Source organism: Acinetobacter sp. ANC 4216, assembly GCF_004331195.1.
Taxonomy (GTDB): Bacteria; Pseudomonadota; Gammaproteobacteria; order Pseudomonadales; family Moraxellaceae; genus Acinetobacter; species Acinetobacter kookii.
The window spans coordinates 171,269-228,939 of sequence record NZ_SJOC01000003.1; the positions used below are offsets into that span (position 1 = coordinate 171,269).

General features: G+C 43.3%; 50 protein-coding genes, 7 tRNA genes and 1 pseudogene (2 of these 58 running past the window's edge). 19 read left to right on the top strand and 39 right to left on the bottom strand.

Annotated elements, in window-relative coordinates; all coding sequences use genetic code 11:
- Positions 1 to 566, bottom strand: the 5' portion of a protein-coding gene (locus tag E0H88_RS03530; RefSeq protein ID WP_131273129.1) for a sulfate ABC transporter substrate-binding protein. The gene continues 454 nt to the left of window position 1, outside the view; the window shows 566 of its 1,020 coding nt (coding positions 1–566); the start codon lies at positions 564 to 566; its stop codon lies off the left edge, out of view.
- Between the two features lie 248 nt (positions 567 to 814).
- Positions 815 to 1,817 (bottom strand): annotated as a pseudogene (locus E0H88_RS03535) (sulfate ABC transporter substrate-binding protein).
- A gap of 376 nt (positions 1,818 to 2,193) precedes the next feature.
- On the opposite strand from E0H88_RS03535, the gene E0H88_RS03540 reads away from it, so the two are divergent.
- The 5 genes from E0H88_RS03540 (at position 2,194) to E0H88_RS03560 (ending at position 4,881) form a co-directional block, all read left to right on the top strand.
- Positions 2,194 to 2,496: a hypothetical protein gene (locus E0H88_RS03540; RefSeq protein ID WP_131273130.1), complete on the top strand. Its 303-nt coding sequence runs from the start codon at positions 2,194 to 2,196 to the stop codon at positions 2,494 to 2,496.
- 130 nt (positions 2,497 to 2,626) lie between these two features.
- Positions 2,627 to 4,135 (top strand): glutamate--tRNA ligase, encoded by a 1,509-nt coding sequence (gltX, locus tag E0H88_RS03545; RefSeq protein ID WP_131273131.1) that lies wholly within the window; start codon positions 2,627 to 2,629, stop codon positions 4,133 to 4,135.
- A gap of 57 nt (positions 4,136 to 4,192) precedes the next feature.
- Positions 4,193 to 4,268, top strand: a tRNA-Ala gene (locus E0H88_RS03550).
- A gap of 29 nt (positions 4,269 to 4,297) precedes the next feature.
- A tRNA-Glu gene (locus E0H88_RS03555) sits at positions 4,298 to 4,373 on the top strand.
- Positions 4,374 to 4,539: 166 nt separating this feature from the next.
- Positions 4,540 to 4,881 carry a zinc-ribbon domain-containing protein gene (locus E0H88_RS03560; RefSeq protein WP_086197221.1) on the top strand — a complete coding sequence of 114 codons (342 nt, stop codon included), beginning with the start codon at positions 4,540 to 4,542 and terminating at the stop codon, positions 4,879 to 4,881.
- A gap of 24 nt (positions 4,882 to 4,905) precedes the next feature.
- Here the strand turns inward: E0H88_RS03560 and E0H88_RS03565 are convergent, their stop codons facing one another.
- Complete coding sequence (locus tag E0H88_RS03565) at positions 4,906 to 5,862, bottom strand: cation diffusion facilitator family transporter (protein ID WP_131273132.1); 957 nt, start codon at positions 5,860 to 5,862, stop codon at positions 4,906 to 4,908.
- A 334-nt stretch (positions 5,863 to 6,196) separates the two neighbouring features.
- Here E0H88_RS03565 and E0H88_RS03570 point away from each other — a divergent pair, with 334 nt between their 5' ends.
- On the top strand, positions 6,197 to 6,616 hold the full coding sequence (locus E0H88_RS03570; RefSeq protein ID WP_131273133.1) for a tetratricopeptide repeat protein: 420 nt from the start codon (positions 6,197 to 6,199) through the stop codon (positions 6,614 to 6,616).
- Between the two features lie 48 nt (positions 6,617 to 6,664).
- Here the strand turns inward: E0H88_RS03570 and ettA are convergent, their stop codons facing one another.
- Positions 6,665 to 8,326 carry an energy-dependent translational throttle protein EttA gene (gene ettA / locus E0H88_RS03575; RefSeq protein ID WP_092820222.1) on the bottom strand — a complete coding sequence of 554 codons (1,662 nt, stop codon included), beginning with the start codon at positions 8,324 to 8,326 and terminating at the stop codon, positions 6,665 to 6,667.
- A gap of 324 nt (positions 8,327 to 8,650) precedes the next feature.
- On the opposite strand from ettA, the gene E0H88_RS03580 reads away from it, so the two are divergent.
- From E0H88_RS03580 to E0H88_RS03590, 3 genes are all read left to right on the top strand, one after another.
- The gene (locus E0H88_RS03580) at positions 8,651 to 9,928 is read left to right on the top strand and encodes an O-acetylhomoserine aminocarboxypropyltransferase/cysteine synthase family protein (RefSeq protein ID WP_092820223.1); all 1,278 of its coding nucleotides are present in this window, start codon (positions 8,651 to 8,653) and stop codon (positions 9,926 to 9,928) included.
- Positions 9,929 to 10,238: 310 nt separating this feature from the next.
- A complete protein-coding gene (locus tag E0H88_RS03585; protein ID WP_092820224.1) occupies positions 10,239 to 11,126 on the top strand; it encodes an SDR family NAD(P)-dependent oxidoreductase in 888 nt (295 codons plus the stop codon).
- 83 nt (positions 11,127 to 11,209) lie between these two features.
- A complete protein-coding gene (locus E0H88_RS03590) occupies positions 11,210 to 11,524 on the top strand; it encodes a hypothetical protein (RefSeq protein WP_131273134.1) in 315 nt (104 codons plus the stop codon).
- 33 nt (positions 11,525 to 11,557) lie between these two features.
- On the opposite strand, the gene E0H88_RS03595 is transcribed toward E0H88_RS03590, so the two are convergent.
- The 3 genes from E0H88_RS03595 to E0H88_RS03605 all read right to left on the bottom strand — a co-directional run bounded on the left by E0H88_RS03595 (position 11,558) and on the right by E0H88_RS03605 (position 15,956).
- Entirely contained in the window at positions 11,558 to 12,763 is a 1,206-nt protein-coding gene (locus E0H88_RS03595) for a helix-turn-helix domain-containing protein (RefSeq protein WP_131273135.1), read from the bottom strand.
- Positions 12,764 to 12,790: 27 nt separating this feature from the next.
- Complete coding sequence (locus E0H88_RS03600) at positions 12,791 to 13,468, bottom strand: hypothetical protein (protein WP_131273136.1); 678 nt, start codon at positions 13,466 to 13,468, stop codon at positions 12,791 to 12,793.
- Between the two features lie 124 nt (positions 13,469 to 13,592).
- On the bottom strand, positions 13,593 to 15,956 hold the full coding sequence (locus tag E0H88_RS03605; RefSeq protein WP_131273137.1) for a Tex family protein: 2,364 nt from the start codon (positions 15,954 to 15,956) through the stop codon (positions 13,593 to 13,595).
- A 335-nt stretch (positions 15,957 to 16,291) separates the two neighbouring features.
- On the opposite strand from E0H88_RS03605, the gene ompR reads away from it, so the two are divergent.
- The 3 genes from ompR (at position 16,292) to scpC (ending at position 20,501) form a co-directional block, all read left to right on the top strand.
- Positions 16,292 to 17,056 (top strand): osmolarity response regulator transcription factor OmpR, encoded by a 765-nt coding sequence (gene ompR / locus E0H88_RS03610; RefSeq protein WP_092820227.1) that lies wholly within the window; start codon positions 16,292 to 16,294, stop codon positions 17,054 to 17,056.
- Between the two features lie 261 nt (positions 17,057 to 17,317).
- Positions 17,318 to 18,778 (top strand): ATP-binding protein, encoded by a 1,461-nt coding sequence (locus E0H88_RS03615; protein ID WP_131273138.1) that lies wholly within the window; start codon positions 17,318 to 17,320, stop codon positions 18,776 to 18,778.
- A 205-nt stretch (positions 18,779 to 18,983) separates the two neighbouring features.
- On the top strand, positions 18,984 to 20,501 hold the full coding sequence (gene scpC / locus E0H88_RS03620) for a succinyl-CoA:acetate CoA-transferase ScpC (RefSeq protein ID WP_131273139.1): 1,518 nt from the start codon (positions 18,984 to 18,986) through the stop codon (positions 20,499 to 20,501).
- Between the two features lie 101 nt (positions 20,502 to 20,602).
- Here the strand turns inward: scpC and E0H88_RS03625 are convergent, their stop codons facing one another.
- Positions 20,603 to 21,352, bottom strand: coding sequence for a hypothetical protein (locus E0H88_RS03625; RefSeq protein WP_131273140.1), 750 nt, complete (start codon positions 21,350 to 21,352; stop codon positions 20,603 to 20,605).
- A 180-nt stretch (positions 21,353 to 21,532) separates the two neighbouring features.
- On the opposite strand from E0H88_RS03625, the gene E0H88_RS03630 reads away from it, so the two are divergent.
- Positions 21,533 to 22,234: a DsbA family oxidoreductase gene (locus tag E0H88_RS03630; RefSeq protein ID WP_092820230.1), complete on the top strand. Its 702-nt coding sequence runs from the start codon at positions 21,533 to 21,535 to the stop codon at positions 22,232 to 22,234.
- A 166-nt stretch (positions 22,235 to 22,400) separates the two neighbouring features.
- On the opposite strand, the gene E0H88_RS03635 is transcribed toward E0H88_RS03630, so the two are convergent.
- Complete coding sequence (locus tag E0H88_RS03635) at positions 22,401 to 22,601, bottom strand: dodecin family protein (protein ID WP_092820231.1); 201 nt, start codon at positions 22,599 to 22,601, stop codon at positions 22,401 to 22,403.
- Positions 22,602 to 22,842: 241 nt separating this feature from the next.
- Between E0H88_RS03635 and E0H88_RS03640 the strand changes: the two genes are divergently transcribed.
- Positions 22,843 to 23,058 carry a hypothetical protein gene (locus E0H88_RS03640; RefSeq protein WP_165493270.1) on the top strand — a complete coding sequence of 72 codons (216 nt, stop codon included), beginning with the start codon at positions 22,843 to 22,845 and terminating at the stop codon, positions 23,056 to 23,058.
- 314 nt (positions 23,059 to 23,372) lie between these two features.
- Here the strand turns inward: E0H88_RS03640 and E0H88_RS15855 are convergent, their stop codons facing one another.
- Positions 23,373 to 23,588, bottom strand: coding sequence for a hypothetical protein (locus E0H88_RS15855; RefSeq protein ID WP_165493267.1), 216 nt, complete (start codon positions 23,586 to 23,588; stop codon positions 23,373 to 23,375).
- Positions 23,589 to 23,812: 224 nt separating this feature from the next.
- Between E0H88_RS15855 and E0H88_RS03645 the strand changes: the two genes are divergently transcribed.
- The 3 genes from E0H88_RS03645 (at position 23,813) to E0H88_RS03655 (ending at position 26,708) form a co-directional block, all read left to right on the top strand.
- Positions 23,813 to 23,992 (top strand): hypothetical protein, encoded by a 180-nt coding sequence (locus E0H88_RS03645; RefSeq protein WP_092820233.1) that lies wholly within the window; start codon positions 23,813 to 23,815, stop codon positions 23,990 to 23,992.
- A 15-nt stretch (positions 23,993 to 24,007) separates the two neighbouring features.
- Complete coding sequence (locus tag E0H88_RS03650) at positions 24,008 to 25,498, top strand: hypothetical protein (protein ID WP_131273141.1); 1,491 nt, start codon at positions 24,008 to 24,010, stop codon at positions 25,496 to 25,498.
- Between the two features lie 85 nt (positions 25,499 to 25,583).
- Positions 25,584 to 26,708, top strand: coding sequence for a hypothetical protein (locus E0H88_RS03655; protein WP_131273142.1), 1,125 nt, complete (start codon positions 25,584 to 25,586; stop codon positions 26,706 to 26,708).
- Positions 26,709 to 26,803: 95 nt separating this feature from the next.
- On the opposite strand, the gene htpG is transcribed toward E0H88_RS03655, so the two are convergent.
- The 5 genes from htpG to E0H88_RS03680 form a co-directional block, all read right to left on the bottom strand.
- Positions 26,804 to 28,723, bottom strand: coding sequence for a molecular chaperone HtpG (gene htpG, locus E0H88_RS03660; protein WP_131273143.1), 1,920 nt, complete (start codon positions 28,721 to 28,723; stop codon positions 26,804 to 26,806).
- A gap of 93 nt (positions 28,724 to 28,816) precedes the next feature.
- Positions 28,817 to 29,161, bottom strand: coding sequence for a lysozyme inhibitor LprI family protein (locus E0H88_RS03665; RefSeq protein WP_092820237.1), 345 nt, complete (start codon positions 29,159 to 29,161; stop codon positions 28,817 to 28,819).
- A 181-nt stretch (positions 29,162 to 29,342) separates the two neighbouring features.
- Positions 29,343 to 29,945 carry an OmpW/AlkL family protein gene (locus E0H88_RS03670; protein WP_092820238.1) on the bottom strand — a complete coding sequence of 201 codons (603 nt, stop codon included), beginning with the start codon at positions 29,943 to 29,945 and terminating at the stop codon, positions 29,343 to 29,345.
- Between the two features lie 301 nt (positions 29,946 to 30,246).
- Positions 30,247 to 31,659: a Na+/H+ antiporter family protein gene (locus tag E0H88_RS03675; RefSeq protein ID WP_131273144.1), complete on the bottom strand. Its 1,413-nt coding sequence runs from the start codon at positions 31,657 to 31,659 to the stop codon at positions 30,247 to 30,249.
- A gap of 129 nt (positions 31,660 to 31,788) precedes the next feature.
- Positions 31,789 to 32,658 carry an alpha/beta fold hydrolase gene (locus tag E0H88_RS03680; RefSeq protein WP_131273145.1) on the bottom strand — a complete coding sequence of 290 codons (870 nt, stop codon included), beginning with the start codon at positions 32,656 to 32,658 and terminating at the stop codon, positions 31,789 to 31,791.
- Positions 32,659 to 32,777: 119 nt separating this feature from the next.
- On the opposite strand from E0H88_RS03680, the gene E0H88_RS03685 reads away from it, so the two are divergent.
- Positions 32,778 to 33,263 carry a DUF4442 domain-containing protein gene (locus E0H88_RS03685; RefSeq protein ID WP_131273146.1) on the top strand — a complete coding sequence of 162 codons (486 nt, stop codon included), beginning with the start codon at positions 32,778 to 32,780 and terminating at the stop codon, positions 33,261 to 33,263.
- Between the two features lie 50 nt (positions 33,264 to 33,313).
- Here the strand turns inward: E0H88_RS03685 and E0H88_RS03690 are convergent, their stop codons facing one another.
- Positions 33,314 to 33,673 (bottom strand): YMGG-like glycine zipper-containing protein, encoded by a 360-nt coding sequence (locus E0H88_RS03690; protein ID WP_131273147.1) that lies wholly within the window; start codon positions 33,671 to 33,673, stop codon positions 33,314 to 33,316.
- Positions 33,674 to 33,924: 251 nt separating this feature from the next.
- On the opposite strand from E0H88_RS03690, the gene E0H88_RS03695 reads away from it, so the two are divergent.
- Positions 33,925 to 34,791 carry an alpha/beta hydrolase gene (locus E0H88_RS03695; protein WP_131273148.1) on the top strand — a complete coding sequence of 289 codons (867 nt, stop codon included), beginning with the start codon at positions 33,925 to 33,927 and terminating at the stop codon, positions 34,789 to 34,791.
- A gap of 168 nt (positions 34,792 to 34,959) precedes the next feature.
- On the opposite strand, the gene rpoC is transcribed toward E0H88_RS03695, so the two are convergent.
- The 23 genes from rpoC to E0H88_RS03810 form a co-directional block, all read right to left on the bottom strand.
- A complete protein-coding gene (gene rpoC / locus E0H88_RS03700; protein WP_131273149.1) occupies positions 34,960 to 39,150 on the bottom strand; it encodes a DNA-directed RNA polymerase subunit beta' in 4,191 nt (1,396 codons plus the stop codon).
- Positions 39,151 to 39,298: 148 nt separating this feature from the next.
- Positions 39,299 to 43,387: a DNA-directed RNA polymerase subunit beta gene (gene rpoB, locus E0H88_RS03705; protein WP_131273150.1), complete on the bottom strand. Its 4,089-nt coding sequence runs from the start codon at positions 43,385 to 43,387 to the stop codon at positions 39,299 to 39,301.
- Positions 43,388 to 43,691: 304 nt separating this feature from the next.
- The gene (gene rplL, locus E0H88_RS03710; protein WP_092820247.1) at positions 43,692 to 44,060 is read right to left on the bottom strand and encodes a 50S ribosomal protein L7/L12; all 369 of its coding nucleotides are present in this window, start codon (positions 44,058 to 44,060) and stop codon (positions 43,692 to 43,694) included.
- A gap of 48 nt (positions 44,061 to 44,108) precedes the next feature.
- Positions 44,109 to 44,615 carry a 50S ribosomal protein L10 gene (gene rplJ, locus E0H88_RS03715; RefSeq protein ID WP_004813562.1) on the bottom strand — a complete coding sequence of 169 codons (507 nt, stop codon included), beginning with the start codon at positions 44,613 to 44,615 and terminating at the stop codon, positions 44,109 to 44,111.
- A gap of 380 nt (positions 44,616 to 44,995) precedes the next feature.
- The gene (gene rplA / locus E0H88_RS03720; protein ID WP_092820248.1) at positions 44,996 to 45,691 is read right to left on the bottom strand and encodes a 50S ribosomal protein L1; all 696 of its coding nucleotides are present in this window, start codon (positions 45,689 to 45,691) and stop codon (positions 44,996 to 44,998) included.
- Between the two features lie 3 nt (positions 45,692 to 45,694).
- Positions 45,695 to 46,123: a 50S ribosomal protein L11 gene (gene rplK, locus E0H88_RS03725; RefSeq protein WP_034587972.1), complete on the bottom strand. Its 429-nt coding sequence runs from the start codon at positions 46,121 to 46,123 to the stop codon at positions 45,695 to 45,697.
- Between the two features lie 118 nt (positions 46,124 to 46,241).
- Positions 46,242 to 46,775, bottom strand: coding sequence for a transcription termination/antitermination protein NusG (nusG, locus tag E0H88_RS03730; RefSeq protein ID WP_086197255.1), 534 nt, complete (start codon positions 46,773 to 46,775; stop codon positions 46,242 to 46,244).
- Between the two features lie 7 nt (positions 46,776 to 46,782).
- Positions 46,783 to 47,223, bottom strand: coding sequence for a preprotein translocase subunit SecE (gene secE, locus E0H88_RS03735; RefSeq protein WP_092820249.1), 441 nt, complete (start codon positions 47,221 to 47,223; stop codon positions 46,783 to 46,785).
- Between the two features lie 73 nt (positions 47,224 to 47,296).
- A tRNA-Trp gene (locus E0H88_RS03740) sits at positions 47,297 to 47,372 on the bottom strand.
- A 55-nt stretch (positions 47,373 to 47,427) separates the two neighbouring features.
- Complete coding sequence (gene tuf / locus E0H88_RS03745; protein WP_131273151.1) at positions 47,428 to 48,618, bottom strand: elongation factor Tu; 1,191 nt, start codon at positions 48,616 to 48,618, stop codon at positions 47,428 to 47,430.
- Between the two features lie 147 nt (positions 48,619 to 48,765).
- Positions 48,766 to 48,840 (bottom strand) — tRNA-Thr (locus tag E0H88_RS03750).
- 15 nt (positions 48,841 to 48,855) lie between these two features.
- Positions 48,856 to 48,931: transfer RNA gene (locus E0H88_RS03755), tRNA-Gly, on the bottom strand.
- A gap of 38 nt (positions 48,932 to 48,969) precedes the next feature.
- A tRNA-Tyr gene (locus E0H88_RS03760) sits at positions 48,970 to 49,053 on the bottom strand.
- A 55-nt stretch (positions 49,054 to 49,108) separates the two neighbouring features.
- A tRNA-Thr gene (locus E0H88_RS03765) sits at positions 49,109 to 49,184 on the bottom strand.
- A 98-nt stretch (positions 49,185 to 49,282) separates the two neighbouring features.
- On the bottom strand, positions 49,283 to 50,776 hold the full coding sequence (trpE, locus tag E0H88_RS03770) for an anthranilate synthase component I (protein WP_131273152.1): 1,494 nt from the start codon (positions 50,774 to 50,776) through the stop codon (positions 49,283 to 49,285).
- Positions 50,777 to 50,892: 116 nt separating this feature from the next.
- Entirely contained in the window at positions 50,893 to 51,564 is a 672-nt protein-coding gene (locus tag E0H88_RS03775; protein ID WP_131273166.1) for a phosphoglycolate phosphatase, read from the bottom strand.
- An 86-nt stretch (positions 51,565 to 51,650) separates the two neighbouring features.
- Complete coding sequence (locus tag E0H88_RS03780) at positions 51,651 to 52,352, bottom strand: FHA domain-containing protein (RefSeq protein ID WP_131273153.1); 702 nt, start codon at positions 52,350 to 52,352, stop codon at positions 51,651 to 51,653.
- Positions 52,353 to 52,421: 69 nt separating this feature from the next.
- On the bottom strand, positions 52,422 to 54,686 hold the full coding sequence (gspD, locus tag E0H88_RS03785) for a type II secretion system secretin GspD (RefSeq protein ID WP_131273154.1): 2,265 nt from the start codon (positions 54,684 to 54,686) through the stop codon (positions 52,422 to 52,424).
- A gap of 43 nt (positions 54,687 to 54,729) precedes the next feature.
- Positions 54,730 to 55,572 (bottom strand): type II secretion system protein N, encoded by an 843-nt coding sequence (locus E0H88_RS03790; RefSeq protein WP_131273155.1) that lies wholly within the window; start codon positions 55,570 to 55,572, stop codon positions 54,730 to 54,732.
- Entirely contained in the window at positions 55,572 to 56,315 is a 744-nt protein-coding gene (gspN, locus tag E0H88_RS03795; protein WP_131273156.1) for a type II secretion system protein N, read from the bottom strand. Before gspN ends, E0H88_RS03790 begins: the two co-directional genes overlap by 1 nt.
- A gap of 186 nt (positions 56,316 to 56,501) precedes the next feature.
- A complete protein-coding gene (locus tag E0H88_RS03800; RefSeq protein ID WP_092821042.1) occupies positions 56,502 to 56,828 on the bottom strand; it encodes an H-NS histone family protein in 327 nt (108 codons plus the stop codon).
- Between the two features lie 155 nt (positions 56,829 to 56,983).
- Positions 56,984 to 57,412, bottom strand: a complete 429-nt coding sequence (locus E0H88_RS03805; protein WP_092821040.1) for an acyl-CoA thioesterase — start codon at positions 57,410 to 57,412, stop codon at positions 56,984 to 56,986.
- A gap of 11 nt (positions 57,413 to 57,423) precedes the next feature.
- A protein-coding gene (locus E0H88_RS03810; protein ID WP_131273157.1) for a heme biosynthesis protein HemY crosses the window boundary here: on the bottom strand, positions 57,424 to 57,671 show its 3' end. It continues 946 nt past the right edge of the window; the window shows 248 of its 1,194 coding nt (coding positions 947–1,194); its start codon lies beyond the right edge, outside the window — the gene reads right to left on this strand; its stop codon occupies positions 57,424 to 57,426.

The following is a 57,671-nucleotide window of genomic DNA, read 5'->3' on the forward strand; positions in this document are numbered from 1 at the left end:
ATTTTACCCACAAAATCTTTGGCTTTGGCATCGCTACCGCCCGGTTGCTTCAGTGCATAACCCCAGGCAGACAGATATACCCAACGCGGTAAACCACCGGTTTTCGGGTTCGGGGTAATAATCTGTACGCCTGGCTTGGTTAGGTCAGACCAGTCTTTAATATGCTTTGGATTACCTTTACGTACCATAAAAACGATGGTCGAAGTATAAGGTGCAGAGTTATGCGGGAACTCTTTTTGCCAGCCCGGCTGAATCTGACCCGACTTGACGATTTCTTCAATATCATTTGCCAAGGCCAAAGTGACAACATCCGCTTTCAGCCCATCCACCACGGAACGTGCCTGCTTGCCTGAACCACCATGAGACTGTTTAAAATTCACACTCCGCCCAGTACGCTCTTTCCAGTAAGCACCAAAAGACTTGTTGAATTCATCATAAAATTCACGTGTTGCATCATAAGATACATTTAAAAATTCACGGTCTGCCGCCTGAGCAGAAGTTGCAGTAAAAGCAATGCCGCTCGCAAGCAATGCTGCACTGAATAAGGCTTTGAATTGAGTTTTCATGACAATACAGATCAATTATCTTCATTAATGCTAACTATATGAAATAAAGTCATAATTCGCAATTCATCAAATTTAGGCATAACCGATTAAGATGAAAGGTTTTTCTTCTTAATCCACTGTTTTAGATACAAAAATAACGACAACATTATACTTATTCAAGATATATAGATTTTTATGGATTAGATATAAAAAAACGAATAACAAAGTTAGCCGTTTTCTGATTTTAATGCTTGATCACGATCAAAATACTAATTTTTTTCGCTATAGATCTGGTCAAAAATGGCACCATTCACGAAGTGAGTTTTTTGCGCTTTCGCCCATCCGCCAAACACATCACCAATGGTAAACAGTTTGATTTTTTGGAAATTGTGCCGCATATTTCGCTGCCGCTTGTGAATTACGCGGGCGGAAGAAATATTGTGCTGCCAGCTCTTGCCCCTTTGGCGAATATAGATAGTTGAGATAACCTTTAGCCAGGTTTCGGTTGCCGTCCTTATCCACATTTTTATCGACAATCGCTACCGATGGTTCTGCCAAAATTGAAATGGAGGGATAAACAATCTGATATTTGTCTTTACCCAAACCTTGAGTCGCCAGCAGAGCCTCATTTTCCCAAGACAGCAGCACATCACCAATACCACGCACAGCGAAAGTGGTTAAGGAACTGCGTGCGCCAGAATCCAGCACCTTCACATTAGCATAAAGCTTTTTCACCAGCTCAAGTGCTTTGGCATCATTGCCACCCGGCTGTTTTAACGCATAGCCCCATGCAGACAGGTAAATCCAGCGTGGTGCACCGCCGGTTTTCGGATTTGGCGTAATAATTTCCACACCCGGCTTGGTTAAATCGTTCCAGTCTTTAATATTTTTGGGATTCCCTTTGCGAACCAGAAAAACTACGGTCGAGGTATAAGGTGCAGAATTGTTCGGAAACTGCTTTTGCCAGTTTTTATGGATCAGGCCCGCCTTCACAATTTCATCAATATCGTTGGCTAGCGCCAGGGTCACGACATCAGCCTGCAAACCATCAATCACGGAACGTGCCTGCTTGCCTGAACCGCCATGAGATTGTTTGAAATTGATCTCCTGTCCGGTACGTTGTTTCCAGTACGCACCAAAGGCCTGATTATATTCCTGATAAAATTCTCGGGTCGGATCATAAGAGACATTCAGGAAATCTTTCGCGGCGAAACTCTGCGTGCCCATGCTCCCCAGCAAGACCAAAAGAGTAGATGCGAATATTTTTTTCATGTGTAACTCCCTTTTATTTAACTTTATTTAATAATGAGGCCACTATATAAATCATAAATATTTTTAACAATCATATACTTATAATATTTTATTGATTAAAAATCGTTTTTTAAAGATATCCATAAAAATGCTTTAAAATGCATTTTTAGCACTAAAAAACTCCGAATAAATTTCCAGCTTGTTGTTTTTCCTCATTCTCCATGTTGTCTCCATATTCTTTTGATACAAAGAGCACAATGTTTATAGGTATTTTATTATTTTGTAAAAAAGTGTGATCCAGTTCTACTTTTGTATTTTTTTGTGTGATTAAATGGTAGTCACTCATCGGATTAAAACAATATATAAAATTCCAGCACCGGAAAAGGGGGATGTGAAAATGCGATATGCAGCAGTTATACAAGCGTTTAGCTTAAGTTTAACTTTAGGGTTTATGGCTCAGCTGGGACATTCAACTGTAATTAAAGGTACTGAAGGCAAAGTGACTTTAGGCACTGAAAAGTCTTCATTGATTGAAAAAGCCCTGCAACAGCAAAAGCAAGGTGGAAATACCTTACGTGCCGATAACGATTTAAAAATGCTGACCGAGATTAAAGTTGCACCGACTCAAAGCTTCTTTGCTGCTCAAAACCAGAAATTTAGCCGTTTTGTGCAAGCACTGTTCCCTCAAAGCAGTTCTTAACTCAACAGCGAACTTCGCACCCCTTTAGAAGTTCCGATTTAGCCTAATCATTTCAATGTTGAATTTAACATTAAGTGATTAGGCTTTTTCGTTATAATAGCTCCCATTCACATTCTGAAAAATATTGGTTATGACTGTCCGTACTCGTATTGCGCCTTCTCCTACTGGCTTTCCACACGTAGGCACTGCTTATATTGCCTTGTTTAACTTATGTTTTGCTAAACAGCATGGCGGTGAATTTATTCTTCGTATCGAAGATACCGACCAACTGCGTTCAACTCCTGAATCTGAAAAAATGATTTTAGATTCATTGCGCTGGTTAGGCTTAAATTGGTCAGAAGGTCCGGATGTGGGCGGTCCACATGCGCCTTACCGCCAGTCTGAACGTATGGGCATCTATAAACAATATGCTTTGGAACTGGTAGAAAAAGGCCATGCTTTCTACTGCTTCGCAACAGCGGAAGAACTGGATCAGATGCGTGCGGAACAGCAGGCGCGTGGCGAAACGCCACGTTATGATGGCCGGGGTTTATTATTGTCTCAGGATGAAGTTGCACGTCGCCTTGCCGCAGGTGAGCCCCACGTGATTCGTATGAAAGTACCTGAAGAAGGTACTTGTAAAGTCAACGACTTACTGCGTGGGGAAGTTGAAATTCCTTGGGCTCAAGTCGACATGCAAGTTTTGCTCAAAACCGATGGTTTACCGACTTACCATCTTGCCAATGTGGTTGATGACCATCTGATGCAAATCACTCACGTTTTCCGTGGTGAGGAATGGTTACCGTCGGCACCGAAACACCAGTTGCTTTACAAATACTTTGGCTGGGAAATGCCGGTACTGGGTCATATGCCATTACTTCGCAACCCGGACAAATCAAAACTGTCTAAGCGTAAAAACCCGACTTCTATCAATTACTACAAAGACATCGGTGTACTTCCAGAAGCGTTATTGAACTATTTGGGCCGTATGGGCTGGTCAATGCCAGATGAACGTGAAAAGTTCACTTTGGCAGAAATGATTGAGCATTTCGACATTAAACGTGTCTCCCTCGGCGGTCCAATCTTTGATGTGGAAAAACTGAATTGGCTCAATGGTCAATGGATTAAAGCGCTCTCTCCTGCCGAACTGTTAAATACCTTATTGGCATGGAAATCTGACCGCAACACCCTGGAAGATATTGCCGCTGCCATTCAGCCGCGTATTAACCTGCTTTCTGAAGCCGTGAATTGGGCAGGTTTCTATTTCAACCAGTTCCCGAGCATCAGCAAAGAACAGTTTGAAAGCAAGAAACTGACCGAAGAACAGGTTCGTCAAAGCTTGCAGTTTGCCATTTGGCGTCTGGAAAGCCTGTTCACCTGGAATAATGACACGGTGAGTCAGACCTTAATGGACCTGGCCAACCAGATGGAAATTAAGCTTCGTGACTTTATGCCAACTTTCTTCATTGCCATTGCCGGTTCAACCAGTTCAACCCCGGTAATGCAATCCATGGTAACGATTGGCCCCGATTTAACTTTTGCGCGTTTACGCCATGCCCTGGAAATTGTGGGCGGTCCGAGCAAAAAAGAAGCAAAATCTTGGGAAAAACTCAATGAAAGCTTAAAATTGCCGAAAAATGACGCAGTTGATGAAGCATAATTGATTTTATAGTTGACGTGTGAGCGCAATACCCCTAATATTGCGCTCACACAAGCTGGGGTCATAGCTCAGTTGGTAGAGCGCTACAATGGCATTGTAGAGGTCAGGAGTTCGATCCTCCTTGACTCCACCAAGTTCCACCTTTTTTGTGTTGCCTCAATTGTCCCTATCGTCTAGAGGCCTAGGACATCGCCCTTTCACGGCGGTAACCGGGGTTCGAATCCCCGTAGGGACGCCATATTCAAGATGACTACAATCCACTTGTAGTGATCTGATAAAAAACCCAAGCATTGCGACTTGGGTTTTTTATTGCCACAATTTTTTATCAACTTTTATTTGCGCTGTTTTTGCTTTCTGTGTCATTCCGATTAAAATAAGCGATAAATTAAAATGATGGAGTTGTAATGCAATACCGTTGCCCAAAATGCCAAAGCCCTAAAATTATGCCTGTCGCTCAAGCCGGTAGCCCTGCAGTACGCCCTGTAGTTCCTAAAAGCCTCGTCTTTCTTATTCCTGCAGTCTTTATCTTATTGCTGCTGGTTTTAATTAGTATTGCAATGTGGATTTTCGGCGATGGTGCAGGCTCTACCCTACAAGTTGCAACAGTAGTGGCCTTTATCATCTGCGTGATCGCCGGTTTCCTGTTTTACCGCGACCTGCCAGATTTTAAAATTTCCATGCAAGGCTTTATGCAGTCGCAAAAGAAATGGAAATGCCGTGAATGTAATCACGAATGGGAAATCTAAAATAGATTCGATTTCACATCAGTTTCAGTGCTGGTGTGAATCTTCCTGATGAGATGAATGTTCTTCGTGATCATCATGGCGATGACAGGAGGAATGCAGCCCACATTCATAATCTTCAATCTGTAGCGTTATTTCCGCAATACCATGTTGATGGCTCAACATTTCCAAAGCCTGTTGATATAACAGATTATGGTCTGCCTCAGGTGCATAGAGATGTACAGTCAGATGGACATTCTTGGAGGTAATAGCCCAAACTTTCAGTTGATGAATACTTTCCACATCCGCTAAGCTCAACAGGTCATTACGCAACTGCTCAATATCAATCTCTTCCGGAACCCCTTCCAGCAAAATATTGATACTTTGCTTAAGCAAAATCCAGGTTCTTGGCAGCACCCAGAAACCGATCAGCACCGCAATAAGCGTATCCACCCACATCCAGCCAGTGAAATAGATGATCGCAGCGCCAATAATCACCCCGATCGACCCCACCGCATCACTTAAAACTTCCAGATAAGCACCTTTCACATTCAGGCTTTCAGTGGAACTGGAAAATAAAATCCGCATCGAAATCAGGTTAATCACCAAGCCAATGACCGCCACACCCAGCATGCCCAGACTTTGAATTTCCGGTGGATGGCTAAAACGCTGATAAGCTTCAAACAGGATATAAATGGCGACAACAAACAGCATCAAGGCATTAAACAGCGCGGCCAGAATTTCAAAGCGCTGATAACCAAAAGTTCTTTTATCATCTGCTGGCATTTTGCCAATTTTGATCGCCACCAGGGCAATGGCCAAGGCTGCCGCATCGGTAAACATATGTGCAGCATCGGAAAGCAGGGCCAAACTTTCAGTGACGAAACCCGCAACCACTTCAATAATGAGAAAAGTGCTTGTGAGCGCCAGAGCAAAGGTCAGCTTTTGGGCATTACTTTCCGTCACCACTGCATGACTATGTTCATGTCCGTGATGTCCACTCATTGCAACTCCCAATTATTTTTATTTATAAAAATAATTTATCCCTAAACAAGAGAGATAAATACTATAAATTTATTTTTTTAGCACACTGCGAATATAAAGCAAGTTGTTTGGCAAAATCGAATGTCCGCTACAGTCATTAAAAAGCTCTGTATAAAATATGAAAGCTATTCAGTTTTATATTATATTGATAATCAACATCAAAACCTGCTTCACCTTTTTTTAAATTAATAAAAAAATTCATTTACTTACAAATTAATTGCACTTTACTTAAAAAAAATCGTTACATTGAAATAATTAGATTTATGACAATCTAACATGTAGAAAGGAGTTGATTATGATCGTGAATAAGATAAAAAAGATCGTAGATGCCTTACTGAGTCCTTCAGATCAACAGTTGCAAGGAATGCAAAATCCAACCTTAAATGAAGCAAATTGGGAATTTGCGCAGGGACAATTTTTCGAGCAGCTTGCGATCGAACATCATTCCATGTTTAAAAACCATTCCACCCATTCCATGTCAGATGAAGACCCCTCCATTCATGACAATCGAAATGCAATGTGGAACTTTTTAAGTGCCGCATTAAAAGGACATCGTGACTCTCAGTATAGACTCGGCCTATGTTATTTGAATGGTGACTTAGGTTTAGATAAAAATTACACCCATGCTCAAGAATGGTTGGAAAAAGCAGCCAAGCAAGGTCATCCAGAAGCCCGTAGGACTTTAATGCAGAGTTATTCTCAAATTGCACTGTAATAAAAAAACCAGCCCGAAGGCTGGTTTTTTTCACATCAAAATCGGGAATTAAGCACCGATTTTACGATATTTTTGACGACGCGTTGCCAGGTCATCACCATCGCGCTTACGGCGATATTCTTCAAACTCGGTATAGTTACCGGTGAAGAACTCTGGTGTTTCATTTTCAAATGACAAGATGTGCGTTGCAATACGGTCCAGGAACCAACGGTCATGCGATACCACCATCACAGTACCCGGGAATACAAGAATTGCATCCTCAAGTGCGCGTAAGGTTTCGATATCCAGGTCATTCGATGGTTCATCCAGCAGGATCACGTTTGCGCCCATTTGCAGGATTTTCGCAAGCTGTAAACGGTTACGCTCACCACCCGATAAACTGCCTACACGTTTTTGCTGATCTTGACCCTTAAAGTTGAAACGACCGATATACGCACGTGATGCGATTTCGTAATCACCAATCTTCAAGATATCCAGGCCACCGGATACTTCTTCCCAAACGGTTTTGTTATCGTCCAAGGTGTCACGGATCTGACCCACGTAAGCCACTTTAACCGACTCACCCAAGGTTACCGTACCGGTATCTGGTTGTTGTTCGCCCGTCATCATACGGAACAGTGTGGTTTTACCTGCACCGTTAGGACCGACAATACCCACAATCGCAGCAGGCGGAACTGTGAAAGACAAGTCTTTATACAGCAGTTTGTCACCGAACGATTTGCTGATGCCTTCAACTTCTACCACCTTATTGCCCAGACGTGGACCAGGTGGAATGTAGATTTCAGAGGTTTCATTACGCTGTTGGAATTCGCGTGAGTTAAGCTCTTCAAAACGCTCCATACGCGCTTTGTTTTTCTTTTGCTGACCTTTGGCATTTGAACGAACCCATTCAAGTTCTTTTTTCAAGGCTTTGGCAAAAGATTCTTCTTGCTTGTTCTCTTGCTCTAAACGGGCATTCTTTTGCTCAAGCCAAGAAGAATAGTTGCCTTGGTAAGGAATACCATGTCCACGGTCAAGCTCCAGAATCCATTCCGCAACGTTATCCAGGAAGTAACGGTCATGGGTAATCGCCACGATGGTGCCAGGGAAATCTTTCAGGAAGCGTTCTAGCCAGGATACAGATTCTGCATCCAAATGGTTCGTCGGTTCATCAAGAAGCAACATGTCTGGCTTAGAAAGCAGTAGACGGCAAAGCGCTACACGACGGCGTTCACCACCCGAAAGCTTAGTCACGTCCGCATCCCAAGCTGGAAGGTTCAATGCCGCAGCAGCTTGATCCATCTGGTTTACAATATTATGTGCATCCCAAGAATGGATAATTGCTTCCAGCTTTTCCTGCTCTTTTGCAAGCGCATCAAAGTCTGCATCTTCTGCTGCATATTCTGCAAATACTTCATCCAGACGCGCTAAAGCATCAAGCGGTTCACGTAAACCATCTTCAACGTTACCACGAACGTCTTTGTTAGGATCAAGGGGTGGCTCTTGCTCGAGGTAACCGATTTTGATACCTGGTTGTGCACGCGCTTCACCAGAGAAATCTTTATCTACGCCAGCCATAATACGAAGCAAGGTAGATTTACCTGCACCGTTTAAACCAAGCACACCAATTTTTGCGCCTGGAAAGAATGATAAAGAGATGTCTTTCAGGATTTCGCGCTTAGGCGGAACCATTTTGGACACACGGTTCATCGTGTAAATATATTGGGCCACGTAGGACTCCTCTATAGAAAAAGCAACATTCGCACTCTACCTACCGCAGTATGCGAACAAATATTTGGCGGGCATTATACGATGAAAGTGCAAAAAAAATAAGGCATAGCATTCATCTTCAATAGAATGTTACAACTAATGGCATGTTGGTTTTTTAAACATAATGGTAGACACTCAGTTTTATGTAAATCTGACTGAATAAAACCTGTATATATAAGAAAATTAGATATTCTTTTCTGTAATACGCACTTTTATTCATATTCACAGATGATAGACTGACTTATATAAGCAACCGAAAAATTAACTCACTTAGATGATGTAAACATGACTTACAAAGATGAAACTTTAGCGATTCACGCAGGGTACAGCCCAGAACCAACCACAAAAGCGGTCGCGGTACCCATTTATCAAACGACTTCTTATGCCTTTGACAATACTCAACATGGGGCTGATTTGTTCGATTTAAAGGTTCAGGGCAATATTTATACCCGCATCATGAACCCTACCACAGCTGTGCTTGAGCAACGTCTGGCTGCCCTGGAAGGCGGAATTGGCGCTTTGGCTTTGGCATCAGGAATGGCAGCGATTACCTATGCCATTCAGACCATTGCCGAAGCCGGTGACAATATTGCGTCGGTTTCAACGCTGTATGGTGGCACATACAATCTGTTTGCCCATACTTTGCCTAAACAGGGCATTGAAGTTCGATTCTTTGATTATCAAGACCCTGAAGCATTGCGTGGTTTAATTGACGATAAAACCAAACTGGTGTTTGTGGAATCCATCGGTAATCCACTCGGCAATATCATTGACCTGGAAGCCATCTCTAAAATTGCCCATGAATACGGTGTACCGGTGATTGTCGATAATACCGTTGCCACGCCTGCCCTGCTGAAACCTTTTGAATATGGCGCCGACATTGTCGTGCATTCACTGACCAAATATATCGGCGGTCACGGTAACTCGATCGGCGGTGCGATTGTGGATAGCGGTAAATTCCCTTGGGGCAAATATCCTGAACGTTTCAAAGTCCTGAATACGCCTGATCCGAGCTATCATGGGGTCAATTATGTCGAAGCTTTGGGTGAAGCGGCATATATCGCCCGTGCACGTGTAGTGCCGTTACGTAACACCGGTGCCGCCATTAGTCCGCTCAGCGTGTTCCTGATCTTGCAAGGTCTGGAAACACTGAACCTTCGTATGGAACGTCATACTGAAAATGCACAAAAGGTCGCGGAATATTTACAGCAGCACCCGAAAGTGAAATGGGTCAATTATGCCGGCCTTCAAAATCATCCACAGCATGCTTTGGCACAAAAATATGTGAAAGGTAAACCATCTGCCATCCTGTCTTTTGGTGTGCAAGATGGCCGTGAAGGCGGAACCCGTTTTATTGATGCCCTGCAACTCTTTACCCGTCTGGTGAATATTGGCGATGCCAAAAGTCTGGCCTGCCATCCTGCCACCACCACCCATCGTCAGCTCAATGAAGAAGAACTGAAATCTGCAGGGGTGAGTATTGATATGGTTCGCCTATCGGTTGGGATTGAGCATATTGATGATTTAATTGCAGATTTGGAACAGGCACTGGCGCAAGTTTAAAGCTTTTAATTAGAATGCAATGTAGCCTTTTTCCTAAACGGAAGAAGGCTACTTTTATTGGGTTATCATTTTTTGATTATTTCTCTTTGCTTTGGTTTTAATTCATGGTAAAAATTAAATTATTATTAGCATAATAATAGAGCAATTACTCTAATTATATTTGTAAATTCAATAACTTATTCCTAGATTTTTTTCCTATATCCGCTATTATAGTCAACTCGATAATAGCTTAAATTCCCCAAATTTTGAGCGCTAGAATCAACTAAAAAAATAATCTAAATTTTTATTCTATTGAAACCAGGAAAATATTGTGAATTCTAAACTAGAGAAACTTTTTCAGAATCGAGTCAACGGCAAAGTTGTTTTAATTACTGGTGCATCTAGTGGTATTGGTTTAACCGCTGCACATAAACTTGCCGATGCCGGTGCCCACGTTCTGTTGGTGGCTCGTACCAAAGAAACATTAGATCAAGTTAAACAAGAAATTGAAGCCAAAGGCGGCAAGGCCTCTGTTTTTCCATGTGATTTAAATAACATGGAATCTATTGATGAAGTATCAAAACAAATTTTAGCCTCTGTAGACCATATCGATATCCTCATCAATAATGCAGGACGCTCAATTCGCCGTGCAGTTCATGAATCGACAGACCGATTCCATGATTTTGAACGTACCATGCAGCTGAATTACTTTGGTGCAGTGCGTTTAGTGATGAATATTCTGCCGCAAATGATGATTCGCCGGGATGGTCATATCATCAATATCAGTTCGATTGGTGTCTTGGCCAATGCAACACGTTTTTCCGCTTATGTGGCTTCTAAAGCTGCTCTGGATGCGTTTAGCCGCTGTCTGTCTGCCGAAGTTCATTCGCATAAAATTGCCATTACCTCCATTTATATGCCTTTGGTCCGCACTCCAATGATTGCGCCAACCAAAATCTATAAATATGTACCTACCCTGTCTCCTGAACAGGCAGCCGACTTGATTGCCTATGCGATTGTGAAACGTCCGAAAAAAGTAGCGACCCACTTAGGACGCCTGGCTTCAATCACCTACTCGATTGCACCAGACATCAACAATAAACTGATGTCAATTGGTTATAACCTGTTCCCAAGCTCTTCTGCTTCGGTAGGTCAACCACAAAAATTAAACTGGGTGCAAAAAGCGTATGCACGCTTGTTCCCAGGTGAGCATTGGTAAGCCCTTGCAATACGAGAGAGCCAGTCTATAGACTGGCTTTTTTATGCTATAAACACCCTTAACTTTTTTAATTTTAGATTTTTATGCGGACTGCTACTCTCATTTTCCAATATGCCTGTTTTGCCTTTGCGCTTTTTCTGACCTATCAGATAGCGACTTCATGGAATCTGCCAGAATATAAATTGATGGATATTGTCAGTGATATCGGTAGTATTTTAATTTGTATCGATTTAGGCGTGTTCCTGCATTTCAATAAGTCTCTGGCAGCATTAAAGAACAAAGAAGCATCTCAGCAGTCTGCTGTTCAGGTTTCTACAGTAGAGAAAATAACGCGCAAGCTGGGTCATTTGGGCATTATGCTGATCTTATGTGGCTGGATTGTGCCAAAGCTTTCATAAAAAAACCTCCCATTTGGGAGGTTTTTTTATTATTTATGAGATTTCTTTATTTCTTCTCATCTGAATAATTTTATTGTCATCATCTAAATATTGAATATTACTAGTTCTTCTATTTGCATAATCTTTCAAACTAACCACTGCTCCAAATTCCTCAGACATGTATCCCTTTGGCAAACCAAATAAAATTTCAATATCTTCATCTATCATTGCTAAATCTTCTTTTAGCTGTGACTTCTTGAAAATATTTTCGGATATTAAAAGTTTTGCCATTTTGCTAAGCAATGTGGGTTTCTCAGGCTGAATAACATCATCTAATGGCTCATTTAATCTCCATTTACGATAGCTGTAATTTCGCCATAATCGTGTAGAAGAGTGTTCAGAAATAATACCTAGACTTACTCCACGCATGATCAATGCACCCACTGATACTTTCCATTTTCTCTTCAAAATAAGCAAAGAATCTAATGTAGGGCTATGCAGATCAAATGCGATCCCATCCGCAGGACATAGGAAACATGAAGCAAAATGATGAGCCTCTTTTTCTATTTCCTTATAACGAAGTTTATAGTCTTCATCCGTTAAATGAGCATGCAAAATTAGATGTGCTAGCTCATGTGCTAGATCAAATCTATTTCGGCATGCACTTGCCTTATCGCTTGAGATCAAGATATAGGGACGACCTAATATCCATTTAGACACCCCATCCATTGATGTTGCGCCTAAATCTTCACGAATAATGATTACTCCGACATTTTCCAACAGAGTAATTAAGTTAGAAATAGGCGTATTACCTAGGCCCCATATTTCACGATATTCACTCGCTATTTTCTCAATTTCATGGTGAGTTAGAAGAAAAGATTCTTCCCTCGTTAATATTTTAGGAAAAAATACGTTCGGTAGATTTACCCAATTTTCTAAATAAGAAGATGCTTCAAATGTGATCTCAAGATGAGCTTCAGCTTTCTTTTGTAAAAGCTGAGTAGCGGTACTATTCGATCTAAAGAAAGAAACCTGACTTCCAATATCTAGGTTTTTCTTCAAGAACCAATTTTCAGGAAATTTTAAAACACGACTCATTTGAGTAAGAGCATAAGCTTCTGGCAGTTGCTGTCCCTTAATCCATTTTGAGATCGTACCTGAACTATATCCAATTAGCTCACCCAAAGATGTTTGTGTCATACATCTTGCGTATAGGGCTTGGGTCAAGCGTTTACCATTAAATTGCATGACTCCACGCATCGAAAACTCCTAGTTTAAGAACGAGTATTATAAATTACCCTTCTTAATTACAGCTCTCAAAGTTACTTTAGCTTCCGTTTCATCCAATCTCGGATCACTATTAGAACTTCTAAGCTCGTTTAACACTTCAACTAGATCCTTTAGATAGAATCTATAAATACTATATCCATCAGGATGCGGTACATTAAATACTAAATTCATTAAGCCTGTTGAGTTTTCTTCTAACCCAACCGTCACCGAAAACCGTTCTTCATCCTTAGCGACCTTTTGAATAGTATCTTCAAAATCTAATTCGCCCTGTTGTAAGCTCAATACAGTATTCGAATCAGCTAACTGCTTCTGATATTTAGTCCTATTCTGAGATAGATATGGTTTATTGGAAAAAGCTAATGTGAAATTATCTGTTTTAGCTAAAAGATAATCTCCACCCTGATGACCATTAGTAGTATATGATTCACAAGGTATACTATGTAACTTACAAACTTTATCTAAAGCATCACTACCATCAAAATATTTCAAATAGCCCAGTGCTCTTGAACGTAATGATTTAAGGTCATACTTATTACAAAATTCAGATGATTTTTCAAATTCAACAACAAGAGAGTTCTCTAATGCTATTAAAAAATTATCAGAAAAATCACTGACAAAAAATTCAAGAAAGAGCCTACGATTTCGTTTCTGTACTTCTGATGGTGTTTTAGCCACTATAGTATATTCCTTATAAAGTTTTTATTAAATTGGAAAATATCATATTTTTTCTTCGAATGGAATATTTTTTAATCAAATAAAAAACCTCCTAAATGGGAGGTTTTCTTTTAGTAATTAAAGATTATTTAGAACCTTTAATCCCTGCTTGTAATAACAATGCACCTAAACCGCCAATTTTATTTTCTTGCGGTTTAGCCGCTTGAGGCTTTTTATGACCTTGTGGGCGGTCGCCTTGCGGACGGGCATGCTGTGGACGTTTGGCTTGAGGCTTACGCTCAGCACGTTGTTCACTCTGAGCATTGTCACGGCGTGGCTGACGTGGTGCTTTAGCCGGAGCCTCTGAACCTTCAGGACGCATCGACAAGTTCACACGGTTACGTTCAGCATCGACGGTTAATACACGGACTAGCACGATCTGACCCGGTTTCACCACTTTTTGCGGATCGGATACAAACTCGTTCGCCAGTTCAGAAATATGCACCAAACCGTCTTGGTGTACGCCGACATCTACAAATGCACCGAAGTTGGTGACATTGGTGATCACGCCTTCCAGTTGCATGCCTTCAGTCAATTGTGACACTTCAGTGATGTCATCACGGAACTTGGCTGTACGGAATTCCGGACGCGGGTCACGACCCGGTTTTTCAAGTTCGCTTAAAACATCCTGAATGGTTGGCAAACCGAATTGCTCATCAGCAAACTCTTCAGCATTCACCTGGCGAATGATTTCAGAATTACCAATAATGTCTTTTACCGTAGTGGCTTTGGCTGCAACAATTTTTTCCACTAGGCCATAAGACTCAGGGTGAACCGCAGATGCATCCAGTGGTTCAGAACCGTCCTGAATACGCAAGAAACCTGCCGCCTGTTCAAAGGTACGTTCGCCTAAACGTGGTACACTCTTTAATGCCTGACGGTTGTCAAAACGGCCATTTTCCTTACGGAAGTCAACAATCTGTTGGGCAATCGATTTGTTTAAACCGGCGATATATCCCAAGATTGCAGAAGATGCGGTATTGACATCCACACCCACCGAGTTCACACAGTCTTCCACGACCGCTTCAAGCGTTTTTGCCAAACCGGCCTGGTTCACGTCGTGCTGGTACTGGCCCACACCAATCGATTTAGGATCAATCTTCACCAGTTCCGCCAATGGATCCTGTAAACGGCGAGCAATTGAAACTGCGCCACGAATTGAAACATCGAGTTCTGGAAGTTCTTGTGAAGCCAGCTCAGAGGCTGAATAAACCGATGCACCTGCTTCACTGACTGAAACGCGCGTCAATTTCAGGTCGCTATTGGCCGCCATCATTTCAGCCACAACCGCCTCTGTTTCACGGCTGGCAGTTCCATTACCAATAGCAATCAGATCAACGTTGAATTCACGGCACAGACGCGCAAGTTCGGCAATCGAGCCTTCTTTATCTTCTTTCGGTGCAAACGGATAAATGGTGCTATGCGCAACCACATCGCCTGACTGGTTCACCACAGCCAGCTTCACACCGGTACGGATACCCGGGTCTACACCGAGTGTGGTACGCGCACCTGCAGGAGCAGAAAGCAATAAATGACGCAGGTTTTCAGCAAAAACTTCCATCGCTTCGCTTTCAGCAGCCAAGCGTTTTTCAGTCAATAATGAATGTTCGATTTGTGGACGGACTTTACCCAACCAGAACAGTTTTGCTGTCTGTTTTAAGTAATCCTGACGGCTTTGCGGCTGAATCGTGTCGAGGTTGTATTCGGTTTCAATACGGCTCAGTGGAGCATCATCTTCACCATCCACTTTTAAGCCCAGGACATTTTCCTGACGGCCGCGCAGCATGGCCAATAAACGGTGTGAAGGCACCTTGTTTAAGTTTTCAGAAAAATCGAAATAATCGCGGAATTTTTTACCGACTTCTTTTTTCTCTTCACTTGCCACCAGGCTTTTTAGCACAGCGGTTTTGGCAAATGTCGCTTTCAGTTCAGTCGTCAGTGCAATATTTTGCGCCCAGTCATCAATCAGGATGTGCTGAATTGCATCCAGCTGGCTTTCCACATCCGGATAATCTTCATGACTAAAGCCAGCCAATGCTTCGGTTGGATCAACTTGCTCGTTGAAGATTTTTTCGGCAATTGGCCCCAAACCGGCTTCTTTGGCTTTAAATGATTTGCTGGTACGTTTTGGACGGTACGGTGCATAAATCTCTTCTAAAGCATTCTTGGTTTCAGCAGCATTTACACGTGCCAACAAATCGTCTGACAATTTATTTTGTTCTTTCAGCGATTCAATTACTTTTTCACGGCGTTCAAATAAATCACGTAAATACGATAAACGGGTGTCGAGTTGGCGTAACTGGGTATCGTCCAAGCCTTGGGTTACTTCTTTACGGTAACGTGCGATAAATGGAACGCTGGCACCCTCATCAATCAGCTTGATGGCAGCTTCTACTTGATTTGGACGTACGGCAATTTCTTTTGCCAACTGCTGAACTAAGTCAGTCATCGTGTTTGATCCCACAAGGATAAGTACTAAATGGCATGATTATAAAGACCAAGCCCATAAAATCCACAACTGTTTTGATTAAATTTATAAGTGGTCAGTATTGCCAATTCACAGTTTTTTTAGAATTTGCCACAAAATTAGGTGATAAGTAGATTTTAACTCTACATATTCAGCAAGATAAGCGATAATTTAGATGTATATTTTTGGTATCTATGTCTTGATTTTATCTGCAATATTTGTTGCTTTAGAGCATAGTAAACAGATACAAATGAATCGTATACTCAAGACCATCCGAACTTTTGTTTACGATGACAATAAAGATAAAGGAGCACATCATGAGTTTAGTGGTACCTGCTGATAAAACAGATCCAGTACAAACCGAAACTGATCGCGTCGAACGCATTCTCGTTGTAGACGACGATGTGCGTTTACGTACGCTGTTACAGCGTTTTCTAGAAGATAAAGGCTTCGTGGTCAAAACTGCTCACGATGCAACGCAAATGGATCGTTTATTACAGCGCGAACTTTTCTCCCTGATCGTGCTCGATTTTATGCTTCCTGTTGAAGATGGTTTAAGTATTTGCCGACGTTTACGCCAATCGAATATTGATACGCCAATTATCATGCTGACTGCCCGTGGCAGCGACTCTGACCGTATTGCCGGACTGGAAGCTGGCGCTGATGATTACCTGCCTAAACCGTTTAACCCGAATGAACTGCTGGCGCGTATCCGTGCCGTGTTACGCCGTCAGGTACGTGAAGTTCCGGGTGCACCGAGCCAGCAAATGGAAGTGGTCAGCTTTGGCCCATGGTCACTAGATCTGTCTACCCGCACCCTGACCCGTGAAGGCCAGGTGGTGACGCTGACCACAGGTGAATTCGCGGTACTGAAAGCTCTGGTACAGCATCCACGCGAACCCTTAACCCGTGACAAGTTAATGAACTTGGCGCGTGGCCGTGAATGGGGTGCGATGGAACGTTCGATTGATGTTCAGGTGTCGCGTTTACGTCGTCTGGTGGAAGAAAACCCTGCCCGTGCGCGCTACATTCAAACCGTTTGGGGCGTAGGCTATGTGTTTGTTCCAGATGGTGCGGAATAAAAATGCTCAACGCGGATAATTTTTCGCGATATTAATTGTCCCTAAAAGCTATTCGCTGCTGTTCGAAGCATCCTTCAACAGAATTTATAGATGAATGATGGCGAGCTCAGCGGATGGCAAAAGTTTTCTTGCGTAACAGTGTTACTCATTTTTAAAAAAAGTAACTTAAGCAAATCCTTCAATTGAATGTCAAAGCAGTAAGACTCAGCCAAGGACATCACTGCCGATTTTCAAAAATAAAAATGTCCACAGGAATCCGGTGTGAAACTCGACCCCATCGACCCACAAAAATTTACTGATTACGAAGCTTATTCGGAAAAGAAGCGCACCCGCTCGGAACGCTTTCTGGATAAGATCAAGCCGCGTTCTGCTGCAATGCGTACCACTGTGCTCGTGTTATTCGTGGTATTTTTCAGTTTATTTATGTCGTTGTGGTTCTTCTGGCGTACGCTTTACCTTCCTGAAATTCAGCAGCATGCCCGCTATTTAGGGGTCGAACTGGAAATTCTGAATAATCCTGACTTACGTATTTTTCATAATAATGCCGAAGTAGATGCCGATTTATGGCTCAAAAATCGGGTGGGCATTGAATATATTACCAATCCGGCCGAATATCCTCGGGTTAAGGACAAGGTGATTGCCGAGTTTTTTACCAATCAAATAGAAAAAAAGCTGGCAAAAGAACTGAAAGTTGAAAATGTAACGGTCTATTTCCAGTTTAAACCCAGTCCCCGCATCTGGATTCAAACTCCGGAAATGAACGGACATTGGGTCCGTGAACCTTTAAAAACCTATGCCAACTATAGTCCCGAACTGATTTATGGCTGGTTCTTTGGTGTGCCACTGATTGCCGCTGCCATTATTTTAACGCTGGTTCGCCAGTTAAACCGCCCGCTTCGCCGTTTGCAGGATGCAGCTAACAGCTATAGTAAAACCGGCTCTGCACCCTATCTGGAAACCAATCATGGACCGCAAGAGATTCGTGAAGTCAATCAGGCCTTCAATCAGATGATTTATACGCTGGACCAGACTGAACGCGACCGCCGCATTATGTTGGCAGGTATTTCCCATGACCTGCGTACTCCACTAACCCGCATCCGCCTCAGTGCAGAAATGATGCCTGATGACGATTTCCTGAAAGAAGGCTTCATTTATGATGTCGAAGATATGGATGCCATCCTGAACCAGTTTATTTCCTATATGCGCGATGGCTCCGATGAAGAACTTCAGGACACCGACATCAATATGCTGTTACAGGAACTGATCATTCAGTTCAAGCCGTTAGACATACGTTTTGAAGCTCAGGAAGTTCCAATTATTCAGGCACGTAGCCAGTCTTTAAAACGCCTGATTGGCAATCTGATTAACAACTCAAAACGCTATGGTGCCGAACCGATCGAGTTATCCACCAAAGTGGAAAACAATCACCTGCTGATTAGTGTCGCTGACCATGGTGAAGGTATTCCTGAAGACCAGATTGAAGATTTGATGCAACCTTTTGTGCGTGGTAATGAAGCCCGCACCATACAAGGAAGCGGTTTAGGTTTGGCTATCGTGAAACGTATTGTTGATCTTCATCAAGGGCAACTCAGCATCCATAATCGCCCCGAGGGTGGTTTAGAAGCGCTGATTTCTTTACCTCTACTTCATGATGAAGCTGAGGAAAACATACCGCAAGGAACTTTAGGAAAAATTAAACAAAGTATTACAGGACATTTCTAATCTGCGATTAATTAATGAACAAACAGTTTTGTTTAACTCTTGACCCCTTGGTTTTTACACGATTAAAATCAATCAATTAAAAACCATAAAAAATCGTTATACCCACATTTTTTCAAAAAATTAGACCTTAGCCTAACAGGCATGCACAATTTGTTTTTTGGACGGTACAATCCGTCTAGTTTTGAACAAGAATTGAGCGTAAACCATGTCTTTAGATCGTATTCGTTTAGCGTCACTTCATGACAAAGTCATGAGCGCAGAACAAGCTGCTACTTTTATCCAAGATGGTATGACTGTAGGTATGAGTGGATTTACTCGTGCAGGTGAAGCAAAAGCTGTTCCTCTTGCACTAGTAAAGCAGGCTCAAGCCAATCCTTTAAAAATTACTTTAATTACAGGCGCAAGTCTGGGTAACGATTTAGATAAACAGTTGACTGAAGCTGGTGTACTCGCTCGTCGTTTACCGTTCCAAGTAGATAACACGTTACGTAAAGCCATTAACAAAGGCGAAGTGATGTTCATCGATCAGCATTTGTCTGAAACTGTTGAACAAATGCGTAACCAACAACTTAAGAAGCCAGATGTGGCTGTTATTGAAGCTGTTGCCATTACTGAAGATGGCGGCATCATTCCAACTACGTCTGTAGGTAACTCTGCTAGCTTTGCAATTTTTGCTGAAAAAGTGATTGTAGAAATCAACACCAACTTAAGCCCTGCTTTTGAAGGTTTACATGACATCTACATTCCAACATATCGTCCAACCCGTCAGCCAATTCCTTTGACCAAGGTGGATGAACGTATTGGTACTCAAGCGATCAATATCGATCCATCAAAAATCGTTGGTATTGTATTCAACAGCGAATTGCATGATTCTCCATCTACCGTGACTGCACCGGATGATGAAACTCAAGGTATTGCGAACCACTTGATCGCATTCTTTGAAAAAGAAGTGGCTGAAGGCCGTCTTCCATCTAACCTTGGCCCATTACAGGCAGGTATCGGTTCGATTGCCAACGCTGTATTGACCGGTTTGAAAGATTCAAACTTCGAAGACTTGATCATGTACTCTGAAGTACTTCAAGACTGTACCTTCGAATTGATTGATGCTGGCAAAATGAAATTTGCTTCAGGTTCTTCAATTACCCTTTCTGCTAAATATGGCGAAAAGGTATTTAACAACCTTGAACAATACAAAGACAAACTTGTATTACGTCCACAAGAAATTTCCAACCACCCTGAATTGGTTCGTCGTCTCGGCATCATCGGTATCAACACTGCATTAGAGTTCGATATTTACGGTAACGTAAACTCAACTCACGTATGCGGTACCAAAATGATGAACGGTATTGGCGGTTCAGGTGACTTCGCACGTAATGCCCACTTGGCGATTTTCGTGACCAAGTCGATTGCTAAAGGTGGCGACATTTCTTCTGTTGTTCCATTTGCCTCTCACGTTGACCATGCTGAACACGACGTAGACATTCTGGTGACTGAACAGGGTCTTGCTGACTTACGTGGTCTGGCACCTCGTGAACGTGCGCGTGCGATTATCGACAACTGTGCACACCCAATGTACCTTGATGCCCTGAACGATTACTTTGCTCGTGCATGTGAAAAAGGTGGTCAAACTCCACACATCTTGCGTGAAGCATTGTCTTGGCACAGCAACTTTGAAGAGACTGGCCATATGCTGACTGCTCAGGCTGAAGCCAAAAGCGCTTAATCGCCCTACAGCTGCATGATATTAAAAAAGCGTACTTCGGTACGCTTTTTTATTTTAAACCGCTGCTTTATCTGATCTCCGCCCCCACCAAAACTCAAAATCTATAAACGCTGCTCTACAGCTTGACGATGGTGCTTTTTAATTTTTTCCATTTCCGCATTTAGCTGCAACACCTGCTTATACAGGTCATTAAACTGCTTGATCGGCTGATCCTGATAAAACATAAAGGTCTTGTTCTTTTTCTCCCATTGATTGTTTTTAAGAATCTGGAATAAAGCATCTGCCTTATCTAAAACCTGTAGCTCCAAAGCAAATAGCGCATGGGTTTGGTCACTATCCCGGCTTTCACGTAAGCTATCGGTTAACTGATGCCGAAGATGCGATTTAATGGATAACTGTTTAGCCCGCGCCAAGGTATTTTCTTCACGCTGCAAGGTTTGTTGTTGATAGCGCTTCGCGAGTAGATGCGCTTGCTGCAACATCTGCTCGGTTTCGACATATTTCTGCTTGCGGTCTTGGTCTAAACGGTCGATATTTAAAAACTGATCCCAGTGAATCGCTTTCAGCTCACGTAAATACTGATTCCTTGCTTCGGCATTCTGAATCATTTCACTCAATACAAAATCTGCCATCACTTTATAATCGCCCTGTAAACGATTATCCGAGACATTGATCTCGATTGGCTTAGACCAGTCTTGGGCATGCTGATAAATCAGTTCAGCTTTTTCATACAATACCGCTTGGTAGCTTTGCAGTTGACTAAGCTCCTTTTGCTGGACCGAATATTGATAAAACATCCAGCCAAATACACTGCATGTTGCCAATGCCAAGATGAGAAAAATTCTGGGCATACCAGACTCCGCCATACCGCCTTTTTTCACATCATAACCTGATTTGGTTTAAATCGTTTATTTTTCAAACAATAACTACATAAAACTGGCGACCTTCGCCCGGTTTTTATTCAGCATGGGTGCTTTAAATTTTAATCTCTATCCCCATCAATAGAAGCAAGAAAAGATAAGAGAACTCTCATGCGCGTAGATATTTGGTCAGATGTGGTTTGCCCATTTTGTTATATTGGTAAAAAACGTCTGGAAGCTGCTGCTGAACAGGCAGGTTTGGAACTTGAAGTCCATTGGCACAGCTATGAACTTGACCCGGAAGCGCCTGTTCGTCAGGAAGTATCCAACTCTGAGCGTCTGGCGCAAAAATACGGCCGTACCCTGGCTGAAGTTGAAGAAATGCAGCGCAATATTGCCGCAATGGCTGCAGAAGAAGGCATTCAATTCAATTGGGAAAATGCCAACTCAGGCAACACCTTTAATGCTCACCGTATTATTCATTTGGCACAAAGCAAAGGCTTGGGTTCCGAGGCCAAAGAAGCCTTTTTCTATAGCTATATGACCCAAGGCTTAGCTATTGGTGAACGCGAGACCCTGGAAGATGTCGCAGCCCGCATAGGCTTAAATCCGGTTGAAGTAGACGATGTGCTCAATTCAGAAGAATTTGCAGATTTTGTTAAATTTGATGAAGAAGTGGCACGTGACCAGTTGAAAGTGACCGGGGTACCCTTCTTTGTGTTTGATCAACGGATCGCCCTCGCGGGTGCACAGCCACGTGAAGTATTTTTACAGGTCATGGAAAAAGCGCTTGAAGCACCTCAACAGGCCAACCCACCCGCTGAAGACACGGCCATCTGTAAAGAAGACAGCTGTGATGTTCCGGAAAAATAAGCTGAAGTCTTAAGTACAACAAATCAATAAAAATCCCCAAAGTTTGGGGATTTTTTTATTTTAAGATTCATTAGACTTTTTTCATAAATTCCCTTTATTTCTCCCTATGGGAGAAAAATAAACAGGGTGTAAACAATTATGAAAGAAGTCTATTTATCTATTCAATTTAATCCACCAAGAAGCTGATTTTTAAATTCACCCGATATTCTGTAATTTTGTTGTCCTTAATCACCACTTTTTGTTCATTAATCCATGCACCCTGTACATTTTTAACTGTTTCGGTGACTTTCTCTATGCCACTTTGAATAGCATCTTCAAAACTTTTATTACTGCTTGAATTTACTTCAACCACTTTTGCGATAGCCATTGTTTTCACCTCGGGTTTTATTATTTTGAGTTCAGATCATAGGATATTTTCCAGACAAAAAAGTGAGTTTTAACATTACGGCGCAAAAACTTACAGCTGGGTCACAATACCCATACTTGCTTTAAGGTTCTTACAAAAGACAACTTATCTATACAAGGCTTGGACACAATTAAAGGCGCAATTCGCTAGGCTAATATGCGGAATATCCCCGTTCCTAATCATGAAACTTTTAGAGGTAAATATGAATACTGATATACAAGATCCTATGGTTGATACCAGCCATGACCAAAACACATCTACAAAATCTCCTTTTTCACCCACCCTCAAAGGGGTGCTGATTGGCGCAGTGGCGGGTAGTGTGTTGCCGGTTTTCGGTACGTTTAGTGGTGCCATTATTGGAGGAGTCGCCGGAAAGGTTTACGAAAAAAAATACCAGAATAAATGCCATGCAAGATAATTTTTTTATATTTTCAAGGCAGTTAAGACAGACTGTTCATCGACAGTCTGTCTTAGAGCAAAAACTCTAAATACATGATTTATATAATAATTTAAACTCACCATTCATCTTTTTCCACTCTCCCCTCCTTACTTTGTTCAATCACTTCTTGATATCATTCACATGAAATTTATTTTTTATTTCTCTCCTTGCCTGCTTCATTTTTGAATGAACCAGACATCCTTTCACTAAAGGAAAATGATGATGAACGTGATTAAATCTCTCCTGGCTGTTGCTGTTGTGGCTTGCTCTGCCCATGTTTCTGCTCAAATTGTTTACACTCCCGATTTTCCTGTTAAAAAAGCAGCTAAAATCTTGAATGCTGAACAAAAAGCGCCAGCTGCTGAAGCTGCATCTAAAACAGCTGCCTGACCGGCCCTAAAAGTCCATAAAAAAACCAGAAGCGATTCGTTTCTGGTTTTTTTATGAGTATAAATTCGCAGTTTATTTTTCAGCTTCTGCTCAGGCAGAACATCGTTTTGCTCTGTCATTTCATCCTTTTCTTTTTCGAAACAATAGAACAGCTAAAACCGGATCACAGAATTCTCCCCTCCCTTCTGCCAAAAAAATTGCTTATTTTTTATTTAAAATTTACATTTTTTGCAAATTATGTCTATAAATGCTCAAAAACTGACATTTTTTTTCATGTTTTTTTTTACTAAATACATATAATCAAAGGAATTAAATAAATAATTCACTCTATAAACGTGTGCATATGCAAGAACTTCAAGCGCTGATTCAAGGCAAGATTCCTCCGCAAACGATCAAAATCGATAAGTTGATCATGCTTGCCGAGCATTACTCTCAGCCCACGTCTGCAGAATATAAGTTACTTGAACTCGCGATTAATATCGTATTGGCAAGTTATTTAGAAAAAGCTCAAAAGCATCTCTAGAAGTGAGGTCTGTGCATGAATGTCCTAGAAAAAACCAAGCTGATTCAAGAGTTAAATCAACTCATCGAGGGGTTGGAGCAACGTTCCCTGTCTTTCTTTGAAATTGCCCGCTCAAAAGCACGGATAAAAGACATTTTTGCTTTATGTGATGAACCGATTTTTAAAAAACAGGTTTTACAATTTAAATCTCACATCCAACCTGAAAAAGCAGCCACAGATTTCGCCGCTCAGACCTTGTTTCAGCTCTCTTTTCGCGGCGTATTTCAGCAAGACAAAGCGCTAGAGCAGGCCCTTTATCAATATCCGGATTATGGTTGGGCTATTTTGTATGATCCCCAACTCGGCTGGCAAATCTGGTTAATCCCCGCAGCAAATCGTACGGCCCTGATCAGTGAATGGGATAATCTGGAGAATGCCTATCACTGGATGTTGCAGCAACAGCAAGACTATGGCTGCCTAAAAACAGACTACGAACTCAAACAGATTGATAATTTGATTGTACCCAAGCTAACAAATGTTTTAACCGAGACCGAAATCACACTAAACACCTCTGCGGATGAGCTTCAAAACATGGCTCAAAATGAACCATCCAATTCAATGGATGTATCCACGGCTGGGGTGTATTCCGCTCAAGAACCAATAGCCACTGATGCATCTGCACAGCAAAACCAGCAGCCAATCTGGACCCAAAAAAAATCTTCTATCGTCACAGAACCCGAGCTGCCGATTGTTGCCTCGCCGCCTGCCGAGACCGATGCAGAGAATACTGCGCTTCTGTCATCTATCACCAAAGATGTTCCAGAAACCCTGCAACTCAATCAATATGTCGCCTCTATTCATGCGCTGCCTAGCGAAGAAGCCTCGTTACAACAGCTATATCGTTTAGAAATTCCCAGCCTGCCGGAACTTGCCCCATATCTAGATATACTGGTGCATGCTGCAAATCTGGAAAACTGGCAGCATCACCCGGTTTACCTGGCAGAGCAGATCAATCAGCACGGTGGTTTTGTTCTATATGTGGCATTACTGGGGGCAGAAAATCAAACCCAGGCCATGCGGTTAATGCAATTATTGAATGCGCCTTACCAACACGCCATGGCTGCAATCAGGCAGATTGGCTGGATAGACTTGGCCGATCGTTTGAGCTCTCTTGAATCCCTGTTTGATGCCTATACGCATAAGACCATTCGCATCTGGAATGATGAAAACTATATGCCCTTTATTCCTGCACAACTGATCCAAACCCAAAAAATTATTCAATTTGATGAAAGTGCCGCCGACATTCAAACACCGCTCCTTTTACTGAAAGAACGGCAGAAGATACGGATTATTCATGGGCAAAAACGTTTAGCGCTCTCACCGACCGAATCGGCTTATCCTTATTTTTTATTGGAACGCCATCACGGTATTAGCTGGCAAATGATTCAGATGATTATTGCCCAATTCAGGTCTCCGATTGATTGCCGGGAATTATATAAAGAGATTCAAAAACATATTTCAGATTAAGTTTTTATTTTTTGTAGCAAAAGCTTGCTTTTTGGTCCTGATTTTTACCAGACTACTGATTATCAAATAATATAAGAGCAAGGATATGCGGAAAAAACAATTATCTCTATTTAAACCCCTCTTATGTGTGTTGATCTCTGGACTCATGTCTACTGTCAGCTGGTCTAACGCAGCTGAAACTGGTGCAGATCAACAAAAGCGTATTGAAACAGAAACAGAAACAAATTCTAATTTGCTCTATAAAATTCCAAGCTGGATTGATGCGATGCCGACAGTTTTACCGGAACAGTCGGATGAAGTCATTGTCCCTCCCGTTCAGGCCACTGAAAAACAAAGCTGGCTAGACCGTAAGCAATATGAAATCCGCAACTGGACAGACCGTACCTCCCATAAAATAGATAACTGGTTTGGACAACCCGATCCCAATGACCCGGCTTCAGCAACCCTACGCCTGATTATCGATAACAGCTGGAATAAACATGATGGTTATGAAGTTAGCCCACGTCTGCGCGGAAAAATTAAACTTCCCACCTTAGAACGTAAGATCAGTTTGGTCTTCGGTGATGACTCTTTAGATAACGAACTGAACAATAATGTCGCCATTACCGATGAAAATCCGGATAGCACGAGCAGTAAAGCGTTAGACCGTGAACGGACGCGAGAAAGTAACAGTTCCCTGGCGCTGCGTTGGTCTGATTTTTCCAAGCGTCTGCCTTTTGAAACCGACCTGGATTTAGGGGTTCGATCAGGGGATGATATTTATTTACGGCTTAAGGCATCCAGAGACTGGCAACTGGAAAATGATTTCAGATTTTATGCCGAACAAATTTACCGCTATGGCATAGATAGTGAAAACTACCTGAGGACCAATCTGGAACTGACCCATGCACGGCCGAATCAGCCGTTTTTATCCAATCAGCTCAGCCTGACCTATGCAGACCAGCAAGATGACGATGTCACCTGGGATAATTACCTGTTTAGACAACACCAGTTTTTCCAGAATAACCGTTTTGCCTATGGCTTATATACGGGCGGTTTCTATAATAATAATGACCTGCGCCTGAACAGTTGGGGGCCTTATATTTCATGGCGACAACCTTTCGTGCGTGAATGGTTTTTTCTACAGGGCGATTTAAACTATCTCAATGACCATCGTGAAGATCGCAGCCATTTCCTGGGGGTATCCGTGCGTATGGAAGCATTGTTCTAAGCTGGGCAATATAAAAATTTGAGCCGCATATACACGTAGTTTTCCGCAATAAAAAAACCTCCCGAGGGAGGTTTTTTGCTTCACGAGAAAAGCGCTTATTTCAGCAATAAACTGTTAATACGTTTTACATATGCCGCAGGGTCATCCGGCAAACCGCCTTCGGCAATTACGGCCTGGTCAAAAATCACATTCGCCAGGTCATCAAACTGGTTCGATCCTTCCAGCTTTTTCACCAAAGGATGTTCAGGGTTAATTTCCAAAATCGGTTTTGATTCAGGAACTGCTTGACCTGCCTGTTTCAGCATGCGAATCAATTGCGGAGACAGCTCACCCTCGCCGGTCACCAAACATGCAGGTGAATCCACCAGACGGGTCGTCACACGAACTTGCTGGGTTTTGGCTTTGAGAGAATCCGAAAGCTTGTCCACGACAGGCTTAAACTGTTCAGCTGCTGCTTCCAGTGCTTTCTTCTCTTCAGCGTCCTGCAAGTCGCCCAAGTCGACTGCACCCTTAGATACGTTCTGCATTGGTGTTCCGTCGAATTCATGAATGAACTCCATCGCCCACTCATCCACACGGTCCGCCATTAACAGCACTTCAATGCCTTTTTTCTTGAACAGCTCCAGTTGTGGCGAATTCTTCGCAGCACTGAGGCTTTCCGCAGTCACGTAATAAATGGCCTTTTGCCCGTCTTTCATACGTGCCTTGTAATCTGCCAATGAGGTTGAAACTTCATCATTGGTCGAGGTCGAGAAACGCAATAATTTTAAGATACGTTCACGGTTACCAAAGTCTTCACCCAAACCTTCCTTAATCACTGAACCGAATTCAGCATAGAAAGTTTTGAATTTCTCCTGGTCTTTTTCATCTTCAGATTTTGCCAGAGCATCCAGCATGGTTAACACACGGCGGGCGTTACCTTCGCGAATGGTTTTCACGTCACGGCTTTCTTGTAGCAATTCACGGCTCACGTTTAACGGCAAGTCGGCACTGTCTACCACCCCCTGCACAAAACGCAAGTAGTTTGGAATCAGGTTATCCGCTTCATCCATAATAAATACGCGTTTGACATACAGTTTAATGCCGGCTTTGGCTTCACGGGTAAACAGGTTACTGGCAGCCTTGCTTGGAATATAAAGCAATTGGGTGTATTCAGTGCTGCCTTCTACACGGTTATGGGTCCAGGCCAAAGGCGCATCAAAATCATGGCTGAGATTCTTGTAAAACTCGGTATATTGCTCGTCAGTGATCTCGTTTTTATTGCGGGTCCAAAGTGCGCTGGCCGAGTTAATGGCTTCCCATTCATCCGTTTTCACCATCTGACCTGGCTTCGCTTCTTCACCCTCAGCCGCTTCTTCTTGCTGCCAGATTTCTTTTTGCATTTCAATCGGCAGGCTAATATGGTCCGAATATTTATTGATGATTTGCTTAACTTTATAAGATTCTAAATACTCAAGGGCATTGTCACGCAAATGCAGAATAATGTCTGTTCCACGTGAAGCCTTGTTGATTTGTTCAACTTCGAAATCACCTGTTCCGCTACTGATCCAACGGACCCCATCAGCCACATCGGCAGCTGCATGACGCGACTCCACGGTAATCTTTTCAGCTACAATAAAGCCTGAGTAGAAACCGACACCAAACTGGCCAATCAATTGCGCATCGGCTTTTTGATCCCCCGACAATTTGGACATAAAATCTTTGGTGCCCGATTTGGCAATGGTGCCCAGATTATCAATCGCTTCTTGTTGAGTCAGACCAATACCATTGTCGGAAATGGTGATGGTTTTATTGTCTTTATCCAGGCTGACACGTACATGCAGGTCAGGGTCATTTTCATAATATTCAGGATGGTTAATTCCTTCAAAACGCAACTTGTCGCAAGCATCCGAAGCGTTCGAGATCAGTTCTCGCAGAAAAATTTCAGGGTTTGAATAGAGAGAATGCGTCACTAGATGCAACAGCTGCGCTACTTCAGCCTGGAAACTATGTTTTTGTGCGCCTTGTTCGCTCATAAATCACTCCTTAAATTCATTACACGGTTTTTATTGGATGCTTAATGAATGGAGTAAGTTCAAGATTTTTCAATAGGGTCAAATAAATTTTTCTTAGAAAGGTCCGTGTTGATACACACGCTCCATATACAGATTCAGCTTTTGCTGGCGCATTTTATACACTTCGATTAAACAGCGGCTCGAATTGCCGCATTGGTCACGCAACTGTAACCATTTGACCTGCTCATCCTGAATCACACCGCGCGTTCCCATCGGCACCAAACGTTTAAGAATATTGTAGGTGGTGGCCATTTTGACATCCGCATCATTAATGGCACGGTGCTCGCAAATCGCATGTTCAGTTGCAGTTTGTGCTTTGTCACAATTAAAGCTGGCTGCATACACCGAGCCACTCAAAAGACTAAAAAAGACCACTTGGCATATAATGAATAATTTCATGATTCTTCCTGCTTTTTTAGCTTATTGTAGAGTATCAACTTAAATACATTTTTAATGATGAAACAGGATAAAAATGCTCAATTTATGTGATTTATTGTGACTGAACAAATAAATAAATAAAGATCCCCATCAGAGACAGGGATCTTTGCGCTGATTTGTTATTTTTATTTTAATTTTAGTTTTAGAATTTGTAGCTATAGCCAAGGGTATAAACCCAAGGATTTACTTCCAGGTCACCAATAGCATTGCCATTTAATTCAAGCTCAGATTTTACATCCGCATAACGTACATCAGCAAAAACACCCCAGTTTTTAGCATCAGCTGGTTGGAAGTTGAAACCTACTTGACCTGCTACGCCATAGCCGACATCAGCATTTAATTTTGCCCCATCAATCACAATTTCCTCATCCCAAGGAATAACTACAGTTGCACCAACACCTACATAAGGAGTGAAACCAGTTGAGTTTTTGAAATTGTATTTTGCTGTAATTGTTGGTGGTAAGTGCTTAAATGAAGCAATTTTTGTACCGTTTGATGTTACATCGTGCTCAAAAGGAGTTGCCAACAATAATTCAGCCGAAAAATTATCATTAAAGAAATATTCTACCGATGGAGTAAAACCGTATTCTTGGGAAGCTTCTACATTTGTAAATGCACCGTTTGCCAATACATTCTGGTCTTCTGTTGGAGCTAAAGAGCTCGCACCCACTTTAACCTGCCACTGACCTGCCATCGCAGAAGCAGACATCCCCAATAATGCAATAAGAGCAACTTGTTTTAACATTTTTAAACCCCTATGGAAGAGTATTAACAGTAATTTTCAAACATTAATTAATAATAAACATGCCTATTATTAATATGCAATAGACATTAATTATTTAAAATTTTATTTATTTTTAAACAATTGAAAATATTGATTATTTATTTTAATCAGACCAACCTGGTCGGTTTTAAATACCAACCAAGTTAATCAGATTAACGATTATATTCCAAGTATATTGCTTGGTTTTATTATATTAATTATTTAATAATATTTATTTTAAATACATGTTTTAAAATAAGCAATAAAATGAATTAAAAATTCATTAAAGTACCATTGCAGCAATCCAGCCAAATACCAATAATGGAATATTAAAATGGATAAATGTTGGAACGACCGTATCCCAAATATGATCATGCTGGCCATCTACCCCCAGACCGGCAGTTGGACCTAAAGTTGAGTCTGAGGCTGGAGAACCGGCATCCCCCAGCGCTGCTGCGGTACCAATCAAGGCTACAGTAGCCAATGGCGAGAAGCCGAACTGTACGCAAAGTGGTACGTAAATTACTGCCAATACCGGTACACTGGAGAATGACGATCCAATCCCAATGGTCACAAATAAGCCAATAAATAGCATTAAGAATGCAGCCAGGGCTTTATTGTCACCAATCAGATGTACTACTCCGTTGACCAGACTGTTGATGTCACCAGTATGCGTCATCACGGATGCGAAACCAGCTGCAGAAATCATAATGAAGCCAACCAATGCCATCATACGCATGCCTTGAACGAAGACATCATCTGCCTCTTGCCATTTGAAAATACCCGCAGCAGACAGCACCGCAAAACCAACCAGTCCACCTAAAATCATCGAACCTGAATACAGCTGGGCAACCAAGGTCAAAGCAATCGCAAGCAGTGCCATCAAGATGGTTTTCTTGGCAATGACTGGTGCTTGTTCAGCTTCGTGTTTCAGCTCTTCGGCATCGGCTTGCAGACTCACTTCACCCGCACGAATCGGTTTGTCCAGATCGATGGCGGTGACACGCGCAACCGTACGATCGATATAATGACGGGGTTTACGATAGCTGATAAATACCGCAGTCAAAGTACCAATTAGCATACCAAGCACTGGAATCGCCATGCCCATCGGCATCATCCAGCGATCCACATGCAAGTCATACGCTGCACCAATTTTATTGATGTTACCCATCAAAATTTGTTCCAGAAAAATGGAACCAAAACCGACTGGCAGGAAAATATAGGTTCCGACTAAACCCATGGTCAGCACACATGCAGCAGCACGACGGTCCAAATTCATGTGATTCATCACTTTAAGTAAAGGAGGAACCAATACCGGAATAAAGGCAATATGCACAGGAATCAGGTTTTGAGAAAAAATGGCTGCAATCAGTAAAATACTCAACAGTAAATATTTTACTTTTCTGGTTTTTTGATGTGTGGCTTCCGCACCCAGCAAACCAATTAATTTATGCGCCAAAAGATCAGGCAAGCCTGATTTTGACAGGGCTAAAGCAAAGGCACCCAATACTGCATAAGCCAGGGCAACTTCTGCCCCATCACCCAGACCGGCATTAAATGCGGTTACAGTATCCGACAAACTTAGTCCTGCAACTAGGCCACCAATAATCGCTGAAATGACCAAAGTCAAGACAACAGAAACTCGTGCCAGTGAGAGTATAAACATCACGGCAATCGCAATTACTACTGCATTCATGAAAATTTTGAGGAAGATAAAAAGCCGTTATTTTAACAGATTCACTCCTTTGAAACTGTAAATAAATCGGCTGAGCCACAAAATAGTAAATTACTGATTTTAATTAAAATTTACATCCTAAAGGTCGGTTTAATTATTTTTTAGAGCAAATGTTTTGATCTCTTCTGCGACCAACTCGGCTTGGCTCAATATTGCCCAATGATTGGCATCTATCTCTACACGTTGAAAATTTTCTGCCCATTTCGGCACTTCATCAATCAGTTCAGGACTGACAAAATTGTCCTGCTTCAGCACAATCGCCTGCACCGAACAAATGGCAAAACGCTGGCGTGGCCGGGTTAAACGTGGCAGGAAATTGGCACGGTACAGTCCAATACCATGTTTTCCATCTGAAGCAATATGACTGTTTAAAGGTAAATCTTTTTGATGCTCTAACTGCTGCAAGACTTTATCCCATTTTTCAGGCGTAAATAGAGTCCAGATGGCCGGGGCCAGCACGGGCAATTGAAAGACTGCGATATACCAGGATTTAGCCAGCTGTTTAAAAAACCTGGGCTTATTTTGTCGAAATTGCTGACGCATCCAGAAAGCGGCATGATCCAGACAGGGGCCGGAAATGGTGCTATAAGATAAAATCCGGTCTCTAAACTTCGGCTCAGTCACCGATTCCCAAGACTGGATTGAGCCCCAGTCATGTGCTGCCAAATGAAAAGGACGGTTTTCCAAAACGGCATTGACCACGCTTTCCAGATCTAAAGATAACTGTTCCAGCCGGTAGTCACGAATCCGTTTCGGAACGGAGGATTTCCCTGCCCCCCTTACATCATAGGTCAGCACATAGAAGTCTTGCATCAGCTGCTGAATGATAAGCTCCCAAACTTCCTGATTATCGGGATAGCCATGCACCAGGACTAAAGCAGGTTTGGCTTCACTCCCCCAGGTTTTAACATAAAGACGCTGCTGATCTGAGGTGGCAACCCATTGTGTTTGCGCTTGCATATATTTTTATCCTATTCTTTTATTGACTATTTATTGCAGAGTCTGGGTAATCTGATCAATGCGGCCCTTTTCATTCTGTTCTAGTATGTTCTGAAGCCGTAAAAAAACAATTGACCAAAATGAGCCTTTTAAAAAAACTACAGACAATTCCAGCCATTTCTAAATTTTTATTAAATCGCTATGCACCTTACCGCGGTGCAGGGATTGAAATTGATAAAGTTGATCTGGCAAATTACCATATCCGCATTAAAATGCCTTTAACCCGTAAAAATCAAAATATCGTCGGCGTACATTTTGGCGGCAGTTTATATTCGATGGTCGATCCTTTTTATATGCTAATTTTAATGCATCATCTGGGTTCAAAATATATTGTTTGGGATAAATCTGCCTCCATACAATTCCTTTCACCCGGTCGTGGCACGGTCTATGCCGATATTCGGCTAGATTCAACAGAGATTGACCAGATTAAGCAGCTCACAGAAAATCATGCGCCAGTATACCGAAACTATAGTTTAAATATTTTTGACGAATCAGGGGTACGGATTGCCGAGGTACAAAAAATAGTTTATATCCGCCGTAAAAAACCAAAGGCCAGCCGTAATTGACAAAAAAGCGCCTGATCAACAAGCGCTTTTACTTAAATTCTCAGCTTCGATTAGCGTCTTCTTTGTTCAATCGCAGCCCCTGCGCCACCACCAATCGCTCCACCGATGGCAGCTCCGGCATTGCCGCCAAAGACACTTTTACCCACCGCAGAACCAATCGCACCACCGACGCCACTATAGGTCGCATTACGGTTTGACCCGCCTTGGGTTTTACTGCCGACCGCTGCACCAGCACCACCACCTACAGCTGCACCGATACCGCCGCCAACCTGATTACCCACACCACCACCAACTGCACCACCGAGTGCAGCTGCGCCAATACGTTGCTCTCTTGGAGACATCGAGTCACAACCCACCAGCATAAAAGTTGACAGGGTTACCATTGCCATCACGCTCATTAACTTTTTCATGAGATATGTCCTTTTGGCTATTTGTTACAGCATAAGTCATGAGTGTGAAGTTAATATCAGCGTAGTGTTACTTTTCAAAGTTTTAATGTTGAATGTTGTAATATAATTTTAATTAAAATTCCAAAAGCTGGAACTGCCCGATTTCAGTGGCCCGAAATTAGTTCAAGTATTGTAATAGATGCATAACTTTATAAGAAAAATTTTAAACAGCGGCTTCATTTAAAGTTATTTAAATGGGAAGGATCAATAAAATGAAAAAATGCCTTTGCTTGATATTTACATTGCTGTGTTGCAATTCGCCGGCCTATCCGGATTCTTCTGATACCCGTTTAATGAATAAAACCAAAGTCCTGAAAAATATGGCTTATGGTCCTTCTGCTCAACAAGTCTTCGATGTTTATTTCCCCACCAAAGCTTTCACAGATAAAACGCCAGCACCGATCATGGTGATGGTCCATGGTGGAGCCTGGAGCATTGGAGATAAAAATAATGCTGCTGTAGTCAAAAACAAAAGGTCTTATTGGAACAAACACAACTGGATATTTATTTCCCTCAACTACCGATTGGTTCCTGAGGTCACAGTACAACAACAAACCCAGGATATTGCAGAAGCACTCATCCATATCCAAAACCAGGCTCAAAATTGGCGTGCCGACCCCAAACGTTTGGTTCTGATGGGACATTCAGCAGGCGCACACTTGGTCAGCCTGCTCAGCACGCGCCCCCTCTGGCTGACATCGCAGCCCCAACCCTGGCTTGCCACAGTGGCGTTAGACAGTGCTGCCTATAATGTCGAAACCATTATGCAAACCCGACATGCACGGTTTTATGATCAGGCCTTTGGAAATCAGCCGTCAAACTGGAAAGCACTTTCTCCCATCTCTCAACTGCACCAGACTTTACCGGCATTTCTCGCGGTATGCTCCACCATTCGGCCAGACCAGCCCTGTACCCAGGCACAGCAATTTATTCAGCAAGCACAGAAATTGGGGACTAAAGCCCAGTTATTGCCTGTCCCGCTTTCCCATAGAGAAATCAATCAGTCACTTGGACAAAATAATTCCTATACTCAAGCGGTAAATCAGTTTATCCAAAGCCATTCCACTACGGAGAAATGAGCTTATTTCAATCTCATTCAACCTAGAAACGATTTCAGTATTAATTAAGAGTGCTTATCTTTCGATAAACACATTTGATATTCCGCGTAGACCCTAAAATATCTCCCCAAAATAAGTGCATAAAAAAAGACGCCCGAAGGCATCTTTTTTGAGTCATTTAACGTCGAATTAGAATTCTTGGTTAAATGCTTGGCTTAATGCTTGGTCTACATCAGAGAAGTCATTTACCAGCGCATGTTCTGCAGCTTCTGCTTCTTGACGACGACGCTCCAAGTGGTAAGCCAGACCAGTACCCGCTGGAATCAAGCGACCCACAACAACGTTTTCTTTCAAGCCACGTAAATCATCTTCTTTACCTGTTACAGCCGCTTCAGTTAACACACGTGTTGTTTCCTGGAACGATGCAGCAGAGATGAACGAGTCAGTAGAAAGCGATGCTTTGGTAATACCCATCAATTGACGTTCAAACTTCGCAGGGAACTTGTTCTGCGCAAGAACAGCTTGGTTCTCTTGCATCACGCGGATGTAATCCACTTGTTCGCCTTTGATGAAGCTGGTATCGCCACCGTCAGTGATGTCAACTTTACGCAACATTTGACGCACGATAACTTCAATGTGTTTATCGTTGATTTTTACACCTTGCAGACGGTATACATCCTGAACTTCATTCACAATGTAATTGGTCAACGCCACTTCACCTTTCAGACGCAAGATGTCATGCGGGTTCTGCGGACCATCAGAAATGGTTTCACCACGGTTCACATGCTCGCCTTCGAACACGTTAATGGTACGCCATTTCGGAATCAGCTCTTCGTAGATCTCTGAGCCATCATCTGGAGTAATCACCAGACGGTTCTTACCTTTGGTCTCTTTACCGAAGCTTACCACACCAGAAATTTCAGCAAGAATTGCATGCTCTTTCGGTTTACGTGCTTCGAACAAGTCAGCTACGCGTGGCAGACCACCGGTAATATCACGGGTACGTGAAGATTCTTGTGGTACACGACCGATGACATCACCCACACCAATCGTTTCGCCATCACGGACAGAAAGAATCGTGTTTTGTGGCAAGAAGTAGAACTGCTCACCACCATCAACTGTGTCAAGCACAACTGCAGGACGTAAATCTTTACCTGACGCAGGACGTGAAGTCACTGGCAAGATTTCGATTGTGGTCATACCTGTTGCATCATCAGTTTTCGAGGTCACAGTTACGCCATCAGCAATTTGGCTGAAACGTACTTTACCTGCAACTTCTGTCACAAGTGGATGTGTATGTGGATCCCAAGTCGCCACGATACCGCCTGCCTCAACAGCTTCACCATCTTTCAGCAAGATAGATGCACCGTAAGGAAGTTTATAGCGTTCGCGTTCACGACCTAAGTCATCTGCAATACCGATTTCACCTGAACGTGAAGTTGATACCAGGTGACCTTTGGCATGTTGTACGGTTTTCACGTTGTGGAAACGTACTGTACCCTTGTTACGAACTTGTACGCTGTTGGCAGCAGAAGTTCGGCTCGCAGCACCACCCACGTGGAACGTACGCATGGTCAACTGTGTACCTGGCTCACCAATTGATTGAGCAGCCATTACACCTACAGATTCACCTGGATTCACCAAGTGACCGCGTGCAAGGTCACGACCGTAACATTTCGCACATACACCGAAGGTAGATTCACAAGAAACGACTGAACGTACTTTAACTTCATCGACACCGGCTTCTTCAAGGAAGGCTGCGATTTTTTCGTCAATCAACGTATTACGTGGAAGAATCACTTCGTCAGAACCGACTTTCTTCACGTCTTCAGCAACAACACGACCCAATACTCGAGTACCCAAGTTCTCGATTACGTCACCACCCTGAATGAACGGAGTCATCACAAGACCGCCTAAAGTACCGCAATCAGGCTCGGTAATCACCAAGTCTTGCGCTACGTCTACCAGACGACGGGTCAGGTAACCAGAGTTTGCTGTTTTAAGTGCTGTATCGGCCAAACCTTTACGCGCACCGTGTGTCGAGATGAAGTACTGAAGTACGGTCAAACCTTCACGGAAGTTGGCTTTAATTGGGGTTTCAATGATCGAACCATCCGGTTTCGCCATCAAACCACGCATACCCGCCAACTGACGAATCTGAGCTGCGGAACCACGGGCACCCGAGTCAGACATCATGTAGATACTGTTGAATGATTTCTGTTTCTCGTCTTCGCCCTGTTTGTTCTTAACAGTAGTGAAAGACAAGTTGTCCATCATCGCTTTAGCAACTTGGTCGTTGGTACGCGCCCAGATATCGACTACCTTGTTATAACGTTCACCGGCAGTTACGAAACCTTGTTCGAATTGCTGTTCGATTTCACGAACTTCAACTTCTGCTTTTTCGATGATCGAGTATTTCGCTGGTGGAATTAGCATGTCTTCCATACCAACAGATACACCAGAACGCGTCGCTTGACGGAAGCCCAGGTACATCAACTGGTCAGCAAAGATAACGGTATCTTTCAGACCCAATTTACGGTAGCAAGAGTTGATTAACTTAGAGATGTTTTTCTTGGTCATCTCAAGGTTAATTTGCTGGAAGTCCATACCTTCAGGAACAACTTCCCAAAGCAGGCAGCGACCAGGCGTTGTGTCAACAATAATGGTTTGTTGTTCACGGTTGCCATTGTCGTCAATTACGGTCTGGTGTACACGTGCTTTTACGCGAGCGTGCAAGTCTACCTGACCTGTTGCAAGTGCACGGTTTACTTCATCAGTATCCGCGAACACCATGCCTTCACCTTTGGCATTGATCGCATCACGCGTGATGTAATACAAGCCCAAGACCACGTCCTGAGAAGGTACGATGATTGGCTCACCGTTCGCAGGAGACAAGATGTTGTTGGTTGACATCATTAACGCACGCGCTTCTAACTGAGCTTCAAGCGTTAATGGTACGTGTACCGCCATTTGGTCACCGTCGAAGTCGGCGTTAAACGCAGCACATACGAGTGGGTGTAGACGGATCGCTTTACCTTCAATCAGGGTTGGTTCAAATGCTTGAAGACCCAAACGGTGAAGGGTTGGCGCACGGTTCAACATCACTGGATGTTGACGGATCACGTGAGCAAGAACGTCCCAAACTTCCGGCGTTTCGCGTTCAACCATTTTCTTCGCAGCTTTAATGGTGGTTGCTTGACCAGACGCTTGCAGTTTCGCAAAGATAAATGGCTTGAACAGTTCAAGTGCCATCTTCTTAGGAAGACCACATTGGTGTAAACGTAAAGATGGACCTACAGTAATTACCGAACGGCCAGAGTAGTCAACACGTTTACCAAGCAAGTTTTGACGGAAACGACCTTGTTTACCTTTGATCATGTCGGCCAAAGATTTAAGCGGACGTTTGTTCGAACCAGTAATTGCACGGCCACGACGACCATTATCCAGCAATGCATCTACAGACTCTTGCAACATACGTTTTTCGTTACGTACGATGATGTCTGGAGCCGCAAGGTCAAGAAGACGTTTCAAACGGTTGTTACGGTTGATCACACGACGGTAAAGATCGTTCAAATCAGAAGTCGCGAAACGACCGCCTTCAAGAGGAACCAACGGACGAAGGTCTGGTGGAAGAACTGGCAATACAGTTAACACCATCCATTCAGGCTTGTTGTTTGACTCTTTGAATGCTTCCATCAACTTCAGACGTTTAGATGCTTTTTTAAGCTTCGTTTCTGAAGTTGTGTTTGGAATTTCTTCACGCAGACGTGAAATTTCAGCTTCAAGATCGATGTCTTTCAACAGGTCCTGAACAGCTTCTGCACCCATTTTCGCGCTGAATTCATCACCGTGTTCTTCTAGCGCCGTGAAGTATTCTTCATCGTTCAGAAGCTGGTATTTCTCAAGCGGAGTCATACCTGGATCAGTTACAACGTAAGATTCGAAATACAATACGCGTTCGATATCACGTAAAGTCATATCTAGAAGCAAACCGATACGGCTTGGTAATGATTTCAGGAACCAGATGTGTGCAACTGGAGAAGCCAATTCGATGTGACCCATACGTTCACGACGAACTTTCGCAGTTGTTACTTCAACGCCACATTTTTCACAAATGACGCCTTTGTATTTCATACGCTTGTATTTACCACACAAGCATTCGTAATCTTTGACTGGACCAAAAATTTTGGCACAGAACAAACCGTCACGTTCAGGTTTGAAGGTACGGTAGTTGATTGTCTCTGGCTTTTTAACTTCACCATGAGACCATGACTTAATCATTTCTGGTGACGCAAGACCAATACGGATGCGATCAAACTCTACTGGAGCATGACCATCAGAATCCGTCTTTTTGCGCATGATATCGAGCAAGTCTTTCAATTTTTTTCTCCGTGTGTTGTGGAGATTTTCACTTCACAACTGGGTCACAAATATTGTTTTTTAACTGAAATTTGGAATCTCCCCTAGCCCCTCTTTAATAAAGAGGGGGAACTTTCCCCCTTTGGAAAAGGGGGTCAGGGGGATTTAATTAGTCACCATTTTTCAGTTCAATGTTGATACCTAAAGAACGGATCTCTTTAGTCAATACGTTGAACGATTCAGGCATGCCCGGATCCATATAATGGTTGCCATCTACAATGTTCTTATAGATGCGGGTACGGCCTTCAACGTCATCCGACTTAACAGTAAGCATTTCTTGAAGCGTATAAGCTGCACCGTATGCTTCCAGTGCCCAGACTTCCATCTCACCGAAACGCTGACCACCGAACTGGGCTTTACCACCCAATGGTTGTTGCGTTACTAGAGAGTAAGAACCTGTAGAACGCGCATGCATCTTGTCATCAACCAAGTGGTTCAGTTTCAGCATGTACATGTAACCTACAGTTACTGGACGGTCAAAACGCTCACCGGTACGACCATCATACAATACAGTTTGACCGGTACGTGAAATGCCACCAAGTTCAAGCAATTCTTTGATTTGCGATTCTTCAGCACCATCGAATACAGGAGTCGCTAAAGGAACACCCTTACGAAGGTTACCTGACAATGCCAAGATTTCATCATCAGTCAGGCTGTCCAGATCTTCTTGCTGACCGCCAACTTTGTTGTAGATCTTGTCCAGGAAGTCACGAAGCTCAAGCACGGTACGTTGCTCTTTCAGCATCTTGTCGATCTTGTCACCCAGACCCTTCGCTGCCATACCCAAGTGAGTTTCCAGAATCTGGCCCACGTTCATACGTGACGGTACGCCTAGCGGGTTAAGCACCACGTCTACAGGTACACCGTTGGCATCGTGCGGCATGTCTTCAACAGGTAGAATGTTTGATACAACACCCTTGTTACCGTGACGACCAGCCATCTTATCACCCGGCTGGATGCGACGTTTAACGGCAAGGTAAACCTTAACCACTTTCAATACGCCAGTAGTCAGTTCATCGCCAGTAGAAAGTTTGCGTTTTTTCTCTGCAAATTTCTCGTCAATCTCTTGGCTCTTCTCTTTCAAGAACACTTGAATTTGAGTTAAGCGCTCAGCGATCGCTTCATCACTTGGCTGGATATCCAGCAAGTCAACCAGCTCTAAACCAGACAATACTTCTTCAGTCAGCTTGTCACCACGTTTAGTGGTACCGCCTCCGTTAGATTCCTGACCTTTCAACAGGCGAACAATACGTTCACGCGCTGCTTCTTCGAAGATTTTGAATTCTTCTTTCAAGTCTTTACGGTAAGCATCCAATTGCGCTTTTTCAATTGCTTGAGCACGTTCGTCTTTTTCAAGACCGTCACGTGTAAACACTTGAACGTCAATTACAGTACCTTTCACGCCTGAAGACACGCGTAAAGAAGAGTCTTTTACGTCAGCCGCTTTTTCACCGAAGATTGCACGAAGCAGTTTTTCTTCCGGCGTTAACTGCGTTTCACCTTTAGGCGTTACTTTACCAACCAGGATGTCACCTGCTGTTACTTCAGCACCGATGTAAACAATACCTGATTCGTCCAGTTTAGACAGTGCAGCTTCGCCAACGTTAGGAATATCGGCAGTAATTTCTTCTGCACCTAACTTGGTATCACGCGCAACACATGACAATTCCTGAATGTGAATCGACGTCAAACGGTCTTCTTGAAGAACGCGTTCCGATAACAAGATCGAGTCTTCGTAGTTGTAACCGTTCCAGGTCATGAACGCTACGCGCATGTTTTGACCCAGTGCCAATTCACCGCCATCAGTTGATGGACCATCAGCAAGAACGTCACCACGACCAACTTGATCACCCAGTTTCACCAGAACTTTCTGGTTGATACAGGTGTTCTGGTTTGAACGTGTGTATTTGATCAGGTTGTAGATATCTACACCCGCTTCACCCGCAACCATTTCATCTTCGTTGACACGAATAACAACACGAGACGCGTCTACAAATTCGATGCGACCACCACGTTTCGCAAGAACACATACACCTGAGTCATGCGCTACGTTTGCTTCCATACCGGTACCAACAAGCGGCTTGTCGGCGATCAACGTAGGAACAGCCTGACGTTGCATGTTTGAACCCATCAATGCACGGTTCGCATCATCGTGTTCAAGGAATGGAATCAATGATGCTGCAACAGATACAACCTGCTGAGCAGATACGTCCATATGCGTCACTTTTTCAGGAGGCATACGTACGAATTCACCTTGGTGACGTACAGAAACGAATTCTTCAGTCAGGTTGCCATCTTTATCTACACCAGAGTCGGCCTGTGCAATCACAGTACCTACTTCTTCAATTGCAGATAAGTATTCAACTTCGTCCGTTACACGGCCTTCAACCACTTTACGGTAAGGTGTTTCTAAGAAACCGAAGTTGTTTGCTTTCGCATATACAGACAATGAGTTGATCAAACCAATGTTTGGACCTTCAGGCGTCTCAATTGGACACACACGACCGTAGTGAGTTTGATGTACGTCACGTACTTCGAAGCCCGCACGTTCACGTGTCAAACCACCAGGACCGAGCGCTGATACACGACGTTTGTGTGTAATTTCAGACAACGGGTTATTTTGGTCCATGAACTGAGACAACTGGCTTGAACCAAAGAATTCTTTGATTGCAGCAGCAACAGGTTTCGCGTTGATCAAATCTTGCGGAGACAGGTTGTCAGTTTCAGCTTGGCTTAAACGTTCTTTTACAGCACGTTCTACACGAACCAGACCAACACGGAACTGATTTTCTGTCATTTCACCAACAGAACGAACACGACGGTTACCTAAATGGTCGATATCGTCGACTTCACCTTTACCGTTACGAATTTCAACCAATGTTTTGAGTACATCAGTAATATCTTCGTTAGACAAGATACCTTCAACTTCACGTGACTTCTGGTCAGTACCCACTTCGTAAGGACGACCCAAACGACGGTTGAACTTCATACGACCGACTGGCGACAAGTCATAACGTTCAGAAGAGAAGAACAGGTTGTTGAACAGGTTCTCGGCAGCTTCTTTTGTTGGTGGCTCGCCTGGACGCATCACTTTATAGATTTCTACCAGTGCTTCTTCACGACCAGTGGTTGTATCGGCACGTAAAGAGTCAGCAATGAATGAACCGCGATCGATGTCATTGGTAAACAATACGTTAAATTGTTTTACGCCGCCTTCAGCCAATTTCACCATGATCTCATGGCTCAATACTGTATTGGCTGCAATCACATCGCCATCACGCAAGGTGATGTCTTCAGCAGTAATACGCTCGTACAGGTACTCATCAGGAACTGAAAGCTTGGTCAAGCCAGCAGCTTCCATTTGACGTACGTGACGCGCATTGATACGTTTACCTTGCTCTACAATCACTTTGCCGTCATTGTCAGCAATGTCGAATTGCGCCATTTCGCCACGAAGACGTTCTGGAACCAGGTCAATCTGGTAGCTACCCATGTCAAGATACACAGGTACTTTTTCATAGAACATGTCCAGGATTTGTTCGTTGCTATAACCCAAGGCACGAAGAACCACAGTCGCAAGCAATTTACGACGACGGTCAATACGAACGTAAACAAGGTCTTTGGCATCGAATTCGAAATCCAGCCATGAACCACGGTAAGGAATGATACGTGCAGAATAAAGAACTTTACCGCTAGAATGTGTTTTGCCTTTATCGTGGTCAAAGAACACACCTGGTGAACGGTGTAATTGAGATACGATTACACGCTCAGTACCATTGATAACAAAAGTACCGTTTTCTGTCATGAGCGGCATTTCACCCATGTACACTTCTTGTTCACGTACGTCTTTAATTGATTTAGTTTCGCGATCTTTCAAGATCAAACGAATTTTTACACGCATTGGTGCTGCATAAGTTGAACCGCGTAAAATACATTCACGCACGTCAAACTCAGGCTTACCAAGACTATACTCAACAAATTCTAAAGCAGCATTGCCAGAATAACTTTCAATAGGAAAAACTGAACGAAATGCGGCTTGGAGACCGATATCTTCGCGGTTTTTTGGTGTTTTGCCATCTTGTAAGAATGTTCGGTACGAGTCGACCTGAATCGCGAGCAAGTACGGAGCATCCATGACGCTAGGCAATTTACCAAAATTCTTACGGATCCGTTTCTTTTCGGTATATGAGTATGCCATCTGGAGTCCTCGGAAAGTAAACTAAGTCCGCCTGCAGAACGGACCTAGAAGGAATTACACAGGCCGATATGGCCACCACTTTTTACAAATGCTGCAATTTTTAGTGGTATTAAAACGCTTAGCAATATTTTCAAATATAAAAAATATTGATAAACGTTTGATATTATTGATTATTATAATAATTGATGCTTTTTTACACCAATCAAACAAAAATCGAGCCGATAATTGTAACGCAAAAAGGCTGATGACCCAAGAGCCATCAGCCAATTTTTGGGGTCAATTTAAAATTAGACCCCGATCGAAATTACTTAACAGTAACTGTAGCACCAGTTTCTTCAAGTTTTTTCTTAAGTTCTTCAGCTTCTTCTTTAGAAACACCTTCTTTAAGAACTGAAGGAGCGCCTTCAACCATGTCTTTAGCTTCTTTCAAGCCAAGACCAGTGATTTCACGAACTGCTTTAATTACAGCTACTTTGTTAGCACCGAAAGAAGTCAACTCAACGTTGAATTCAGTTTGCTCTTCAGCAGCAGCAGCAGCACCAGGAGCAGCAGCAACAGCTACAGCAGCAGCAGATACGTTGAATTTTTCTTCGAAAGCAGAAATAAGTTCAACAAGTTCAAGAACAGTTTTTTCAGCTACTGCGTTTAGGATTTCTTCGTTAGTTAAAGCCATGAGAATAACTCCAAATGGGGATTGAATGGTGTGAAAGTAAATTTAAGCTTATGCAGCTTCTGACTCGTTTTTCTCTTTGAGCGCAGTAATAAGGCGACCCAATTTCGAAATAGGAGCTTGAAGAACGTTTGCAAGCATAGTAAGCGCTTTTTCTTGGTTTGGAAGGTTTGCGATAACGCTAACTTCAGCACCTTGATAAACTTTGCCGTCAAATGCAGCAGCTTTAAGTTCAAATGCTTTGTTCGTTTTAGCAAATTCTTCAAACAAGCGAGCAGCTGCGCCCATGTCGTCTTCAGAAGTTGAGAAAGCTAAGATTGTTGGGCCAACAAGGTTGTCATTCAAGATATTGAATTGAGTATCTTGAAGAGCACGTTTAGCCAAAGTGTTACGCACAATACGTGTGTGAACACCTAGTTTACGAGCTTCAACACGAAGAGCAGTTAATTGCTCAACAGTTAAACCTTGATAGTCAGCAACAACAGCAGCAAATGCAGTAGAAGCAACTTCAGCTACTTCAGCTACGATCTGTTTTTTGCCTTCGATAAGAAGAGCCATTGTAAAACCTCCTAACGGTGATTTATGCACTTACAAAGAAGTACACTCCCAATTCGTAAGGCCATCACTGGACTTACACGCGGAGGATGAACAAATCACACCACCGCGTCTACTCGGACTGGACTTTTAAGAAGTGAGTTCCGGAGAACTCCCCTCGCCCGAGGTCTTTGACGCTGACAAATTTACATTTATCAATTCAAAGTTTGCCTGAGGGGCGATCAGCAAATTGCGCTTCGCGCCTTGCGACGTACACGTCTCATTTGCCGACACGCAAGACAAGAAGCTACGCTTCGAGTGAAGCTTATTTCTTATCTTGCGTAAAAATCAAAGCAGCGCTTTGATTTTTACTCAGGGCTTTAAAATTCTTTTCTAAGTCAAACTTAGTTAGTTACGTTTGCTACATCAATAGTAAGACCAGGACCCATAGTTGAGCTTAAAGTGATCTTTTTGATGTAAACACCTTTAGAAGTAGCAGGTTTTGCTTTCTTAAGGTCAGCTACAAGAGCTTCAACGTTTTGACGAACAGCAGCAGCTTCAAAGCCAACTTGACCGATCGCAGCGTGGATGATACCCGCTTTGTCTACACGGTAACGTGCTTGACCAGCTTTAGCGTTTTTAACCGCGCCAGCTACATCAGGAGTTACTGTACCCACTTTAGGGTTTGGCATTAAGCCACGTGGACCAAGAATCGTACCAAGTTTACCTACAACGCGCATTGCATCTGGAGCAGCAATTACAACATCAAAGTCAAGGTTACCCGCTTGGATGCTTTCAGCAAGGTCATCAAAACCAACGATGTCTGCGCCTTCAGCTTTAGCAGCTTCAGCAGCAGCGCCTTGAGCAAACACAGCAACACGTACAGTTTTACCTGTACCTGCAGGAAGTGTAGTCGCGCCACGAACAACCTGGTCAGATTTACGAGGGTCAACACCCAGGTTTACTGATACATCCAAAGATTCTTTGAATTTAGCAGCAGGAAGGCTAGTTAAAACTTGTACCGCTTCTTCCAAAGTGTAAACTTTGTTTGCTTCTACAGCAGCAGCAATGGCTTTTTGACGTTTAGTTAACTTTGCCATGTCTTATAGCTCCACTTCCAAGCCCATAGAACGCGCAGAACCAGCAATGGTACGTACACGTGCGTCTAAATCAGCACCAGTTAAATCTGGTTCTTTAGTAGTCGCAATTTCTTCTAACTGAGCGCGAGTCAACTTACCAACTTTAGTTTTGTTCGGTACAGCTGAACCCTTTTGAATACCAGCAGCTTTCTTAAGAAGAATAGCAGCAGGTGGAGTTTTCATGATGAATGTGAACGACTTGTCGTTGTACACAGTAATCACTACAGGAATTGGAAGACCTGGTTCAACTTTTTGTGTTGCAGCATTGAATTCTTTACAGAATGCCATGATGTTAACACCACGTTGACCTAGTGCAGGACCAATCGGTGGAGATGGATTCGCTTTACCAGCTGGAACTTGCAGCTTGATATAGCCGTCAATCTTCTTAGCCATTTCAAATTACCTCTGGGTACAAACGCCGCTAGGCTCCCCAACATTATTCACGTAACAAAACTGTTACAACAACAATGCCCGATCCATAACAAATCGGGCGTTTTCAATCCAGCTTAAATCAGTTCGCTTTTTCGACTTGACGAAATTCGAGCTCAACCTGAGTTGGACGATTGAATACATTGATTGTCAACGTTAAACGTGACTTCTCGTAAAGAACTTCTTCCACCACACCTTTAAAGTCTGTGAATGGACCATCAATAACAAGTAATTCTTCGCCTGGCTCAAACATCGTCTTAGGACGAGGCGCTTCACCAGTATTGCGTACACGTGCAAGAATCGCATCAGCTTCTTTTTGCGTAATTGGTGCAGGTTTCTCTGCTGTACCACCAATGAAACCCAATACTTTTGGACACTCTTTAACAATGTGCCAGGTATCATCATTCATTTCCATTTCGACCAATACATAGCCAGGAAAGAATTTACGCTCTGATTTACGCTTCTTGCCATCCTTCATCTCTACCACTTCTTCGGTAGGAACCAGGACTTCACCAAAGCTATCGGCTACAGCGCTACGCTGGATTCGATCATTAAGTGAACGCATCACTTGTTTTTCATAACCTGAATAGGCATGAATAATGTACCAACGTTTCATAGCTCTTTTACCCGATAAAAAACTTCATTAACCAGCCCAAGATGTAATCAAAACACCATAAAACAATGGCAGCGATTACAACAACAGCAAGAACATGCCAGGATGTGGACACTGTTTCCTGCTTAGTCGGCCAAGTCACACGACGCAGCTCAATTCGAGAGTCTTTCAACAAACGAACAAAGCCTTTGCCTTGATGGGTGGCGTATAATAAACCTAAAGCCACTACGATACAAGCCAAAATTACTCCAACGCGCACCCAAACATTGTTGGCAGGTGCCCAATACGCTGGCAAATACTGACCCACCATGGCTGCACCGATTAATAAAATCAATGCGATAACCCATAGAACAATATCTAAAGGGGAACCAGAATTAACAACTTCAGCAGAATTATTTCTTTGTGGAATTGGCGCTTCGCTTAATGCGTCACGCGATTTATCATTCGACATTTTTGTACTCGTCGTAGGCTTCGCGACTTATTATATGACAATTTAACCAGCATCAAGCTTTTTTTTAAAAAAATGGCAGGCCAGGAGGGACTCGAACCCCCAACATTCGGTTTTGGAGACCGACGCTCTACCAATTGAACTACTGACCTACAGTACAAATCGGGAACTTAAGTCCCCGATCTGTAATTTAACTTATGGTTGCTATTATGCAGTTACTTTAGCAACAACACCAGCACCAACTGTACGACCACCTTCACGGATCGCAAAACGTAGACCTGGGTCCATTGCGATTGGGTGGATCAACTCTACTGACATTTCTACGTTGTCACCAGGCATAACCATTTCAACGCCTTCTTTCAACTGGATTGCGCCAGTTACGTCAGTTGTACGGAAATAGAACTGTGGACGGTAACCGTTAAGGAATGGAGTGTGACGACCACCTTCTTCTTTAGAAAGTACGTATACTTCTGCATCGAATTTAGTGTGCGGCTTGATTGTACCTGGCTTAGCCAATACTTGACCACGTTGAACGTCTTCACGTTTAGTACCACGTAGAAGAACACCACAGTTCTCGCCTGCACGACCTTCGTCAAGCAATTTACGGAACATTTCAACGCCAGTTACAGTTGTTTTAACTGTGTCTTTGATACCTACGATTTCAACTTCTTCGCCTACTTTCACGATACCTGATTCAACACGGCCAGTTACTACTGTACCACGACCAGAAATTGAGAATACGTCTTCGATTGGCATCAAGAATGCTTTGTCGATTGCACGTTCTGGTTCTGGGATGTAAGAGTCAAGCGCTTCAACAAGAGCAAGAACTGAAGATTCGCCGTATTGACCAGCATCACCGTTAAGCGCAGCCAAAGCTGAACCACGGATAACAGGAGTGTCATCACCAGGGAAGTCATAAGTAGAAAGAAGTTCACGAACTTCCATTTCAACCAGCTCAAGAAGCTCTTCGTCATCTACAAGGTCACATTTGTTCAGGAACACAAGGATGTAAGGTACACCTACTTGGCGAGACAAAAGGATGTGTTCACGAGTTTGTGGCATAGGACCGTCAGTCGCAGCACATACAAGGATCGCACCGTCCATCTGAGCAGCACCAGTGATCATGTTTTTAACATAATCGGCGTGTCCTGGGCAGTCTACGTGAGCGTAGTGACGAGTTGGAGAATCGTATTCTACGTGTGAAGTATTAATTGTAATACCACGTGCTTTTTCTTCTGGTGCAGAGTCAATTGCTGCGTAATCTTTCGCTTCACCGCCGTAAGTTTTTGCACAGATAGTTGCAATTGCAGCAGTTAAAGTAGTTTTACCATGGTCGACGTGACCAATTGTGCCCACGTTTACGTGTGGCTTATTACGTTCGAACTTAGCCTTAGCCATGTTTATATTCCTCGTTTACGTCGAACACAATTCTGAGTAAAACTCAGCATCGACTTATCGCCTTAAAAACCAAACACCCAATACTTGAAAAGCAGACTAATAAGCCTGCTTTTTAAAATTTTTGCAACAATGTTGCCAAACTGTATCTGGAGCTCTTATCGAGATTTGAACTCGAGACCTCTCCCTTACCAAGGGAGTGCTCTACCACTGAGCTATAAGAGCAAATAAAAACTTCAATGGAGCGGGAGACGAGGGTCGAACTCGCGACATGTAGCTTGGAAGGCTACCGCTCTACCAACTGAGCTACTCCCGCACGATGTTGGTACAAACCACTTATTGAAGTCTTAAAATTGGTGGTGAGAGAAGGATTCGAACCTTCGAAGCTTACGCGACAGAGTTACAGTCTGTTCCCTTTGACCGCTCGGGAATCTCACCATTTTACACTTACTTCAGTGTCGTTCTTTTACCCCACTACTCAAACTTTCTAAGATGGTGCCGGCACACGGATTCGAACTGTGGACCTACTGATTACAAGTCAGTTGCTCTACCAACTGAGCTATGCCGGCGTTTCTTAGTGTTTCGTACGTTTCGTATCGGAACGGTGTGCAGTTTAGCAAAACTTAGAATCCGTGCAAGTGTTTTTTTCAAAAAAACCGTCAAAAACTCATAAAATCAACCCGTTTGATGATAATTCAACCGCTTTGATCACTGCGCGAGCTTTTATCTGGGTTTCATTCCATTCAGATTCAGGGTTTGAGTCATAAACCAGACCTGCGCCAGCCTGAACATAAACCTTATTTTCGCGAATTACACAGGTCCGAATGGCAATCGACATGTCCATTTCACCATGCCAGCCTAAATAACCCACAGCTCCGCCAAAAATTCCGCGTTTGACCGGCTCGACTTCGTCAATAATTTCCATGGCACGGATTTTGGGTGCGCCTGAAAGCGTTCCTGCCGGAAAAGTGGCTTTAAACACATCCAGCGCATCGACATCATCACGGACTTCGCCCTGCACATTCGAAACAATGTGCATGACATGCGAATAACGTTCGATCACCATTTTATCGGTAACCTGCACTTTCCCGATTTTTGACACACGCCCGACATCGTTACGCCCCAGATCAATCAGCATTAAATGCTCGGCAATCTCTTTTTCATCGGACAGTAAATCGTGCTCAAGTGCCAAATCTTCTTCTTTGGTTTTGCCGCGTGGACGTGTACCCGCCAAAGGACGAACGGTCGCAATGCCATTTTCCAGGCGCGATAAAATTTCCGGTGAAGATCCGACAATATGAAATGGCTTTTGATTATCTAAAGTCTGACCTTGCACCAAGAACAGATACGGCGATGGATTCAGATGACGCAGTGCACGATACACCTGTAAAGGCTCACCATCGAAGTCCGAGACCATACGATGCCCCGGCACCACCTGCATCACATCGCCCGCTTTAATATATTCCTTCACCTTGGCAATCGACTCGATAAACTTGTCATGCCCGGTCAAAGACTCAAAGTGTGGTGCCGTATGTTTTTTGGCTTGCAGGCTAATGGGTGTTGCCAGTATTTCTTCCAATTTGTCTAGCTGCGCTTGAGCTTTAGCATAGGCTTCAGGCTCATTGACATCCGCATGCACAATCAGGAACAAGGTATCTTTTAAATTATCAAACACAATCACGGTTTTAGACAGCATCATCCAGATATCTGGCAAGCCTACCGGATCGGCTTCAGGCACATTTTTTAGGCGCGGTTCAATATAGCGTACCGAGTCATAGCCAAAATAGCCCACCAGCCCCCCGGTGAAGCTCGGCAAATCAGGCAAATCTTTTTGGGTCGGCACATGGAACTGCGCCTGAAAATCACGGATATATTGGAATGGATCGCTACATGGCTGAGTATCAACAGAACCATCCACCTGCTGAACGGTTAATACACCGCGATTGCATGAAAAAACAGTGGACTCACCAAGGCCGATAATGGAATAACGCGCCCAGTTTTCTCCACCCTCAACCGATTCAAACAGATAGGCCTGACTGTGGTCTTTCAGACGCGCAAAGACAGATAATGGTGTTTCGGTATCTGCCAAACGCTGACGATAAACCGGGATCAGGTTATAACCCTCAGATTGTAACTGTTCGAATTGAGCTTGAGTTGTCATGAGTATTCTCTATATGTTTTCGATATGGCTGCTTTACGTTTGTTTTCCTGTAGTCTGACTTAGTTTCGCCATCGAAAAACCATAAAATTTCTCATTCCGCTATCCTTAATTTTCACTTATTGCGCGAGTAATTCTGTTAAATCATCAACCACTTGTTGCGGCTGGCAATCATGAATATCTTCACCATGATTATAGCCATAGCTCACCACAATACAATCAACTCCTGCACGTCTTGCCGCTTCCACATCATTGCTGGAATCACCAATCATTAAGGTTTCTGCCGCAGTGACATCATACTCATCAACACAAAACAGCAGCTGCCGAGGATGGGGTTTACGCTCTTCAAAACGGTCTCCGCCAATCACATCCACAAAATAATGGCTCAAGCCCAGCGCCTCAACAATCGCACGTGCCGGCTGTTCGGGTTTGTTGGTGACACAAATCATTTGCTTATTGTTGCTTAAGCCCCAATCCAGAAATGCAACCACCCCTTTAAAAGGCTGGGTATCCACACAGGGGTCTGCATTATAAATATTTAAAAAAGTCGTCAACAATTGCTGATGCTGCGCAGGGTCCACCTTTCCGGTGAGATATTGCAAAGTGCTATGGCAAAAAACAGAGGTTCCCTTACCAATCCAGGTGCGCACCTGCTCCTCAGTCACGCTCGGTAATTGCAAGGCATTCAGGCTCATGTTCATGGCCCGGTATAGATCTGATGCTGAGTCAACTAACGTACCATCCAGGTCAAATAAAATCAGTTCACGGCTTGCAAGTTTTGCTACAGACATCATTTCCCTCTCACGATTTATTTTAGCCCATACCCATACAATGAAGGCATGCGATTGCATGCCTTCATTGTATGTCGCATGCAGGCTTATTTAAAGAATAACCAGGCAATGATTGCCAGGATAATCAATACAACAATGGAGATTAGACCCACGGATGCATTTTTCTGCTCTTCCTTGACCTGCTCTACACGGGATACTGGTGTTTCAACCGCGATGGGTGTTTGCTTCTCGGGAATGGCACTCAGGTCGACACCTTCAGGAATCGGTGCAGGTTTCGGGATGGCAACCCCTTGTGGCATACCATCACGGCTCAGCTGAACATTGGCATCACGCTCGGTCAGTTCCGGCATGCCCTGATCATTCATTTGCTGTGCTGCAGTCTTTGCTGCTGGCTCAACCGGTTCTGCTGCCGCAGTCTCAGAAACTGCCACTGCTTCTGCAGGTTGTGCGCTGGTCGGCACACTTTCTGTTTCAGTTAAAGCAGGCTCAATGTCTTTAGCGGGTGCAAGCACGGAAAATTTCAGGCTTGCGAACTGAACGATATCCCCTTCTTTTAACAGGGTTTCATGCTCAATACGCAAGTCATTGACGAAGGTGCCATTCGATGAATTCAAATCCTGCAGCCATAAGGCCTGGTCTTTAAGCAAGAAAGCCGCATGCTTGCGGGAAATTTCCCCGGCCTGCAACACGATATCTGCGCTCTGATGGCGACCGACCAACATATCACGGTCGATGCTGATTTCCTGTCCCGTTAATTCACCGGTAATTGCTTGTATTTTCCAAGTCATGAAATGCACTTCTCTTTGTGATTTTTCATCATCATATCACGGCAAATATTCAATTCTTTAACCACGCTATTAAGAACCGGAACGAATCGTAGTCGTGGTCACGGTATTTTTGGTTTTTTTAACCTCGGTCACCGGCACACTAACCTTTTGTTTCTGCACGACCGGCTCAATTGCAACCGGTGTGCTAAACGTAGCTGCATTTGGCTGATTCTGGGTTGCGGATGGCAGGGTTTGATAAAGAGGAGCTTTCGGTGCCGATGGCGTGACCGGAATTCGCTGCTGATAAATGTCTTCTACATTTTCCGGCAATTTGGCAAAACTGCCATCCCGATCCATGGCCAACTGCAAGCTGTACAACTGGCTATAACGCTGCTGCGACAAACGGCGCACATCATTCTTATCTCCAACAATGGTTGGGTGGATAAACACCAGCAAATTGCGCTTCTCATTGGATTTGGCATCGGCACGGAATAAACGCCCCAGACCTGGGATTGCCCCCAAACCTGGTACCGACTGACGCGAATGAATCGAGTTATCGGAAATTAAGCCACCCAACACAATGGTCTGCCCATGCTCAGCCAGAATCGAGGTTTTAATGGCACGCTTGCTGGTGACCAGATCCTGCGCCTGACCTTTGTCCTGCACCGCAGAAACTTCCTGCTCGACTTCAAGACGAACCGAACCGCCCTCGCCAATATGCGGCACCACCTTTAAAGTGACACCAACATCCTTACGTTCTACCGTGGTATACGGATTCAACCCTGCGGAAGTCGTGGTTGCGGAACCGGTCACAAACGGAACGTTCTGTCCCACCACAATATAGGCTTCTTCATTGTCCATGGTGACAATGGAAGGTGTGGACAGCAGATTGGACTTGGTCTTGCTTTTTAGGGCCTGAATCAATGCGCCATACAGTTTGCGTGAACCGTTATCACCTTCTTTATAATCTCCAAGCAGCAATGAAGTACCGGTGCCCAATTTGGCCGCAGCACCTGCCGCCCCTCCGGCTACATAGCCGGCGGCAAGATCGGCAATACTCGCACCGACATTGCTAAAGTTGATTAAGCCAATGCCACTATTCAGATCACCCAAAGCCCACTGCACACCCAGCTGATCGGCATCATTGCCTTCCACTTCAATAATTGCGGCTTCGATGAGTACCTGTTGACGGCGGATATCCAGCTGCTGAATAGCCGATTCAATCTCACGCATCAGTTGCGGATCGGCTTTCACTACCAATGAATTTTGGCTGTCATCGGCAATGATACTGACGCCATTAGCATTAAAACTGGTAATGCTATTTTGACTGTTACTGTTTGATCCACCGCCCAAATTAATTGCCGGAGTCGAAATACTGGAAGAACTGCCACTGGACGAAGAACTGCTTGAATTATTAGCCAGGTTGTTCATCCCACTATTGTTTGAGGATGAACGACTGGAATTGGATGAACCAGATACCGACTGGCCTGACACCAGACCCTGCAATATTTCCGCCAGATTTTTGGCACTGGCATATTTCAAGCGGAACACTTTTAAACCGCCCAACCGATCAGCGGCTGGCACATCCAGCATTTCAATCATCTGGCGGATGCGTTTGCGCGTTGCAGTATCACCTTTCAGTACAATCCGGTTGGTGCGAGTATCTGCAATGATACGGATACGGGAGCCCTTTAAGTCCCGGGCTGCACCGGTAGAGCTCATGGATTCCAGCAAACCCAGCATTTCTTCAGCCTGACTGGATTGCAGGCTCACCGCTTCGATATCATTTTGCCCGGTACCATCCAGATTACGGATAATGGTTTCCAGCTGATAGATATTGCTGGCACGGTCTGACACAATCAGCGCATTGGTTCCAGCCACTGCCGATAAATGGGCAAATTGCGGCATCAATGGACGGATGGCTGGAATCAGGTCATTCGGATTGGTATTCTCCAGCCAGATCACCCGCGTCACAATCTGATCACCGGTCGCACGGTGTTTGCTGTCAAAAGGCACACCGGAGCTTTTGACATTGCTATCCGGAACCAGCTTGATGGTATTGCCTGAAGGAATGGCAACCACGCCATTCACGTTCAACACCCCCAGAAATAAATCGTAGACTTCGGCTTTATTTAAAGGCTTATTGGAAATGACCGTGACATTGCCGCGCACACGCGGATCAACAGCAAAATTTTTCCCCGTAATATCGGCCACTTCATTAATAAATGCAGTTAAATCAGCATCTCGTAAGTTGATTTTCCATGTTTGTGCTTGAGTAGAGGTACTCACCATAGCAATCAGGGGTGCAGCCGCGAATAAAGCCCAAACTGGACGATGATGATTAAATAAAGCCATAAAGTTCCGTGCTTCCTAATCCTGTAAGGTGACGATGCATCACTTAAAAATTTTGTTGAATGGTCATCACTTGATCACCACGCTTTATTTCTATTTTGACCTGACCTTCACGTCGAGCCTGTTCCAGCAACTGGGCATCACTTTGCCCCTGCCCGACAGCCTGTCCATTTAAAGACATGATCCGGTCACCAGGTTGTAGCCCCAGCTTACTGCGCAATGCTGCCGGTGTTCTTGCCGTAACTTCATAGCCCCCACTCGCTGCATTGACCCCCATATCTTTTAAATACTGATCGCGGTCTTCCTGTATTTTCTGTACTGCCTGCCCTAAAGCATTTTGTTCCTGGCTGGGCATAGGCGGTGTGGTCTGATTATTCATCGGCAAGCTGTTTGTTGCTACCGGTGGAATAATGCTTTGATCCAGACCATTTTCCATGCCTTTAAATTGGAGTTCTCGGGTAGCCCCATTACTTTGACGCAACACCACCCGGTCCCAATACACTTCAGCCAACTGATAAGAGGTCGGGGCAATATTTTCGCCGACCCGATAGCGATCTGACTGATCATTGACTTTAATCACTGCCGAGGAAAATTGATTTGGATAACCGACCACCACACCTTGCAAAATCAAATTGGCAGTATCTTCTGCCGCAGCTGTTCTGCCTGCTTCCTGAAACAGGGCAAATGAAGAAATATTGGGCACCTGCGGCTGCTGTGAACCCAATTCAACACGGTCCAGCTGCATGACCTGAGGCGGCGCCACCAGCAGCCAGAAAATGTTTGCCAACTTCCAGCATAAATATAAAATCAGCAGAACCAAGAATAAAGGTGCAATCCGGTCCGCCTGTTTCCAGTTGAATTGTTGAATTTTTTTTAGCCACTGATTCATTAGAGGCCACCTTTAAACAAAGGTTGGCGCGAACTCACCACATAGGTATCCAAACCAGCTTTTCCATTATAAGAAGCAATATTCAGCAGCAGACGCTGAGTCAATTGCACATCAAGCATCAAGTTTTGATCCAGCTCCAATGCCATCAGCTTTTGATCACGCTGATCCCGGATATCAAAGAGCAGCTTATTATTTTCATCCGACAATTTTCCTTTCAAGGAAGGAATATTCATTTGATCCTGACGCTGGGCATAGTGATAAACTAGCTCACCCCCCATCCATTGCAACTGACCGTCAGCCCGAGCAAAACCCTGTTCTTTTTTAAAATTAAAATGAATATCCTGCAATTGAATGGCATTGGCCGGCCACTGCCATTCCACCAGATGTTTCAGCGTTTCCGGTGCAACCTGACCATTCAAGTCATGAACCATGATTTTTTTGCCAAAACCATAGCCAACAACAGCATCCAGTTGGGTATTCCCACTATGTACCTCTATGTTTGCCCCTAAACGCAGCAAAAAAATATCCAGAGGACGTGTTTTCCAACTTAACGATCCGGTTAAATTCCCCGTCTGCCAATCAGCCTGCCCTTGCCAAATATTACCGCTTACATTTTGCAAGACCTGGTTGTTTTTATAAAATTTTGAAATGAGCCAAGCCGCTGGAATTTGGAGTAATACGAACATGAAAAAGACACTGATGGAGAAAATCCACCACGTGATATATTTGGGTTTGTTTATCATCCCATCACGACCCACATAATCAATTATTCTTCCCTTAACACTAATATTATATTTCTATCCCCATTATGCACACTTTTTCCTCAACGCCAATTCCAAGTGATAAAAATAGATATAAAAAAAACCACGCTTAAAAGCCTGGTTTTTTTAATTTAATCCAGTTGGATGACTATCTGATGAATATTTCCATCAGATGAGAAAATCTTCCAGCTTTGCACCACTTTCAAGTTCTGCAACCAGCCAGCGAGGTTGTTTGCCACGTCCTGTCCAGGTATCCGCTGAATTCTTTTTGCTGCGATAACGCGGCTCTACAGATTTGCGTGTACTTTTCTTACGTTTGCTTGCACCAAACTCTAAAATCTGTTCAATGCTTAAACCTACATTATCGGCAATATCTAAAATTTGCTGATAAGCATCTTCAACCGCCTGATCTTTTTTAGAAGCAATTAATGCTTCCGCTTCAACTTGTAAACGCTTTAACTCTTCAACAGATAAATTACTAATATCCGGCATCATATTAACTCCACAATAAATTTTATATTTTTTTATTTAAAACCAACTCATAATATTTTTATTATTTAAAACATTCAATACAATTTTTTAAATAACAACAATCTTTAAAACAGATTTCACATTTTTTACAGTTTACAGGTCATTCGCTTTAAATGTTTTCAAATCAAATGATTCACACTTAATTCAATTTCTATGATTTTATGACGAATGATTTCAGGTATTTCCGCTTTAAGCATACTCTGCTTATTTACACAGACAATCACCGCCTCTGCTACGGCAACAGTTTTTTGTTGTGACTCACTCCATAATAAATAGCTCATCCGGAATGCACTATTACGAATTTCTTCAACACGCACCCCAATTTTAAGCCGGTCTGGATAAAATAGCGGACTGATATATTTGCACTGGTTGGTTGCCACCACCGTATAAACATCCTGTTCAAAAATACTCAAGGCATCCATATAAAAAATGCGGGCACTTTCGATATAACGGTAATACATCACGTTATTTACATGCCCAAAGGCATCCATATCCCCCCAGGCAACAGACTGATCATAAATCACCGGATAATCGGACAGGGTGAGCATATTTCTTACCTTTATATTTTTATTTCAACAAAATTTGCATTATTTTCAAAAATTAAATTTAACTGTTTAATCAAGTCATCCTGACCGTTTAAAGTAGATTTAATTCTTAAATAATTCATCATCACGTTATCTGGGTATAACTCAAGTAATTGATCAGCTTCAGCTGTTCTTGCCGTAGCGGTATAGACATGCCATTTGGCAAAGGCAAATACCGGTAAAGAAGGATATTTACTTTCCCAATAGTCAATCCGTTGCTCAA

Coding starts and splice junctions, on each gene's coding strand:
- E0H88_RS03540 (WP_131273130.1), top strand. CDS start 2,194: ATGCGATATGCAGCAGTTATACAAGCGTTTAGCTTAAGTTTAACTTTA.
- gltX (WP_131273131.1), top strand. CDS start 2,627: ATGACTGTCCGTACTCGTATTGCGCCTTCTCCTACTGGCTTTCCACAC.
- E0H88_RS03560 (WP_086197221.1), top strand. CDS start 4,540: ATGCAATACCGTTGCCCAAAATGCCAAAGCCCTAAAATTATGCCTGTC.
- E0H88_RS03565 (WP_131273132.1), bottom strand. CDS start 5,862: ATGAGTGGACATCACGGACATGAACATAGTCATGCAGTGGTGACGGAA.
- E0H88_RS03570 (WP_131273133.1), top strand. CDS start 6,197: ATGATCGTGAATAAGATAAAAAAGATCGTAGATGCCTTACTGAGTCCT.
- E0H88_RS03580 (WP_092820223.1), top strand. CDS start 8,651: ATGACTTACAAAGATGAAACTTTAGCGATTCACGCAGGGTACAGCCCA.
- E0H88_RS03590 (WP_131273134.1), top strand. CDS start 11,210: ATGCGGACTGCTACTCTCATTTTCCAATATGCCTGTTTTGCCTTTGCG.
- E0H88_RS03595 (WP_131273135.1), bottom strand. CDS start 12,763: ATGCGTGGAGTCATGCAATTTAATGGTAAACGCTTGACCCAAGCCCTA.
- E0H88_RS03605 (WP_131273137.1), bottom strand. CDS start 15,956: ATGACTGACTTAGTTCAGCAGTTGGCAAAAGAAATTGCCGTACGTCCA.
- ompR (WP_092820227.1), top strand. CDS start 16,292: ATGAGTTTAGTGGTACCTGCTGATAAAACAGATCCAGTACAAACCGAA.
- scpC (WP_131273139.1), top strand. CDS start 18,984: ATGTCTTTAGATCGTATTCGTTTAGCGTCACTTCATGACAAAGTCATG.
- E0H88_RS03625 (WP_131273140.1), bottom strand. CDS start 21,352: ATGCCCAGAATTTTTCTCATCTTGGCATTGGCAACATGCAGTGTATTT.
- E0H88_RS03630 (WP_092820230.1), top strand. CDS start 21,533: ATGCGCGTAGATATTTGGTCAGATGTGGTTTGCCCATTTTGTTATATT.
- E0H88_RS03635 (WP_092820231.1), bottom strand. CDS start 22,601: ATGGCTATCGCAAAAGTGGTTGAAGTAAATTCAAGCAGTAATAAAAGT.
- E0H88_RS03640 (WP_165493270.1), top strand. CDS start 22,843: ATGAATACTGATATACAAGATCCTATGGTTGATACCAGCCATGACCAA.
- E0H88_RS15855 (WP_165493267.1), bottom strand. CDS start 23,588: ATGACAGAGCAAAACGATGTTCTGCCTGAGCAGAAGCTGAAAAATAAA.
- E0H88_RS03645 (WP_092820233.1), top strand. CDS start 23,813: ATGCAAGAACTTCAAGCGCTGATTCAAGGCAAGATTCCTCCGCAAACG.
- E0H88_RS03650 (WP_131273141.1), top strand. CDS start 24,008: ATGAATGTCCTAGAAAAAACCAAGCTGATTCAAGAGTTAAATCAACTC.
- E0H88_RS03655 (WP_131273142.1), top strand. CDS start 25,584: ATGCGGAAAAAACAATTATCTCTATTTAAACCCCTCTTATGTGTGTTG.
- htpG (WP_131273143.1), bottom strand. CDS start 28,723: ATGAGCGAACAAGGCGCACAAAAACATAGTTTCCAGGCTGAAGTAGCG.
- E0H88_RS03665 (WP_092820237.1), bottom strand. CDS start 29,161: ATGAAATTATTCATTATATGCCAAGTGGTCTTTTTTAGTCTTTTGAGT.
- E0H88_RS03670 (WP_092820238.1), bottom strand. CDS start 29,945: ATGTTAAAACAAGTTGCTCTTATTGCATTATTGGGGATGTCTGCTTCT.
- E0H88_RS03675 (WP_131273144.1), bottom strand. CDS start 31,659: ATGAATGCAGTAGTAATTGCGATTGCCGTGATGTTTATACTCTCACTG.
- E0H88_RS03680 (WP_131273145.1), bottom strand. CDS start 32,658: ATGCAAGCGCAAACACAATGGGTTGCCACCTCAGATCAGCAGCGTCTT.
- E0H88_RS03685 (WP_131273146.1), top strand. CDS start 32,778: ATGAGCCTTTTAAAAAAACTACAGACAATTCCAGCCATTTCTAAATTT.
- E0H88_RS03690 (WP_131273147.1), bottom strand. CDS start 33,673: ATGAAAAAGTTAATGAGCGTGATGGCAATGGTAACCCTGTCAACTTTT.
- E0H88_RS03695 (WP_131273148.1), top strand. CDS start 33,925: ATGAAAAAATGCCTTTGCTTGATATTTACATTGCTGTGTTGCAATTCG.
- rpoB (WP_131273150.1), bottom strand. CDS start 43,387: ATGGCATACTCATATACCGAAAAGAAACGGATCCGTAAGAATTTTGGT.
- rplL (WP_092820247.1), bottom strand. CDS start 44,060: ATGGCTTTAACTAACGAAGAAATCCTAAACGCAGTAGCTGAAAAAACT.
- rplJ (WP_004813562.1), bottom strand. CDS start 44,615: ATGGCTCTTCTTATCGAAGGCAAAAAACAGATCGTAGCTGAAGTAGCT.
- rplA (WP_092820248.1), bottom strand. CDS start 45,691: ATGGCAAAGTTAACTAAACGTCAAAAAGCCATTGCTGCTGCTGTAGAA.
- rplK (WP_034587972.1), bottom strand. CDS start 46,123: ATGGCTAAGAAGATTGACGGCTATATCAAGCTGCAAGTTCCAGCTGGT.
- nusG (WP_086197255.1), bottom strand. CDS start 46,775: ATGAAACGTTGGTACATTATTCATGCCTATTCAGGTTATGAAAAACAA.
- secE (WP_092820249.1), bottom strand. CDS start 47,223: ATGTCGAATGATAAATCGCGTGACGCATTAAGCGAAGCGCCAATTCCA.
- tuf (WP_131273151.1), bottom strand. CDS start 48,618: ATGGCTAAGGCTAAGTTCGAACGTAATAAGCCACACGTAAACGTGGGC.
- trpE (WP_131273152.1), bottom strand. CDS start 50,776: ATGACAACTCAAGCTCAATTCGAACAGTTACAATCTGAGGGTTATAAC.
- E0H88_RS03775 (WP_131273166.1), bottom strand. CDS start 51,564: ATGTCTGTAGCAAAACTTGCAAGCCGTGAACTGATTTTATTTGACCTG.
- E0H88_RS03780 (WP_131273153.1), bottom strand. CDS start 52,352: ATGACTTGGAAAATACAAGCAATTACCGGTGAATTAACGGGACAGGAA.
- gspD (WP_131273154.1), bottom strand. CDS start 54,686: ATGGCTTTATTTAATCATCATCGTCCAGTTTGGGCTTTATTCGCGGCT.
- E0H88_RS03790 (WP_131273155.1), bottom strand. CDS start 55,572: ATGAATCAGTGGCTAAAAAAAATTCAACAATTCAACTGGAAACAGGCG.
- gspN (WP_131273156.1), bottom strand. CDS start 56,315: ATGATAAACAAACCCAAATATATCACGTGGTGGATTTTCTCCATCAGT.
- E0H88_RS03800 (WP_092821042.1), bottom strand. CDS start 56,828: ATGATGCCGGATATTAGTAATTTATCTGTTGAAGAGTTAAAGCGTTTA.
- E0H88_RS03805 (WP_092821040.1), bottom strand. CDS start 57,412: ATGCTCACCCTGTCCGATTATCCGGTGATTTATGATCAGTCTGTTGCC.